45 protein-coding genes (1 of these 45 running past the window's edge) are annotated in these 57,671 nt (G+C 73.4%); 20 read left to right on the plus strand and 25 right to left on the minus strand.

Annotation, left to right across the window (positions count from 1 at the left end; translation table 11 throughout):
- Nucleotides 1–203: 203 nt before the first annotated feature.
- On the plus strand, nt 204–3,200 hold the full coding sequence (locus IF99_RS0107560; protein ID WP_030995571.1) for an ATP-binding protein: 2,997 nt from the start codon (nt 204–206) through the stop codon (nt 3,198–3,200).
- A gap of 363 nt (nt 3,201–3,563) precedes the next feature.
- Here the strand turns inward: IF99_RS0107560 and nucS are convergent, their stop codons facing one another.
- Nucleotides 3,564–4,235, minus strand: coding sequence for an endonuclease NucS (nucS, locus tag IF99_RS0107570; RefSeq protein ID WP_030995572.1), 672 nt, complete (start codon nt 4,233–4,235; stop codon nt 3,564–3,566).
- A gap of 212 nt (nt 4,236–4,447) precedes the next feature.
- On the opposite strand from nucS, the gene IF99_RS0107575 reads away from it, so the two are divergent.
- Nucleotides 4,448–4,840 carry an SCO5389 family protein gene (locus IF99_RS0107575; RefSeq protein WP_030995573.1) on the plus strand — a complete coding sequence of 131 codons (393 nt, stop codon included), beginning with the start codon at nt 4,448–4,450 and terminating at the stop codon, nt 4,838–4,840.
- A 182-nt stretch (nt 4,841–5,022) separates the two neighbouring features.
- Here IF99_RS0107575 and IF99_RS0107580 read toward each other — a convergent pair whose 3' ends face one another.
- Nucleotides 5,023–6,054, minus strand: coding sequence for an LLM class flavin-dependent oxidoreductase (locus IF99_RS0107580; RefSeq protein ID WP_030995574.1), 1,032 nt, complete (start codon nt 6,052–6,054; stop codon nt 5,023–5,025).
- Between the two features lie 388 nt (nt 6,055–6,442).
- On the opposite strand from IF99_RS0107580, the gene IF99_RS0107585 reads away from it, so the two are divergent.
- Entirely contained in the window at nt 6,443–6,772 is a 330-nt protein-coding gene (locus IF99_RS0107585) for a hypothetical protein (protein WP_030995575.1), read from the plus strand.
- A gap of 118 nt (nt 6,773–6,890) precedes the next feature.
- Here IF99_RS0107585 and IF99_RS0107590 read toward each other — a convergent pair whose 3' ends face one another.
- The 6 genes from IF99_RS0107590 to scy form a co-directional block, all read right to left on the minus strand.
- Nucleotides 6,891–7,844 (minus strand): ABC transporter permease, encoded by a 954-nt coding sequence (locus IF99_RS0107590; protein ID WP_030995576.1) that lies wholly within the window; start codon nt 7,842–7,844, stop codon nt 6,891–6,893.
- The gene (locus IF99_RS0107595) at nt 7,841–8,938 is read right to left on the minus strand and encodes an ABC transporter ATP-binding protein (RefSeq protein ID WP_030995577.1); all 1,098 of its coding nucleotides are present in this window, start codon (nt 8,936–8,938) and stop codon (nt 7,841–7,843) included. The genes IF99_RS0107590 and IF99_RS0107595 overlap by 4 nt, the downstream gene beginning before the upstream one ends.
- 182 nt (nt 8,939–9,120) lie before the next feature.
- A complete protein-coding gene (locus IF99_RS0107600) occupies nt 9,121–9,891 on the minus strand; it encodes an ABC transporter permease (protein WP_030995578.1) in 771 nt (256 codons plus the stop codon).
- 3 nt (nt 9,892–9,894) lie between these two features.
- On the minus strand, nt 9,895–10,899 hold the full coding sequence (locus tag IF99_RS0107605) for an ABC transporter ATP-binding protein (RefSeq protein WP_030995579.1): 1,005 nt from the start codon (nt 10,897–10,899) through the stop codon (nt 9,895–9,897).
- A 336-nt stretch (nt 10,900–11,235) separates the two neighbouring features.
- Nucleotides 11,236–12,171: a cellulose-binding protein gene (locus IF99_RS0107610; RefSeq protein WP_008745581.1), complete on the minus strand. Its 936-nt coding sequence runs from the start codon at nt 12,169–12,171 to the stop codon at nt 11,236–11,238.
- A gap of 255 nt (nt 12,172–12,426) precedes the next feature.
- Complete coding sequence (gene scy / locus IF99_RS0107615; RefSeq protein WP_030995580.1) at nt 12,427–16,458, minus strand: polarized growth protein Scy; 4,032 nt, start codon at nt 16,456–16,458, stop codon at nt 12,427–12,429.
- Between the two features lie 460 nt (nt 16,459–16,918).
- Between scy and IF99_RS0107620 the strand changes: the two genes are divergently transcribed.
- Nucleotides 16,919–18,130, plus strand: coding sequence for an acetyl-CoA C-acetyltransferase (locus IF99_RS0107620; RefSeq protein ID WP_078655018.1), 1,212 nt, complete (start codon nt 16,919–16,921; stop codon nt 18,128–18,130).
- Between the two features lie 198 nt (nt 18,131–18,328).
- Here the strand turns inward: IF99_RS0107620 and IF99_RS0107625 are convergent, their stop codons facing one another.
- Entirely contained in the window at nt 18,329–19,069 is a 741-nt protein-coding gene (locus IF99_RS0107625; RefSeq protein ID WP_030995582.1) for a PepSY domain-containing protein, read from the minus strand.
- Between the two features lie 117 nt (nt 19,070–19,186).
- Here IF99_RS0107625 and IF99_RS0107630 point away from each other — a divergent pair, with 117 nt between their 5' ends.
- Nucleotides 19,187–19,846 (plus strand): response regulator transcription factor, encoded by a 660-nt coding sequence (locus IF99_RS0107630; protein WP_030995583.1) that lies wholly within the window; start codon nt 19,187–19,189, stop codon nt 19,844–19,846.
- Complete coding sequence (locus IF99_RS0107635; RefSeq protein ID WP_030995584.1) at nt 19,843–21,345, plus strand: sensor histidine kinase; 1,503 nt, start codon at nt 19,843–19,845, stop codon at nt 21,343–21,345. The genes IF99_RS0107630 and IF99_RS0107635 overlap by 4 nt, the downstream gene beginning before the upstream one ends.
- Before the next feature lie 394 nt (nt 21,346–21,739).
- On the opposite strand, the gene IF99_RS0107640 is transcribed toward IF99_RS0107635, so the two are convergent.
- The 4 genes from IF99_RS0107640 to IF99_RS0107655 all read right to left on the minus strand — a co-directional run bounded on the left by IF99_RS0107640 (nt 21,740) and on the right by IF99_RS0107655 (nt 24,575).
- Entirely contained in the window at nt 21,740–22,228 is a 489-nt protein-coding gene (locus IF99_RS0107640) for a MarR family winged helix-turn-helix transcriptional regulator (RefSeq protein WP_030995585.1), read from the minus strand.
- A 228-nt stretch (nt 22,229–22,456) separates the two neighbouring features.
- On the minus strand, nt 22,457–23,290 hold the full coding sequence (locus tag IF99_RS0107645; RefSeq protein WP_030995586.1) for an AIM24 family protein: 834 nt from the start codon (nt 23,288–23,290) through the stop codon (nt 22,457–22,459).
- Complete coding sequence (locus IF99_RS0107650; protein WP_030995587.1) at nt 23,287–23,937, minus strand: AIM24 family protein; 651 nt, start codon at nt 23,935–23,937, stop codon at nt 23,287–23,289. Before IF99_RS0107650 ends, IF99_RS0107645 begins: the two co-directional genes overlap by 4 nt.
- Entirely contained in the window at nt 23,937–24,575 is a 639-nt protein-coding gene (locus IF99_RS0107655; protein WP_037826587.1) for an AIM24 family protein, read from the minus strand. Before IF99_RS0107655 ends, IF99_RS0107650 begins: the two co-directional genes overlap by 1 nt.
- 373 nt (nt 24,576–24,948) lie before the next feature.
- On the opposite strand from IF99_RS0107655, the gene IF99_RS0107660 reads away from it, so the two are divergent.
- From IF99_RS0107660 to IF99_RS0107675, 4 genes are all read left to right on the plus strand, one after another.
- Nucleotides 24,949–25,293, plus strand: a complete 345-nt coding sequence (locus tag IF99_RS0107660) for a DUF3817 domain-containing protein (RefSeq protein WP_030995589.1) — start codon at nt 24,949–24,951, stop codon at nt 25,291–25,293.
- On the plus strand, nt 25,290–25,598 hold the full coding sequence (locus IF99_RS0107665; protein ID WP_030995590.1) for an MTH1187 family thiamine-binding protein: 309 nt from the start codon (nt 25,290–25,292) through the stop codon (nt 25,596–25,598). Before IF99_RS0107660 ends, IF99_RS0107665 begins: the two co-directional genes overlap by 4 nt.
- Before the next feature lie 117 nt (nt 25,599–25,715).
- A complete protein-coding gene (locus tag IF99_RS0107670) occupies nt 25,716–26,222 on the plus strand; it encodes a MarR family winged helix-turn-helix transcriptional regulator (protein WP_030995591.1) in 507 nt (168 codons plus the stop codon).
- A 143-nt stretch (nt 26,223–26,365) separates the two neighbouring features.
- Nucleotides 26,366–26,746 (plus strand): DUF3817 domain-containing protein, encoded by a 381-nt coding sequence (locus tag IF99_RS0107675; protein ID WP_030995592.1) that lies wholly within the window; start codon nt 26,366–26,368, stop codon nt 26,744–26,746.
- A gap of 109 nt (nt 26,747–26,855) precedes the next feature.
- Here the strand turns inward: IF99_RS0107675 and IF99_RS0107680 are convergent, their stop codons facing one another.
- Both IF99_RS0107680 and IF99_RS0107685 read right to left on the minus strand, forming a co-directional pair.
- Nucleotides 26,856–27,557 (minus strand): SDR family NAD(P)-dependent oxidoreductase, encoded by a 702-nt coding sequence (locus tag IF99_RS0107680; RefSeq protein ID WP_030995593.1) that lies wholly within the window; start codon nt 27,555–27,557, stop codon nt 26,856–26,858.
- 212 nt (nt 27,558–27,769) lie between these two features.
- Nucleotides 27,770–28,423, minus strand: a complete 654-nt coding sequence (locus tag IF99_RS0107685) for a TetR/AcrR family transcriptional regulator (RefSeq protein WP_030995594.1) — start codon at nt 28,421–28,423, stop codon at nt 27,770–27,772.
- Nucleotides 28,424–28,739: 316 nt separating this feature from the next.
- Here IF99_RS0107685 and IF99_RS0107690 point away from each other — a divergent pair, with 316 nt between their 5' ends.
- The 4 genes from IF99_RS0107690 (at nt 28,740) to IF99_RS0107705 (ending at nt 33,179) form a co-directional block, all read left to right on the plus strand.
- Complete coding sequence (locus tag IF99_RS0107690; RefSeq protein ID WP_030995595.1) at nt 28,740–29,708, plus strand: tetratricopeptide repeat protein; 969 nt, start codon at nt 28,740–28,742, stop codon at nt 29,706–29,708.
- Nucleotides 29,709–30,320: 612 nt separating this feature from the next.
- Entirely contained in the window at nt 30,321–30,941 is a 621-nt protein-coding gene (locus IF99_RS0107695) for a DUF6230 family protein (protein WP_030995596.1), read from the plus strand.
- Between the two features lie 212 nt (nt 30,942–31,153).
- A complete protein-coding gene (locus IF99_RS0107700) occupies nt 31,154–31,759 on the plus strand; it encodes a DUF6114 domain-containing protein (protein WP_030995597.1) in 606 nt (201 codons plus the stop codon).
- Nucleotides 31,689–33,179: a hypothetical protein gene (locus IF99_RS0107705; RefSeq protein ID WP_420705650.1), complete on the plus strand. Its 1,491-nt coding sequence runs from the start codon at nt 31,689–31,691 to the stop codon at nt 33,177–33,179. Before IF99_RS0107700 ends, IF99_RS0107705 begins: the two co-directional genes overlap by 71 nt.
- Before the next feature lie 96 nt (nt 33,180–33,275).
- Here IF99_RS0107705 and pyk read toward each other — a convergent pair whose 3' ends face one another.
- The 3 genes from pyk to pta form a co-directional block, all read right to left on the minus strand.
- Complete coding sequence (gene pyk, locus IF99_RS0107710) at nt 33,276–34,706, minus strand: pyruvate kinase (RefSeq protein ID WP_030995599.1); 1,431 nt, start codon at nt 34,704–34,706, stop codon at nt 33,276–33,278.
- A gap of 217 nt (nt 34,707–34,923) precedes the next feature.
- Nucleotides 34,924–36,153, minus strand: a complete 1,230-nt coding sequence (locus tag IF99_RS0107715) for an acetate kinase (protein ID WP_030995600.1) — start codon at nt 36,151–36,153, stop codon at nt 34,924–34,926.
- 171 nt (nt 36,154–36,324) lie between these two features.
- On the minus strand, nt 36,325–38,406 hold the full coding sequence (gene pta, locus IF99_RS0107720; protein WP_030995601.1) for a phosphate acetyltransferase: 2,082 nt from the start codon (nt 38,404–38,406) through the stop codon (nt 36,325–36,327).
- A gap of 403 nt (nt 38,407–38,809) precedes the next feature.
- Here pta and IF99_RS0107725 point away from each other — a divergent pair, with 403 nt between their 5' ends.
- Both IF99_RS0107725 and IF99_RS0107730 read left to right on the plus strand, forming a co-directional pair.
- Nucleotides 38,810–39,835 carry an ATP-dependent 6-phosphofructokinase gene (locus IF99_RS0107725; RefSeq protein ID WP_030995602.1) on the plus strand — a complete coding sequence of 342 codons (1,026 nt, stop codon included), beginning with the start codon at nt 38,810–38,812 and terminating at the stop codon, nt 39,833–39,835.
- Between the two features lie 191 nt (nt 39,836–40,026).
- Nucleotides 40,027–40,419, plus strand: a complete 393-nt coding sequence (locus IF99_RS0107730) for a nuclear transport factor 2 family protein (RefSeq protein WP_030995603.1) — start codon at nt 40,027–40,029, stop codon at nt 40,417–40,419.
- A gap of 4 nt (nt 40,420–40,423) precedes the next feature.
- Here the strand turns inward: IF99_RS0107730 and IF99_RS0107735 are convergent, their stop codons facing one another.
- Both IF99_RS0107735 and IF99_RS0107740 read right to left on the minus strand, forming a co-directional pair.
- Entirely contained in the window at nt 40,424–41,107 is a 684-nt protein-coding gene (locus IF99_RS0107735) for a response regulator (protein WP_030995604.1), read from the minus strand.
- On the minus strand, nt 41,104–42,723 hold the full coding sequence (locus tag IF99_RS0107740) for a sensor histidine kinase (protein WP_030995605.1): 1,620 nt from the start codon (nt 42,721–42,723) through the stop codon (nt 41,104–41,106). The genes IF99_RS0107735 and IF99_RS0107740 overlap by 4 nt, the downstream gene beginning before the upstream one ends.
- A 178-nt stretch (nt 42,724–42,901) precedes the next feature.
- On the opposite strand from IF99_RS0107740, the gene IF99_RS0107745 reads away from it, so the two are divergent.
- The 3 genes from IF99_RS0107745 (at nt 42,902) to IF99_RS0107755 (ending at nt 47,869) form a co-directional block, all read left to right on the plus strand.
- Nucleotides 42,902–44,302: a cation:dicarboxylate symporter family transporter gene (locus IF99_RS0107745; protein ID WP_030995606.1), complete on the plus strand. Its 1,401-nt coding sequence runs from the start codon at nt 42,902–42,904 to the stop codon at nt 44,300–44,302.
- A 193-nt stretch (nt 44,303–44,495) separates the two neighbouring features.
- Nucleotides 44,496–45,329 carry a carbon-nitrogen hydrolase family protein gene (locus IF99_RS0107750; protein ID WP_199806470.1) on the plus strand — a complete coding sequence of 278 codons (834 nt, stop codon included), beginning with the start codon at nt 44,496–44,498 and terminating at the stop codon, nt 45,327–45,329.
- Between the two features lie 215 nt (nt 45,330–45,544).
- Nucleotides 45,545–47,869, plus strand: a complete 2,325-nt coding sequence (locus IF99_RS0107755; RefSeq protein ID WP_078655019.1) for a UvrD-helicase domain-containing protein — start codon at nt 45,545–45,547, stop codon at nt 47,867–47,869.
- A gap of 54 nt (nt 47,870–47,923) precedes the next feature.
- On the opposite strand, the gene IF99_RS34750 is transcribed toward IF99_RS0107755, so the two are convergent.
- The 5 genes from IF99_RS34750 to IF99_RS0107780 all read right to left on the minus strand — a co-directional run bounded on the left by IF99_RS34750 (nt 47,924) and on the right by IF99_RS0107780 (nt 56,914).
- Nucleotides 47,924–48,640 carry a DUF4232 domain-containing protein gene (locus IF99_RS34750; protein WP_234340620.1) on the minus strand — a complete coding sequence of 239 codons (717 nt, stop codon included), beginning with the start codon at nt 48,638–48,640 and terminating at the stop codon, nt 47,924–47,926.
- Nucleotides 48,641–48,750: 110 nt separating this feature from the next.
- Nucleotides 48,751–51,219, minus strand: coding sequence for a 1,4-alpha-glucan branching enzyme (glgB, locus tag IF99_RS0107765; protein ID WP_030995611.1), 2,469 nt, complete (start codon nt 51,217–51,219; stop codon nt 48,751–48,753).
- A 70-nt stretch (nt 51,220–51,289) separates the two neighbouring features.
- Entirely contained in the window at nt 51,290–52,849 is a 1,560-nt protein-coding gene (locus IF99_RS0107770) for a maltokinase N-terminal cap-like domain-containing protein (RefSeq protein ID WP_030995612.1), read from the minus strand.
- Between the two features lie 343 nt (nt 52,850–53,192).
- Nucleotides 53,193–54,917: a maltose alpha-D-glucosyltransferase gene (gene treS, locus IF99_RS0107775; protein WP_030995613.1), complete on the minus strand. Its 1,725-nt coding sequence runs from the start codon at nt 54,915–54,917 to the stop codon at nt 53,193–53,195.
- A complete protein-coding gene (locus IF99_RS0107780; protein ID WP_030995614.1) occupies nt 54,914–56,914 on the minus strand; it encodes an alpha-1,4-glucan--maltose-1-phosphate maltosyltransferase in 2,001 nt (666 codons plus the stop codon). Before IF99_RS0107780 ends, treS begins: the two co-directional genes overlap by 4 nt.
- Before the next feature lie 590 nt (nt 56,915–57,504).
- On the opposite strand from IF99_RS0107780, the gene glgP reads away from it, so the two are divergent.
- Nucleotides 57,505–57,671: the start of an alpha-glucan family phosphorylase gene (glgP, locus tag IF99_RS0107785; RefSeq protein ID WP_030995615.1), read on the plus strand. Its footprint extends 2,473 nt past the window's final position; 167 of the gene's 2,640 nt are visible here — the first part of the coding sequence; its start codon is at nt 57,505–57,507; the stop codon falls past the right edge of the window.

Raw genomic sequence — 57,671 nt, forward strand, 5'->3', positions numbered from 1 at the left:
ATACGAGATTCGCCTTAGTCTCGTGGGCTCGGAGATGTGTATAAGAGACAGGGGCGGGCTTGCGTGGGGGGATCTTGGAATCCTCACGAGACCGTGATGTGCCCGGCGCTGTTCACGGGGGCGCCTTCGGGAATACTGGCCTGAGGTTTTAGGGTGCCTTCGCTGACCGACGGTACAGACGCTTCTTGGGAGGCACAGGACCAATGGACAAGCGCGAGCCTGAGCTTCCGGCGACTGCCGCGGAGGCCGTCGAGGCCGTGGAGGCCGCCGCCGACGCCGGTGGCGGCACGCCCTTCGACGCCTTCGGGGTACGCGAGGCCGACTCCGGCTCCGAGGCCGACCCGGGCGCCGACTCCGGCTCCGACGAGGACGGAATCGCCGACCTGCTCGCCCCCTTCGGCGAGCGCCGTGCCGCCAAGACGGCCGAGAGCTCCATACCCGGCGACGGGGCCCCCGTCGTCCTGCCCAGCGGGCTGCCCAAGCGCGAACCGGGACGCACCTCGGCGCCGAGGAACGCCGGCCCGGCGAAGCGCGAGTCGGTCTTCGGCTCCGCGCCCGAGGAGACCTCGGCGCCCTCCTTCTTCGGTTCCGCCCCGGCCCCGCGCCCCGAGCCCGCGCCGGAGCCCGAGCCGTCGCCGCCCCTCCCTGAGCCCATCGCCCCCGAGCCCGGACGGGAGATGGCCACGGCCCTGCGCCGGCGTCCCCGTCCCGCGCGCGACCCGCTCGGCGACTTCGGGCTGACGCCCACCGGCCCCGCCCGGATCACCCGCATCGTCGCCGACGACCTGCTGCTCACCGTCAACCCGGTCGACGGCTCCGAGGTCACTCTCTGCCCGCCCGGCGAGTTGCCGGACCGCCCCACCAAGCGCGGCCCGGCCGTCCGCGCCGAGCGCTCCCGCGCGGCCCGCCCGCCGCTGCCCAGCGGGCCCACGGACGGGCCCGGCCGGCTCCTGGAGCGCACGGAGGTGCGGGAGCGGATCGCGGGGCTGCTCACCCGCGGCCGTTCGGTACGGCTCACCGGGCCCGGCGGCAGCGGCAAGAGCGCGCTGCTCGCCGAGCTCGTCGACGCCTGCGCCGGGCTGGCCCCGGACGGCGTGGTGCTGCTCAGCGGCCGCGGCCGTACCCCCGCCGACCTCCTCGGCGACCTCGCCACCGAGGTCTACGACCTGACCCGCCACCGTCCGGGCCCCGCGCTCCTGCGCGAACTGCTCGCCGAGATCGGCGCCGTCGTGATCGTGGACGACCTGGAGTTCGGCGCCGCCGCGCTCGACGAGATCCTCGACGCGACCCCCGAGTGCGCCTTCCTCGTCGCCACCACGCCCGACACCCCCGCCCCCTCCGCCGAGGCCCGCCTGGAGGAGGTGGCCCTCTCCGGTGTCACGCGCTCCGGCGGCGTCGCCCTCCTGGAGCGTGCCGTGGGCCGCGCGCTCACCGAGGAGGAGGCCAACTGGGCCGGCGACCTGTGGTTCGAGTCCGAGGGCCTTCCGCTGCGCTTCGTCCAGGCCGGGGCCCTGCTCCAGCAGCGCGACCGGCTCGTCGCGCAGACCGAGGAGGACGGCGACGAGGGCTTCGCGTACTTCGCCGACACGCAGACCGACTCCGCCCGGCCGGCCCCCGAGGGAGAGATCCCGCTGCCGACGCTCGCGGACGGCGCGGCGCCCGCCGCCGCTCTCGCCTCCCGCCTGAGCGAGGCCGCCCGCGAGACCCTGCGGCACGCGGTCGCGCTCGGCGGCGAACTCCCGCACCCCGCGCACCTGCCCGCGCTCACCGGCGACACCCACGCCGACGCCGCCCTCGCCGACCTCACCGCGACGGTGCTCGTCACCCCGGCCGGCAGCGGTCACCGCCTCGCCACGGGCGTGCTCGTCCAGCTGGAGGCCGCCGGGTACGCCGAGGACGCCCCCGCGCGCGCCGACGCCGTCGCGCGGCACTACGCCTGGTGGGCCGCTCACCCCTCCGTGACCCCCGAGCGCGTCGCCGCCGAGGCGGAGGCGGTGCTCGCCGCGCTCGCCGCCTGCGTCGCCGAGCCGCTTCCGCCCATCGAGGGTGAGGACGGCGAGGACGACCCGGGCGCCGCCGTGCTCCTCGCCCGCGCCGTCGCGCCCGCCTTCGCCGCCGCGCTGCGCTGGGGCGCCTGGGACCGCGTCCTGCGGTACGGGCAGGACGCGGCGCGGCGCGCGGGGCGGGTCGCCGACGAGGCGTACTTCCACCACGAACTCGGCGTCCTCGCGCTGTGCGAGGACCGGCCCGAGGCGGCCCGCGCCGAATTGGAGTCGGCGATCGGGCTGCGCGGCGCGCTCTCCGACCGGCGCGGCACCCTCGCGGGCCGCCGCACCCTCGCTCTCGCCGACGACCGCGCGGGACTGCCGCAACGCCCGGCGGTCGACGAGGCGGACCCCGATCTCGTACCGAGGACGCCCGACACGGCGACGACGGCGGTCGTCGCCCAGCTTCCCGCCGCCTTCCACAGCGCGCCGGACCCCTTCTCCGACCCGCGGGCGGCCACCGAGGTCTTCCCGCGCCAGGCACCGGAGCCGCACGCGAGCGAGCCGAAGGGCGGCATGCGGCGCTCGGCCCTCGTGGGGAGCCGCCGCAACCTCGTCGCGGCGGGCGCCGGGGCGCTTCTCGTCGCCGTGCTCGGCACGGTCGTCACCCTCGGCACGCTCTCCGACAAGGACGACGCCCCCGCCGGCCGCGTCACCACCGAGCACTCCGCGAGCACCGACGACGACGGCGACGGGCTCGGCGCCGACACCCCGCCGGACGAGAGCGGTTCCACCAGGGGCCAGCCGAATCCCACGCCCTCAGCGTCCGACCCGGGCGAGGACGGAGTCCTCGGCACCGCCGACGACCCGACTCCCTCCTCCGGGGCGAGCGAGTCGCCGGGCTCCTCGGCCTCGGCGTCCGACGACGACAAGCAGTCGGAGCCGGGTTCGCAGCCGAGCGGTTCGCGCAAGCCCGGCGACTCGAAGCCGAGCGACAGCACGAAGTCGCCGACGGACCCGGGCCACTCCGCCACCGGCTCCCCGTCCCCGAGCGACTCCGACGAGCCCACCGAAGACCCGACCGACCCCACGGAGCCCACCGACCCGGGCGAGACCGACCCCTCCGAGCCCGAGACGAGCACCTCCGCGAGCGGCCCGGTCCCGAGCGTCCCGACGGACACCCCGGAAAGCCCCGAGGGCACCGACGTCGCGTAACCGGCGCACGAGTTCGACGGGTGGAGCGGGCGCCGCAGGACGGTCATGCCCCCCCGGGCGCCCTGCACCAGGACCGCCGGGGAGCCGCGACCGGGGCGGGCGCCCTCCCCGTGCGGACCGAACCGCCGCGCGCCCGGCTGTCCTTGATCGAAGCCGCTTACGTCGCCGTGCCGGCGGAGGACCGCCACACACGGTGAGCGTCCAGGGATGCGCGGCGTGTGAGCGGGTGCCGGGTTCCCCCTGGTAACGGGCCCGGACAGGCGCGGGATTGAGCCGAACCCACACAGTCGTACGGCATATGCCAAGGGCTCCGGGTGGGGGAGTCCCGGGATGCCGAGGGCCCCGGTTCCGCGCGTCGGCGTCTCAGAACAGGCGCAGCTTGTCGTCCTCGATGCCGCGCAGGGCGTTGTAGTCGAGGATCGCGCACTCGATGCCGCGGTCCGTCGCGAGGACGCGGGCCTGCGGCTTGATCTCCTGGGCGGCGAAGATGCCGCGCACCGGGGCCAAGTGGGGGTCGCGGTTGAGGAGTTCGAGATAGCGCGTGAGCTGTTCGACGCCGTCGATGCCGCCCTGGCGCTTCAGTTCGATCGCCACCGTGCGGCCCTCGCCGTCCCGGCACAGGATGTCGACGGGGCCGATCGCCGTCATGTACTCGCGGCGGATGAGCGTGTAGCCCTCGCCGAGGGTGTCGAGGCGGTCGGCGAGGAGTTCCTGGAGGTGCGCCTCGACGCCGTCCTTGATGAGTCCCGGGTCGACGCCCAGCTCGTGCGAGGAGTCGTGCAGGACCTCCTCCATCGTGATCACGAGCTTCTCGCCGCCCTTGTTGATCACCGTCCACACCGGGATGCCCTCGGCCTCGCCCTCCTTGAGGGTGCACGGCGGGGACATCCAGTTCAGGGGCTTGTACGCCCGGTCGTCCGCGTGGATCGAGACGCTGCCGTCCGCCTTCACGAGGATCAGCCGGGGCGCGAGGGGGAGGTGGGCGGTGAGCCGCCCCGCGTAGTCCACGGAGCAACGGGCGATGACAAGGCGCATGGTCGGCAACGCTATCCGACCGGGACCCGTGCTCGCGATCCGCCCCGAAAGCACGGCTCCCGCGGTGGCCGGTTGTGTGCGCGCGCTCCTGGTGTGCCCCCGAAGCCGTGCATAACGTGTTGGCAGGAGGTCGCGACACGAGCACGCTGCGTGTCCGGGCCTCCCGCCCTGTCCGTGGACCCCCGCCGCTCGGGGGTGCGAGAGGAGTACCCATGTCGCTCGACGTCTCACCGGCACTGTTGGCACAGGCCGAGCGAGGCGAGGTGGACGAGGCCGAGTTCGTCGACTGCGTCCGGACATCGCTGCCCTACGCCTGGGAGATGATCAGCTCCCTGGTGGCTCAGCTGAAGGTGGACGGAGGGGACTTCGCCGACAACCAGACGCCGCCGCCCAGCGAGAAGGAGCGCGGGCAGCTCCTGCGCGCACTCGCCAGCGACGCCATCAGGGGCGCGCTCCAGCGTCACTTCGGTGTCCGCCTCGCCTTTCAGAACTGCCACCGGGTCGCGGTCTTCCCCCTCGACCCCGCCGTGGACGGACGGCTCACGCGCTTCACCTCCGTCCGCGCCCAGCTCCTCAACCAGTCCCCGGAGCTGCGCGACTGCTGACCCCGCACGGCTCTCCCGCCGCGCCGGGGGACGCTCCGTCCCCCGGCGTAGCCGGAACTCATCAGTCCGTCGCCTCGCGTCCGTCTGTTTTCAGGCCACGTGGAGCACGCCTCCTACGCCACCTGGAGCCCGCGTGCCGCTCGGGCCACTCCGCCCCGTCCAGCGACGGCCGCGGCTCCCGCTCAGCCCAGCAACGGCAGCAGCTCCGCCCCCGCCCGCCGCAGGTTCGCCTCCGTCGTCGCGAGGTCGCCGGAGCCCTCGGCGAGCAGCGCGAACCGCGTGATCCCGGTGCGCTCCGCCGTCGCCGCGAGCCGCCGCGCGGCCGTCTCGGGGGTGCCGACCGGGTGGATGCCGCACAGGAACTCGGTGTACGCGACCGGGTCCCGCATCCGCCGCTGCCTGCCGTCCACCGTGACGTGGGCGCCGAGCCCCTCGCGGAACCACTCCGGCATCGCCTTGACGAGCGTGTCGCGGGCCTCGGCGTCGCGGTCCGCGAGCTGGAGCACCCCGGCGCTGATGTGCGCGGCGGCGGCGATCCGCTCCGGCGCGAGCCCGGCCGCGCGCGCCTCGGTGCGCCACAACTCGACCATCGACGCCTTCTCCTCGTCCCGCGCGTGCATCCCGAGCAGCATCGGGAGACCGCGCCGCGCGGCGAGCCGTACGGTGCCGGGGGAGGTGCACGCGACGACGACCTCGGGGCCGGGCTGTCCGGGCAGCAGTGCCTGCGCGGGACGTGGCACGACGCTCACCTCGCGGAAGGCGTAGCGCTCGCCGCTCGCGCCGACCCGGCCCTCGCGCAGCCAGCGCAGCAGCAGGTCGAGGGATTCGGGGAAGTGCCGTTCGAAGGCGTCGAGCCCGGAGCCGAAGACCTCCAGGTCCACCCAGGGCCCGCCCCGCCCGACCCCGAGCGAGAACCGCCCCTCGGCCGCGAGGTGCAGGAGCGCCGCCTGCTCGCCGAGGGCGACCGGATGCGCGGTCGGCAGCACACTCACCGCCGTCCCCACGCGCAGCCGCCGGGTGCGGCCGAGCAGCAGCGCGGCGAGCGTGACCGCCGAGGGGCAGATGCCGTACGGCACGAAGTGGTGCTCCGCGAGCCAGACCGACTCGAAGCCGGCCTCCTCCGCCACCTCGGCCGAGCGCACCGCGCGGTGCAGCGCCTCTCCGTGGCCCTGGCCCGGGTACTGCCCCGCCAGGACGAAACTCCCTATCCGCATGAGCCGTTGACGCCTCCTCCGTGCCACCGGGCTGGAACGCCCGCTGACGGCAACAACGGCTGACACGTGCCAAGGGCACGGCTTGCCGGGAGGATTGGCGGATCGTCCGGGAAGCGCCGGGATCGGGGCCCGCTTGTCTCGGCGAGAAGCGCCAGGCAGGCGGGTGGTGGGGCGCGGAGCGGCGGGTGCGCGGGGCGGTGGGGGCGCGCGTCGCGCGCGGGGCGGTACGGACGCGGGTGGCGCGCGGGGTGGCGGCGGCGCGCGCCGCGGGACGTGGCCTGGGGGCGTCGGCCGGTCCCGGCGTGCGCCCCCGGCGCGCGGTGCCCTCGCGGGCGCGCGCGTACGCTGGACGGTATTCCCGTCCGGCCGCAGCCTGAGAGGTGTTCCAGTGTCCCCCCGCCGCAACCGCCCCAAGGGAGCCCCCGGCTCCGGCCAGCGGGCCGACGAGGACCCGGTCAACCGCTACGGGCTGCACAGGACCGAGACCTGGCAGGGGGAGGAGTGGTCGGTCCGGCACGTCGCGGGCGCGAGCGCCGCAGGCAAGACGTACCGCTGCCCCGGCTGCGACCAGGAGATCCCCTCGGGCGTCGCGCACGTCGTCGCCTGGCCCGAGTACTCGGGCGTGGACGAGCGCCGGCACTGGCACAAGGCGTGCTGGAACGCCCGCGACCGCCGGGCGACGCGCGTGCAGCGCGCGCGGAACGCTCCCCGGTACTGAGCGCCGGGGCTCCCCGCGACCGTATCCCCCGGCGGGAACCCGTTACCGCCCCCCGGGCGAACCCGCGCAGCCGCGACCGCCCGCTCTGCGGGGACCGTCCGGCGAACCCGGGCCCCCGCTACACGTCCCGCCGGTGCAGCACCGCGAAGGCGCAGCCGACGACCACCGCCGTGAGGACGGCGAGGAGGCCGAGCTGGGGGAGTCCGTCGCCCTCCTGGTGGGAGATGAGCAGGAGCGAGAGGGCGTTCGGCGCGCTGTACTCCAGGATCTTCTGCCCGATGTCCTTCGTCGCCTCGACGCCGAGGAGGAAGAGGGGGAGGATCGTCGGCAGGAAGTAGACGCCCAGCATCGCCGCGATCGCTCCCGCCGAGTGGCGCAGCATCGTTCCGGCGGCGAGCGCGAGCATCCCCAGCAGCGAGACGTACAGGCTCGCGAGGAGTACGGAGCTCCCCCAGTGCAGGTCCGCGCCGTCCGGGACGAAGGCCGCACCCGCGGCGGAGACGATGCCCGTCGAGACGAGCACGGTGACGAAGCCGATCGCCGCGAAGACGAGGAACTTCGCGGCGAGCACCCGGTGCCGCTGCGGCGCGGCGGTCAGTGTCGGGCGGATGAGCCCGGTCCCGTACTCGGAGGAGATGACGAGGACGCCGAGGGTCAGCAGGCACACCGTGCCGAGCAGCAGACCGGGGAAGGCGAAGAGGGTCACGCGGTCACCGCGGCGCACGTCGTCGCCGAGGACGACGGCGAAGGCGAGCCCGATGCCGACGACGAGCAGCACGAAGACACCGAGCGTCCACAGCGTCGAGCGCACGGTGCGGATCTTCGTCCACTCGGCGCGCAGGGCGTGCCCGAGGTGCGCGTCCACGATCGGGATGGGCGACTCGTACGGGGTGGGGAAGCCGCCAGGACCGCGGTGCGCGTCGTACGCGGCGGGCGGCGCGGGCGCTCCGGGCGGCGTGGGCGCTCCGGACGGCGCGGAGGCCCCGGACGGCGCGGAGGTCCCGGTCGGTCCGGGCGGCGCGGGCGTGGTGGGGATGGCGGCGGCGGTGGGCTGCGGCTGCGGGGTGCTCATCGGGCTTCCTCGTGCTCCGGGGCGGCGCCCGTCACGGCGGCGGCGGTCCGGGTGTCCGCCGTACGGGGATACGGGGTGTGCGGTGCGTACCAGCCGGGCTGGCCCGCGCCCGGGACGACGGGCTCCGGGGGCCGCTCGCCGAACGGGTCGGGCTCCTGGAAGCCTTCGAGCGAGTCCGCCGTCGAGCGGTGGTCCACCTCGGACTGCGTCAGCCGCATGTACGCCTCCTCCAGCGAGGCGTGGTGGGGCGACAGCTCCCACAGCCGTACCCGCGCCTCGTGCGCGAGGTCGCTGATCGCCGGGAGCGCGAGCCCCGTGACGCGCAGCGCCCCGTCCGGCTCGGGCAGGACCTGCCCGCCCGCCTCGCGCAGCAGGCCCGCGAGCCGCTCCGCGTCGCCCCCGGCGTCGTCCGGCACCCGTACCCGGGCGAAGTCCGTGGCGTTGCGCGCGATGAAGTCGCGCACGCTCATGTCGGCGAGGAGCCGGCCGCGGCCGATGACGACGAGGTGGTCCGCCGTGAGCGCCATCTCGCTCATGAGGTGCGAGGAGACGAAGACGGTACGGCCCTCGGCGGCGAGCGCGCGCATGAGGCGTCGCACCCACGCGATGCCCTCCGGGTCGAGGCCGTTGACCGGCTCGTCGAAGAGGAGGACGCGGGGGTCGCCGAGGAGCGCGGCGGCGATGCCGAGGCGCTGCCCCATGCCGAGCGAGAAGCCCCCCGCCCGGTGCGTGGCGACGTCCTGGAGGCCCACGACGCCGAGCACCTCGTCGACCCTGCGGGCCGGGATGCCGGAGAGCTGGGCGAGCGAGAGGAGGTGGTTGCGTGCGGTGCGGCCCCGGTGCAACGCCTTCGCGTCGAGCAGCGCGCCGACCTCGCGGGGCGCGTTGGCGAGCTGCCGGAAGGGGACGCCGCCGATCGTGACGTTGCCCGCCGAGGGCTCCTCCAGACCGAGGATGAGCCGCATCGTCGTGGACTTGCCCGAGCCGTTCGGCCCGAGGAAGCCCGTGACGACCCCGGGCCGCACGGTGAAGCTGAGACCGTCCACGGCCTTCTTCGCGCCGTACCACTTGCTGAGGCCGTTCGCCTCGATCATCCGCGCACCCGTCCTCGCCCGTCCTTGTCGGCCCCGCCCGCTGGTGCCAGCTCATGCCCGGGGGCGGGGGCGCCCGCCCCCGCATGGGTGAGGAGGCTATCGGGCCATCGGTGGTTCCCGCCAAGAGCGGGCAAAGAAGAACGGCGGGGGCGCCACCCGGCACCCCCGCCGCACCGCTCCGCTCAGGCGTCCCGGTGGCGCAGCAGCGCGTACCCGACGAGCAGGGCCGCGGCGACCCACGCCACCATGATGAGGAGCCCGCCCCAGGGCCCGTAGGGGGTGTTGTCGTGCAGCGGCGGGACGACCTGCATGATCTTCGTGCCCGCCTGGTCGGGGAGGTACTGGCCGACCTTCTTCGTCGCGTTCACGTTGCCGAGGATGCTGGAGATGATGAAGAAGAACGGCATGAGGATGCCGAGCGAGAGCAGCGGGCTGCGCAGCATCGCCGCGACCCCCATCGAGAACATCGCGATGAGCGTCATGTAGAGCGCGGCGCCGAAGACCGCGCGCAGCACGCCGTGGTCGCCGATCGAGGCCCCGTGGTCGCCGAGGATCAGCTGTCCGACGAAGAACGAGACGAAGGCCGTGATCAGCCCGACGAGGAAGGCGAGCACCGTCGCGACGGCGACCTTCGAGAAGAAGAAGACGCCCCGGCGCGGCACCGCCGCGAGCGAGGTGCGGATCATCCCCGTCGAGTACTCGTTGGAGACGACGAGCACACCGAAGACGATCATCGCGAGCTGACCGAGGCCCATCCCGGCGAAGCTCACGTAGGTGGGATCGAAGGTGAGCCGCTCCTCGCGGCTCATGGAGCTGAAGTCGTTGTTCGACACGACGCTGATGAGCACGCCGAGGCCGAAGGTGACGACGAACGCCAGACCGAGGGTCCACACGGTCGAGGCGACGGAGCGGATCTTCGTCCACTCCGAGCGGAGTACTTGTGGCACGGCCATCGCTCAGTTGCCCTTCCGGTCCCGGTTCTCGCCCCAGCCCTGTCCGCCCGCCGGGGGCGGGGGCGGCGGCTCGGCGCCGGGCGGGACCGTGGCGGGGCCCGCTCCGGTGTGTGCGTGGTACTCGACCGTCTGGGCCGTGAGCTGCATGAACGCGTCCTCCAGAGAGGCCGACTGCGGGCTCAGCTCGTGCAGGACGAGGTCGTGCCGGTGGGCCAGCTCACCGAGGCGCGCCGGGTCGGCGTGGTCCGCCTCCAGCGTCCCGTCCGTCCCCTCGGTCACCCGGATGCCCTCCTGGCGCAGCACGTCGAGGAGGCGTTCGCGCTCGGGGGAGCGGAGGCGGACGTACGTCCGGGAGTTGTCCCGGATGAAATCGGCCATCGAGGTGTCGGCGAGGAGCTTGCCGCGGCCGATGACGACGAGGTGTTCGGCCGTCAGCGCCATCTCGCTCATGAGGTGCGAGGAGACGAAGACGGTACGGCCCTGGTGGGCGAGCGAGCGCATCAGGTTCCTGATCCAGTGGATGCCCTCGGGGTCGAGGCCGTTCACCGGCTCGTCGAACATGAGGATGCGCGGGTCGCCGAGGAGCGCGCCCGCGATGCCGAGGCGCTGCCCCATGCCGAGCGAGAAGCCCTTCGCGCGCTTCTTCGCGACCGCCGTCAGGCCCACGATGTCCAGGACCTCGTCCACGCGCCCGGCCGGGATGCCGTTCGACTGGGCCAGGCACAGCAGGTGGTTGCGGGCGCTGCGCCCGCCGTGCATCGCCTTCGCGTCGAGGAGCGCGCCGACCTGCGTGAGCGGTTCGTCGAGCGCCGCGTACGGCTTGCCGTCGATGAGCACACGGCCCCGTGTCGGCTTGTCCAGACCGAGCATCATGCGCATGGTGGTCGACTTGCCCGAGCCGTTGGGGCCCAGGAAGCCGGTCACCACGCCCGGGCGCACGGTGAAGGACAGGTCGTCCACGGCGAGTTTGTCGCCGTAGCGTTTCGTCAGCGCTGAAACCTCGATCATGTGTCCACGCTAGCGAAGTCCCCGCGCGAACACGCGGTGGAGAGGGCGCGGCGCGGACTCGGGTCCGTAACGGAAACCGGAGGACGGGCCTCAGGGGGCGCGGCGGCGGAGGGATGTGGCGGCACCGGCGGACGCGGAACCGAGCACCAGCGCACGGAGACCGCGGCACCGGCACACGGATGTGGCGGCACCGGCGCACGCGGACCGGAGCACCGGCACGCCGACATCGCAGCACCCGCGCACGGACATCGCGGCACCGCACACGGAAACCGGGCGGAGGCATTCGGCCTCCGCCCGGTTCTCCGGTCGTTCACCCCCGTGCGAGGTGGCGTCGCGTCAGCGGGACTGCTGCGCCGGGACGCCCCGCGTGACGGTCTCGTCCTCGGCGGGCGCGCCCGCCGCGGCGACGGCCGCACCGGTGAGCGTCGCGAGCATCTCGCGCACGTTGGTGAGCTGCGCGTTGATCGAGTCGCGGCGGTTGGTGAGGGCCGCGAGCTCGCGCTCGGACTCGCTGCGGATGCGGTCGGCCTTCGCGTTGGCGTCCGCGACGATGTCCTCGGCCTGGCGCTGCGCCGTCTCGATCGTCTGGCGCGAGCGGCGCTCGGCGTCCGTGCGGAGCTTCTCGGCCTCCAGGCGGAGCTGCTCGGCGCGGTGCTCGATCTCCGCGAGACGCTTCTCGGCCTTCGCCTGACGCGAGGCGAGGTCGCGCTCGGACTGCTCGCGGCGCTTGGCGAGATTCGTCTCGAAGTCGGCGGCGGCCTGCGCGGCCTTGGCGCGGGTCTCCTCGAAGAGGGCGTCCGCCTCCTCGCGCTTCGACTGCGCGTCCTTCTGCGCCTCGGCACGCAGGTTGCCGGCCTCGCCCTTGGCCTTCTCGACGATCCGGACGCCTTCGTCCTCGGCCTTCGCCTTGCGCTCGGAGGCGTAGGACTCGGCGTCGTTGCGCACCTGCTGCGCCGCGGACTCGGCGAGCTCCCGGTGCTGCTCGGCGGCCCGGCGGGCCTCCTCGCGCAGGTCCTTCGCCTCTTCCTCGGCGAGCCGCAGGATCTTCTCGACGCGGGCACCGAGGCCCGCGTACGAAGGCTCCGCGTCACTCACCTGCGCCTGGGCGTTCTGCGTTTCGAGGTGCAGCTCCTCGATCCGCTTCTCCAGGGCGGTGATGCGGTTCAGCGCGCTGTCACGGTCGGAGACGAGCTTCGAGATGCGTTCGTCCACCTGAGCGCGGTCGTACCCACGCCGCACAAGCTCGAAGCCGTAGGGGGAAGTGTCGCTCATGGGGTTCCTGTCGAAAGAGACCGGTGAGGTGATAGGGGGAATCCTAGGGGTCGGGGCGGCGTGTCATCGAGCAAATGCCCGTTTGATCTGGAGAATGCCACCCCTTTTGTGCGTGCGTGGACCGTAATCTTCCGATCCACCGTCAACACGGTGTCCCCATAGGACGACTGACCTGCCGTCGTCACCGGAAACACCGTCCCTCCGGCTCGCACACCCGCAGCACTCCCGACGCCGTGCGCACTTCTGCCACTGTGACTACCGCTCCGTCTGCTTTCCACCCGAACGAGTCGATCCGGCCACGGCCCCCGCCTTGACGCCGCTCTGCGCGTCGCGTCCGCCCGCGCCCTTGCCGGCCCCCTCGCCCGGCCCACCGGCGTTCTTGCCGCCGGGGGCCTCGAAGTTCTCCAACGCCTCCAGTACGTCCTGGACACGGCCGATCTCGGCATTGATGTCCTGCCGACGCCGCACCAGGATGTCCAGTTCGCGCTGCCCTTCCGTCGTGATCCGCTCCGCCTCGGCTTTCGCGTCGGCGACGAGCCGGTCGGCGAGCGCCTCCGCCTCGGTCTTCTTCTGACCGGCCTCCTTCAGGAGCGTCTCGGCCTTCTTGACCGCGGCGATCCTGACCTTGCCGGCCTCCGAGTTGGCGTCCGCGAGGAGATCCTTCGCCTTCGCCTCGGCCTCGGCGAGCTGCTCCTCGGCCGCCTTGACGAGCGCGTCGCAGCGCTCGCCCGCCGTGCGCATCGCCTCCGCCGACTCGCGGCGTGCCCGCTCGTGCAGCTCCTCGATCTCCGTCGTGATCCGCTCGCGCAGCTCCTCGGCCCGCTCCCGCACCCGCGTCGCGTCGCCCCGTGCCCCGACGAGGAGTTCGTCCGCGTCGGCGCGGGCCTTCTCGACCGCCGCGTGGCCCTCGGCACGGCCCTCGGCGACGATCCGCTCGGCCTCCGAGCGCGCCGCGCCCACCATCCGGTCGGCCTGCTCCTCGGCGTCCGCCGTCGTCTTGAGCGCCGCTTCGAGCGCCTCGTTCGACAGCTTCTCGGCCTCCGCGCTCGCCTCCGAGACGAGCCTGTCGACCTGCTCGGCGGCCTCGGTGCGCCGCTTGTTCGCCTCCGCCCGCGCCTCGTCGAGCAGCCGCTGCGCCTCCGCGCGCGCCTCGCTCCGTGCCCGTTCCGCCTCCTCGGCCGTACGGGCCGTCAGCTCCGCCGCGCGCTCCTTCGCCGCCCGCTCCGCCTCCCGGGCCTGCGCCGCGGCCGACTCGGCCTCGCCGCGCAGCTGTTCGGCCGCGGCCTTCGCCTCGGCGAGCAGCCGCTCCGACTCGTCCTTGGCGCGCGTGAGCCGCCGGTTCGCCTCCGCCGTCGCGCCGACGACCTCGCGCTCGGCCTCGGCCGCCGCCTCCTCGCGCTGCCGCGTCGTCTCCGCCGCGACCCGCGCGGTCAGCTCCTCGGCCTCGGTGCGCGCCCCCGTGAGCAGGGTGTCTGCCGCCTCGGCGGCCTCGGTGCGGATACGGTTCGCGTCCTCGCGGGCCTCGGCCCGCGCCGCCTGCGCCTCGCGCTCGGCGTTCTCGCGCTCCCCGGCGAGCGCGGCGCGCACCTGCTCCGCGTGCCGCTCGGTCGCCGTGCGCAGCTCCTCGGCGGCCCGCTCGGTCTCCGTGCGCAGCGCTTCGGCGGCCTGCTCGGACTCGGTCCGCAGCCGCTCGGCCTCCTCGGCCGCCTCGCGCACCGTGTGCTCGGCCAGCTCCGTGGCCTGCGTGCGCTCCTCGCGCGCCTCGGCCCGCAGGCGGGCCGCGTCCTCGCCCGCTCGCTCGCGCTCCGCGTAGGCGTCCGCGCGGACCCGGTCGGCCTCCTCCTGCGCCTCGCCGCGCGTGCGCTCCGCCGCGTGCTCCGCCGCCGCGCGCAGCCCCTTGGCGGCCTCCTCGGCTCGTTCCTCTATCCCCGCCACGGCCTCGCGCGCCTGCTGCGCGGACTGCTCCGCCGCCGCGACCAGCTCACCGGCCCGGGTCTCCGCCTCCTCGACGAGCCGGACGGCCTCGGCCTCCGCCTCCTCGACCCGCGTACGCGCCTTGGTCAGCAGCTCCTCGGCCCGCTCGCGGGCCCGCTCCCGTTCCTCGCCCGCCTCGGTACGCGCCGACTCCAGCGTCTCCTCGGCCGTGCGCCGCCGCCGCTCCGCCTCCTCCTGCGCCGCGGCCAGCTCCTCGGCCGCCTGCGTCGTGAGGCGCTCGGCCGCCGCGCCCGCCTCGGCACGCAGCCGCTCCCCGGTCTCGCGGGCCTCGTTGCGTACCCGGGCCGCCTCCGTCTCGGCGTCGGCGCGCAGCCGTACGGCGGTGGTCTCCGCCTCGGCCCGCGAGGCCGCGGCCTCGGCGGCGGCCTCGCTCCGCAGCCGCTCGGCCTCGGCCTCCGCCTCCTCGCGCACCGCCCGGGCCCGCTCGGCCGCCTCGGCCCGTACCTTCTCCGCGTCCTCCGCGCTCGCCGCGCGCAGCCGCTCCGCCTCGGCGCGCGCCTCGCTCAGCGCCTCCTCGGCGCTCGTGAGGCGCTGCTCGGCCTCGGCCCGCAGCCGGGCCAGCTCCTCGGCCGCGTCGTCCTTGAGCGCCTGCGCCGCCCGCTCCGCCTCGGACCGCAGCTCCGCCGCGGCCTCCTCGGCGCGCGCCCGCTCCGCCTCGCCGCGCTCGGCGGCCTCGGTCGTGAGCCGCTCCGCCTCGGTACGGGCCTCGGCGAGCAGCTCCTCGGCCTGCTCGTGCAGCGCGCGGGCCTTCTGCTCGCCCTCCGCGCGCGCCTTCTCGGCGTCCTCCGCCGCCGTGCCGCGCAGCTCCTCGGCGTCCGCGCGCGCCTTGGTCAGCAGCTCCTCGGCCCGCCCCGCGGCCTCCTCGATCTGCTGCACCGCCTCGCGACGCGCCTCGCCCCGGATGCGCTCGCCCTCGGCGACCGCGTCGGCGCGCAACTGCTCGGCCTCGCCGCGCAGCCGCCGCGCCTCCTCCTGGAGCTCGACGGTGCGTGCCCGGTACTCCTTGGTGTCGTCCTTCGCGGCCCCGCGCAGCTCGTCGGCCGCCGACTCGGCCTCGGCGCGCAGCCGTTCGGCCTCGGACTGCGCCTCGGCCTTGATCCGCTCGGCCTCCTCGGAGGCGGAGCCCGTCGTCGCCCGCGCGTCCTCCTCGGCCTTGTGCAGCACCTCCTCGGCACTGCGCGCCGCCTTCGCGAGCGCCGCGGCGGCGTCCTCGGCGGCGGAGGCGCGGGCCTTCTCGGCCGCCTCGGCGAGCACGCGCTCCGCCTCGGCGACGGCCTCCTCCCGCTCGCGCACCGCCTCCGCCTTGAGCGCCTCGGCCTCCTTGGTGGCCTCGCTCACCAGGCGCGCGATCTGCTCCTTGGCGGTACGGGTGCGCAGCTCGTTGTCCGCCTCGACGGTCGACAGGACCTTCGCGGCCCGCTCGTCGGCCTCGCCCGTGACCTTCTCGGCCGCGGCCCGTGCCTCGCGCAGCACCCGCTCGGCCTCCGCGAGCCGCTCCTCGGCCGCCCTCGCCTGCTCGGTCGCCTGCCGCCGCGCCTCCTCGGTCTCGCTCGTGGCGGAGGTCCGCAGCCGCTCGGCGTGCTCGGTGGCCTCCTGCGCCTGCGCGGCGGCCGAGGAGAGCAGCCGCTCCGCCTCGGCGCGGGCCCGGCGCAGCAGCCCGTCCGCCTCGGCGCGGGCGCTCTCCGCCTCGCCGCCGAGGCGCTGCCTGGTCTCCTCGATGACACGCTGCGCCTCCGCGCGCGCCGCGGCGAGGGCGCGCTCGGACTCGGCCCGCGCCTCGTCCACGAGCTGCCGGGCCTGCGCCTCGCTGCGGGCGCGCAACTGCTCGGCCCAGGCGACGTTCTCGTTGACGTGGGTCTCGACGGTCGCGCGGCGCTCGGCCAGCTCCTGATCGAGCTGCTGGCGCCTGCTCGTCGCCTCCTGGTGCAACTCCGCCTGGAGCCGCGCCTGCTGCTCCGCGTGCTCCTGGAGGAGGCGCTGGGTGCGGGAGCGGGCCTCGCGCAGCTCGCGCTCGGCGTCGATGCGCAGCTGGTCGGCCTGCATCTGCGCGGTGCGCAGCATCTGCTCGGCCTGGTAGGCGATGTCGCCGTTCTCGTACCGAGGACGGAGCGCGAGCGCGCGCCGCGCCTCGTGCAGCTTGGCGCGCAAGACCTCGACCTGGTAGCCGAGGTCGTCGGCGTGCTGGACGGCCTTCTCCCGATCGGTCTTCAGCCGCTTCATCTCGGCTTCGAACCGTGAGAGGTGGTCGTCGTCAGCAGCTTGGTGGCTCTCCTGGCGTTCGTAGCCCCGCACCGCGCGGTCCCATCCGTCCCCTGGTCGTGACACTCCGAGCGAGCCCGCCCGCCCTTCGGACGTGCTCCGGTCCTGCGGGGACCCGTCCGGTGGACCGGTTCCCTTCGTGCGGGGGCCCGCCCGGCGGACGTGCTCCCGTCTTCGGGGAATGGTGTCAGAAAGCCGCCCCGGCGCGCACCGTCGCCCCGACATCGCCCCTGTCACCCGGACCCCGGCCCGCGACCCCGCGGACGCGACCGCGAGGCCGGGCCCACGGTCGCGACCGGGAGCCGGGGGCCAACCCTACCGGCACCCCTATCCCGAGGTCAGTCCTCCGTCCCCTTCCGGCCGATGATCCCGCCGCGCCGACGGCCGCCGCGGGGTGCGGCCCGTCACACGTCCGGCCCGGTGACCGCCCGCTCACCGCTCAGTACATTGAGGTGAACCCTCGTTCACTCTCACTGCATAGGGGCTGTGCGTCATGGCCGGAACAGCTGGAACCCAGGGCACCACGTCGGTGATCGTCGCGGGCGCCCGCACCCCGATGGGCCGTCTCCTCGGCTCGCTGAGATCCTTCTCGGGCGCCGACCTCGGCGGCTTCGCGATCAAGGCCGCGCTGGAGCGGGCCGGGATCGGCGGGGACCAGGTCCAGTACGTGATCATGGGGCAGGTGCTCCAGGCGGGCGCCGGGCAGCTCCCGGCCCGCCAGGCCGCCGTCAAGGCGGGCATCCCGATGAGCGTGCCCGCGCTCACCGTCAACAAGGTGTGCCTCTCCGGGCTCGACGCCATCGCGCTCGCCGACCAGCTCATCCGCGCCGGTGAGTTCGACATCGTCGTCGCGGGCGGTCAGGAGTCGATGACCAACGCCCCGCACCTGCTCCCGCACTCCCGCGCGGGCCACAAGTACGGCGCGATCGAGATGCTCGACGCGATGGCCCACGACGGGCTCACCGACGCCTTCGAGAACATCGCGATGGGCGAGTCCACCGAGAAGCACAACACCCGCCTCGGCATCACGCGCGCCCCGCAGGACGAGTTCGCCGCGCTGAGCCACCAGCGGGCCGCCGCCGCGCAGAAGAACGGGATCTACGAGGCGGAGATCACGCCCGTCGAGATCCCGCAGCGCAAGGGCGAGCCCGTCCTCTTCGCCACGGACGAGGGCGTACGGGCCGACACGACCGTCGAGACGCTCGGCAAGCTCCGCCCGGCCTTCGCCGAGGACGGCACGATCACCGCGGGCACCGCCTCGCAGATCTCCGACGGCGCGGCGGCCGTCGTCGTGATGAGCCGCGCCAAGGCCGAGGAGCTGGGCCTCGAATGGCTTGCCGAGATCGGCGCGCACGGCAACGTCGCGGGCCCGGACAACTCCCTCCAGTCGCAGCCGTCGAACGCCATCAAGCACGCGCTCTCCAAGGAGGGCATCGGCGTCGGGGACCTCGACCTCATCGAGATCAACGAGGCGTTCGCCGCCGTCGCCGTGCAGTCGATGGCCGAGCTCGGCGTCACCCCGGAAAAGGTGAACGTCAACGGCGGTGCCATCGCCCTCGGCCACCCGATCGGCATGTCGGGCGCCCGCCTCGTCCTCCACCTCGCGCTGGAGCTCAAGCGGCGCGGCGGCGGGGTGGGCGCCGCGGCCCTGTGCGGGGGCGGCGGGCAGGGCGACGCGCTGGTGGTGCGGGTGCCGAAGAAGTAGGGGGACGCAGCAAGGGGGCGGACTCCGTGCGGGGAGTCCGCCCCCTTGCTGCGTAGATCTGTGCGGCGGGTCCGGCCCTCGTTCCGCGGGTTCGTGCGGGGGGTCCGGCCTTGCTCCGCGGGCGCGTCGTGCTCGCGCCGCGCGCGGGCGGCGGCCCGTCATGACGACCACGCGGGGCCGGAGGCCGTGCCAGGGACCTCAGTCGTCGCTCTCCCGCGTCACCGTCGCCCCGTCGAGCGCGACCGCCCACTCCGCGTCCTCGGGCCCGGTCTCCACGCTCCAGTACCCGTTCCGCTCGTCCTCCAGCTCGACCGAGACCACCGTGCCCCGCGCGCCGGCGGCGCGCGCCGCCTTCGCGGCGCTCGTCGTGCCACTGGTCAGCAGGGCCTTCGCGGTCCGGACGTCGTCGGCCTCGCCGCGCTCCGCCTGCGTGCGAACGACCTTCCCGCTCGACGGCGAGACATCGACGTGCCGGAGCTTGCCCGAGCGGTCGAGGATCTCGACCTCCCACACGAGGCGCCCGTCCGGGTCGTCGTCGATCTCGGCCGAGACGGCGCGGCCCGGGGTGTGCGCCAGGGCGGCGGCGAGGGCGTCGGGCGCCGTCAGCTTCCGCGCGGCGGCGGCCTCCGCCTTGTCCTCGGCGGCGTCCTGGGCGCGCTCGCGGGCGTCGTCGTCGTGACGTGCCGTGTCCTGGCGCGCGTCGTCGTCGCGGTCGTCGCTGTCGCGGTCGTCGCTGTCGCGGCCGGCGTCGTCGCGCGCCGTGCTGTCGTCGGCGCCGGTACGGGCGTCCTCCGAGCCCTGGTGGCTCGTCGCCTCCGTACCCTTACCGGAGGCCGTGGACGTGCCACCGTCCCCTCCGAGGGACGCGGCGGCGACTCCGCCGCCGGCCGCGAGGACGACGGCGGCGGCGAGGGCGGCGAACACGGGCTTGCGCTTCATGAGGGACCTCCTGCGAGAACGGGCTCGATGACGTGACCCACTCTTGCCCGGGCCGCCTGAAGGCTTCCTGAAGCTTCCTGAAGACCGCTTCAGGGAGGATTTGGCAGGCTGAGCCTCATGCGCCTGCTGATCGTGGAGGACGAACGCCGCCTCGCCCGCTCCCTCGCCCTGGGCCTCGGCGCCGAGGGCTACGCCGTGGACATCGCGCACGACGGGACCGAGGGCCTGCGCTGGGCGACCGAGGGCGGCTACGACCTCATCGTCCTCGACGTCATGCTCCCCGGCATGAACGGCTACCGCGTCTGCGCCGCCCTCCGCGCCGCCGGGGACGACACCCCGATCCTCATGCTCACCGCGAAGGACGGCGAGTACGACGAGGCCGAAGGGCTCGACACGGGCGCCGACGACTACCTCACCAAGCCGTTCTCGTACGTCGTCCTGCGCGCCCGCCTCAAAGCACTGCTGCGCCGCCGCGCCACCGGGGCACCGCCCGTGCGCGAACTCGGCGCGCTCCGCCTCGACACGGGCGCGCGCCGCGTCCGCCTCGCGGGCGAGGAGATCCCGCTCACGGCCAAGGAGTACGCGGTGCTCGAACACCTCGTGCTCCGCGCCGGACAGGTCGTCTCCAAGGCCGACATCCTCGAACACGTCTGGGACTTCGCCTACTCCGGCGACCCGAACATCGTCGAGGTGTACGTCAGCACGCTGCGCCGCAAGCTCGGCGCCGGTCTCATCCGCACCGTGCGCGGCGCCGGTTACCTCCTGGAGCGCCCGTGAGGCGCCTCCTCGGCTCCGTACGGGCGCGGGCCACCGTCGCCGCGACGCTCGTCGTCGCCGTCGTGCTCGTCGCGGCGGGCACCGCCGTGGTCCTCTCGCTGCGGGCCAACCTCATCGACCGCGCGGGCGCCGACGCCGAGTCCGCCGCGCGCAAGGTCGCCGCGCGCCTCGCCACCGGCACCGCCTGGGACGCGCTCGACCTCCCCGACGATGACGACGAACCCGTGCAGATCGTCGACGGCACGGGCCGGGTGCGGGCCGTCAGCGAGGACCTGGAATCCGTCAGCGGCACCGGGACGAGCGGCGTCGAGCCGTCCGCCGGACCCGCCCCCACGCACGGCACGCTCGACGACGACGCCCACCTGAGCAGCGGCGAGGCCGTCATCGACGGGGACCGGGGCACGTACCGGTGGGCGGCGGTCGAGGTGCGGCCGGGGGAGAGCGACGACGACTCCGGGCGCGGGGCGGAGACGGAGGCGGAATCCGAGGCCGATTCCGGGGCCGGGCCCGGGTCCGGGGCGGGGTCCGGCTCTCGGGAGGATGCCGAGGAGGAGGACGACGACGCGCGGACGTTCACCGTCTTCGCCGGGGCGCCGCTCGACGCCGCGGACAGCGCCGTGCGCACAGCGCTCACCGTCATGCTCATCGGACTGCCCGTGCTGCTCGCCGTCGTCGCCGCCGTCACCTGGGCAGTGACCCGGCGCGCCCTGCGGCCCGTCGAGGGCATCCGCGCCGAACTCGACGCCATCACGGGTTCACGCGACCTCGCGCGCCGCGTCCCCGAACCCGCCACGCACGACGAGATCGCCGCCCTGGCCCGCACCACCAACGCGACGCTCGCCGCGCTCGAAGACGCCGTCGACAAGCAGCGCCGCTTCGTCGCCGACGCCTCGCACGAACTGCGCAGCCCCATCGCCTCGCTCCGCACCCAGCTCGAAGTGGGCGCCGAGCACCCGGAGTTGCTCGACCTGGACGGGGCGGTGGAGGACACCGTGCGCCTCCAGCACCTCGCCGCCGACCTGCTGCTCCTCGCCCGGCTCGACGCGGGGGAGCGGCCCCCCGACCGGCCGGTGCGGCTCGCGGACCTCGTCGCGCGTGAGGCGGCGGAGCACGGCCTGCGCGCCCGGGTCGCACCGGAACGGGCGGACGGCTACGAGGTACGCGGCTCGGCACCCCAACTGGGCCGCATCCTCGGCAACCTCCTCGACAACGCCCGCCGCCACGCCCGCACCGAGGTCGGCCTCACGCTGCGCCAGGACGGTCCCGACGCGGTCGTGACGGTCTCCGACGACGGCCCCGGCGTCCCGCCCGCCGAACGCGAGCGCGTCTTCGAACGCTTCGTCCGTCTCGACGACGCCCGCACCCGCGACGAGGGCGGCGCGGGCCTGGGCCTCGCCATCGCCCGCGACGCGGCCCACCGCCACGGCGGCTCCCTGGCGGTGGGCGACCGACCCGGCGGGGGAGCGGAGTTCGTCCTGCGGCTGCCGTTGGCGGGGTGAGGCGAGGCGGTGCGCGACGTGGGCCTCGTGGGGGCGGTCCGGGACGGTGCGTGCCTCGCGGGAGGGTCTGGCGGCCGGTGGGCGGGGGCACGGAGCGGTGGCGGACGGGTGCCTGGATCGGTGTGGTGGGGCGGGAGGCTGGAGGCCGCACCGTCCCGGTATCGGCGTCGTCTCTTCTCCCGCCGGACGAGAAAGGCGCTGGGACGGGTGCGCGGGTGCGCGGGTGCACGGCCAGGGAAACGCCGTGGCCTGCGGGAACCGGGTCGGCCGCCCCCAAGCGGCTCCGCCGTGACGGTGCCGCGCGGGGGCCTCACGCATCGGCCGGAGCGGGGCGTGACCGGCGAGGTGTGCGCGGCGATACGGCCGGGGGCCGGTCGGCGGGCGCGCGCCTGGATCAGCGAGCCTCGCGTACCTCGCGCAGCCCCTCGGCGATCGGCTGGAGGAACGCGTGCAGCGTCGTGAGCTGCTCGGGCGTGAGCCGGTCGATGAAGTGGCGGCGCACGGAGGCCACGTGGTGCGGGGCGACCTCGCGCATCGTCGTCAGACCCGGCCCGGTGAGCACGGCGAAGAGGCCGCGCCGGTCGGACTCGCAGTTCTCCCGGCGCACCAGACCGGCCTTCTCCAGGCGGGTGATCTGGTGCGAGAGACGGCTCTTGGACTGGAGCGTGGCGGCGGCCAGATCACTCATCCGCATCCGGTGCCCCTCGGCCTCCGAGAGGTTCACCAGGATCTCGTAGTCGTTCATCGTGAGCCCGAACGGCTGGAGATCCCGTTCGAGCTGATGAGTGAGGAGCCGGTTCACTTCCAGGTGCGTGCGCCAGGCGGACTGCTCGTCCTGGCTGAGCCACGGCGTGGTCTCGCCCGTCGTCTTCTCCGTGTCCATGAAGACATTCTACCGAAGAAGTTGAAAACCGAACGAAACCCTTGAGGTGAGCTGCCCCACGAGCCGCCACCCTAACCCGGCATCCCCGTCCCACCGCCTCGCTCACTCCGCGCGCCGCGCGGCCGCCGACCCCACGCGGCCCGCCGACCGAGCGCGGCCCACCCGACGCCGTGCCGCCTGCGCGCCGCCGTGCCGCCCGACCGCCGACCCCGTGCCACGCCTGAGCCGTCACAAGCCGAACCTCCGCTGGATGTCCCCCAACTGCCCCGGCATCCGGGGCAGTCCTTGGCCCCCGCCCCCGCCCACGCCGCCGCCCGGCGCGTGGCCGGGCATGCCGGGGCGGCCCGGGGCCCCGCCGCCCGGGACCCCCGGCTCGGCGGGGGCCGTGCCGATGTCCTTCTCGGCCATGAGCTGCTCGCTCGACTGGAGGAGCACGGTTCCGGCCCCGACGAACTCGAACTGGTGCTCCTCGCCGGAGGCGCCGCCGAGCCCGGTGAGGGCGCGGACGCCCCCGAGGAAACCGCTCAGGTAGCCGTGGTCGTAGTGGTGGCACGGCGAGGGGCAGTCCGCCCAGCCCACGAGCGCCTGCGGGTCGACGCGCAGCGGCGGCTCCATGAAGACGACGGGGCCGTTGGAGGCGGCGATGAACTTCCCCGTGCCGATCAGGGTCAGGAAGCCGGGCACGATCGACTGCTTGAGCGCGAGGCTCGGCTCGTACGCGAGGAGGTTGCCCGAGCGGACCGTGAGGTTGCCGTCCTCCAGGTCGAAGCTGTTGACGTCGAAGGCCCGGTCCGCGAGGAGCATCTTCCCCTCGCCCTCCGCCACGACCCAGTCGCTCGCGTGCAACGGCGAGTGGAAACTCGTCCGCAGCAGCCGGTCGAAGCGCCCGCTGCCGATCCCGTCGAAGGAGATCCGCCCGTAGTAGGCGATCATCTTCCCCTTCTGGAGGAACCACTGGGAGCCCCGCAACTCCACGCAGAACGTGTAGGCGTTGACGTTGTCGTCCGACGGCAGCGTCTGCGGGTCGAGGACGGGAGTGCCGTCAGGGACGAGCGGGTTCACAGCTTCTCCTCCGATGCCTGCACGAAGACCGCGCCCTGTCCCGACAACTCCAGCTGGAACGCCTCGCCCGAGCCCCGACCCACCATGTCCCGCCAGCCGAGGGCCGTGGACAGCTTGTTCCGTACCTCGCCGTAGTGCGCCACGTACGCCTGCGGATCGACGTGCACGGGGCGCCCGGGCGTGATCGGCAGCTCGATGACCCCGCCGTGCGCCATCACCGCGACGGCGCCGTGTCCCTTGAGCGTCGTCGTGAAGAGGCCCTGGCCCGTCACCTGGCCGCGCACCATCCCCATCACGCCGCCCTGCGCGCCGAGGAAGAGCGTGCCCTGCTGGAGCGAGCCGTCGAAGGCGAGCAGCCGGTCCGCCTCGACGCACAGCGTGTCGCCCGACAGCGTGACGACCTGGACGTGGTGCCCGCCGTGCCCGAAGAGGACCGTCCCGTGGCCCTCCACCGTCATGAGCGGCGTCGCCTCCCCCGCGACCCGCCGCCCGATCATCGACATGACCCCGCCCTGACCACCGCCCACGTTCGGCGTGAAGCTCACCTCGCCCCGGTACGCGAGCATCGCGCCCCGCTGGCTGAAGAGCCGCTGCCCCGGCAGCACCTGCGCCTCGACCATCTTCGAGTTGATCTCCCTGAACGGCATCAGAGGTCACCCCCGAACGTCTTCCGCTCGCTGGGCTGCACCCACACGACGCCCTCGCCCTCGAAGCGGATCTGGAACGCCTCGCCGCCCCCCTCGCCCATCACTGTGCGGAAGTTGACGCCGGACTGGAAGTGCTGGCGCAACTGTCCCTGGTGTGCCACGTAGGCGCCCGGGTCGACCTGGAGCGGGTACGCGGAACTGACCCGCAGCGCCATCGCGGGCCCGTCCGAGAGCAGCGCCGCCTGGCCGCTCCCCTCGACCGTCGTCGTGAAGAGCCCCTGCCCCTGGCTCGCCCCGCGCAGGCCCGTGAACGTCGTCCCCGTCCGCAACCCGGCGTCCGTGCACAGCAGGTTGCTCGCTTCCACGTACAGCGTCTCGCCGCGCAGGCTCACCACGCTGATCTCCGTCGCCCGGTCCGCGAACCAGCACGTGCCCTCGCCGCGCACCTCCATCACCTCCATCCGCTCCCCGGTGAGCCGGCGCGTGACCACGCCGCGCAGGCCGTCGCCGCCGCCGGAGAGCTTCTTGAAGTTCATCCGGCCGTCGTACGCGACCATCGAGCCGTTCTTCGCCCGCACGGCATCGCCGGTGAGCTGGACGGCGAGCACTTTGCTGCCCTGGAGTCGGAGGTGAGCCACGCCTTCGAAGGTACTGGGCGCCGGGCGCCCCCGGGAGCCGTTTCGACCCTGAACCGTCCCGGAGATCCGACCCCGAGAGACCTCAGGGGCGCGCAAGGCGCCGGGTGCGGAGCGCGAGGCGCCCCGGCGGGCGAGGCGCCCCGGCGGCGTGCGCGTGGGACAAGTGCGCCCCCGCTCCCGCCCGTCCGGGCAGGGGAACGCGCGGGGTGTGCCGACGGCGTGAGGAGAGCCACCCCACCCCCGTCCCTTCCCGCCCCGGCGGGCTGCGAGAATGAGGCAGCTTGTGCGCGCGTTCACAAGATCGTGTGAGAGCGTGCCCGGGCGTCCCCATCCCGTCCGCTCCGTCCTGCCCCCCGACCGAAAGTTCCGCGCCGTGGACATCAAGACAGCCTCCGCCCTCCGCCGCCTCCGCCTGGTCTCGGCCCCCGAGGCGGTCTCCTTCCTCCTCCTGCTCGTCTGCTCGATCCTCAAGCGCACCACCGACTTCAACGCCGTACCGGTCATGGGCATGATCCACGGCGTCCTCTTCGTCCTCTACGTGATCTTCTGGCTCGACGCCTGGAACCGCGCCAAGTGGTCCGCCGGGCGCGGCATCCTCTACTTCATCCTCTCCGTCCTGCCCACCGGCGGCTTCTTCGCCGAGCGCAAGCTCCGGCGCGAGGCCGAGGACGCGGTCATCGCCGGCCGCGCCCGTCGCGAAGGGATCGTGAACGCGTGATCGTCGCCTTCTCCGTCTCCCCGCTCGGCGTCGGCGAGGAGGTCGGCGAGTACGTGGCCGAAGCGGTCCGCGTCGTCCGCGAATCCGGCCTGCCGCACCGCACCGACGCGATGTTCACGAGCATCGAGGGCGAGTGGGACGAGGTCATGGACGTCGTCAAGCGCGCCACGGCCGCCGTCGAGGCCCGCAGCCCCCGGGTGTCGCTCGTCCTCAAGGCCGACATCCGCCCCGGCGTCGAGGACGGTCTCACCCGCAAGGTGGAGACGATCGACCGCATCCTGGGCGAGAACGAGCCGGCGTCCTGAGCCCGTCTGTCCCCCCGTCCGGGCCCCGCCGCGTGCGCGCGACGGGGCCCGGACGCCCGAGGGCCGAAGGATGAGACGGGGCTGACCACGATATGACCGGCCGGTAGGGTCGGGGGCGTGCCGAAGCCGCTCAGCCTCTCCTTCGACCCGATCGCCCGCGCGGATGACTCCTGGCGGCAGCGCTGGGGACACGTTCCCTCGATGCCTGCCATCACCTCGATCATGCGGGCCCAGCAGATCCTCCTCGCCGAGGTCGACGCCGTCGTCAAGCCGTACGGGCTGACCTTCGCGCGCTACGAGGCGCTGGTGCTGCTCACCTTCTCCAAGGCGGGTGAGCTGCCGATGTCGAAGATAGGCGAGCGGCTCATGGTCCACCCGACCTCGGTGACCAACACCGTCGACCGGCTCGTGCGCTCCGGCCTCGTCGCCAAGCGCCCCAACCCGCAGGACGGGCGCGGCACCCTCGCCTCCATCACGCCCAAGGGCCGCGAGGTCGTCGAGGCGGCGACGAAGGACCTGATGGACATGGATTTCGGCCTCGGCGCCTACGACGCCGAGGAGTGCGCGGAGATCTTCGCGCTGCTGCGCCCGCTGCGCGTCGCGGCCGGCGACTTCGAGGACTGAGCCCCTGACGACCGGCGGGAGCGACCGGCGGGACCGACCGTCTGGACCGGCCGGAGGGCCCGACCGATACGGCTGACCAGCGACTTCGCGGGTGCCCCCGCCCCGCGTACCGTTCGCCCGATCCGCCCGGTTAGGCTCCCCCCATGAAGAAGAGCGTGCTGACCCGCTACCGCGTGATGGCCTACGTCACCGGTGTGCTGCTGGTCCTGCTGACCCTCGGTGTCATCGCCAAGTACGTGCTCGACATCGACGGCGCCTCCGGCCCGACCCGGGTGATCGCCATCGCCCACGGCTGGCTCTACGTCGTCTACCTCGTCGTGGCCTTCGACCTCGGCTCCAAGGCGAAGTGGAAGGTCGGCAAGCAGCTGTGGGTGCTGATCGCGGGCACGATCCCCACGGCCGCGTTCTTCGTCGAGCGCAGCATCACCCCTGAGCTGGAGGCCAAGGTCGCGGCCCAGGAGGCCAGGGCCGTCCCCGCCGCCCGGACCGCCGCAGGGGCGGGCGCCGAGGCCGAGAAGAGCTGAGCCCGGACCGGCGACAGCCCCCGCACGGGCCCCGAGCCGTACGAGGCCGGGCACCGCTTCCCCAGCGGTGCCCGGCCTCTTCGCGTCCCTCCGCGTCCTCAGCCCCGTGTCACCACGGCAGCGGGCCCTCGCGGTCCACCACTCGCCCCGTGCCCGCCGACGCGTCCTCCGTGGCGAGTGCCACGATCGCGTCGGTGCCCTCCGTGACGGTCTGCGTGCCCGTGTGGTGGTTGAGGTCGGTCGCCGTGTAGCCGGGGTCGGCCGCGTTGAAACGGACGCCCTCGACGCCTCGCGCGTACTGCGTCGTGAGCATCGCCACCGCCGCCTTGGACGAGGTGTAGAGCGGGGAGACGACCGAGTGCTCGACGCGCTCCGGGTCGTGCGTGAGCGTCTGCGAGCCGAGCCCGCTCGTCACGTTGATGACGCGCGGGTCCGCCGACTCCCGCAGCAGCGGCAGGAAGGCGTGCGTCATCCGCACGATGCCGAGGACGTTCACCTCGAACACCGAGAGCGCGTCCTCGCCCGTGAGCGCGGCGGCCTCCTTGAGGGGGCCCGTGATGCCCGCGTTGTTGATCAGGACATCGATACGGCCCTCGTGCGCCGCCACGTCCCGCGCCGCCGCCTCCACGGACGCGGAGTCCGCGACGTCGAGCGCCACCCAGCGGCCCCCGACCTCCTCGGCGACGGCCCGCCCGCGTTCCGCGTCACGGGCGCCGACGAGGGCGGTGTGGCCGAGCGCCGAGAGGCGACGGGCGGTTTCGAGTCCGAGGCCGCGAGCGGCCCCGCTGATGAGAGTGATCGTGCTGGTCATGTCTGAGAGAGTGCGCCCTCCGCGGGGCCTTATCCAGGCACCGCTCAACGGTAGGAACGCCCGTCCCACCTTCGCCGGACCCCCGACGGACAGGCGTTCGGGGGTGGGGGGCGTTCGTCGCCGGCCCGCGCCGCGCCCCCCGGCCCGTCCCTCCAGCCGTCCCACGCACACCGCCCGCCGCCCCACGCACACCCACGCAAGGACCCGCCGACTCAGCCCTCCAGGCCCTCGATCAGCAGGGCGGCGAGGCGTCGCGACCACTCCTCGTCCACCGGCTCCGCGCTCACCAGGGCCCGGTGCACGACCGTGCCCGCGATGACGTCGAAGATGAGGTCCGCGCTGCGGGCCGCCGAGACGGGGTCGGGGTCGCGGGGGATCTCGCCGCGGTCCTGGGCGCGGCGGCGGCCGAGCAGGACGAGGCGTTTCTGGCGGTCGACGATGGCGGAGCGGATGCGGTCGCGCAGCGCCTCGTCGCGGGTCGACTCGGCGATGACGGCCATGAGGGAGGTGCGGGTCTCGGGGCGCTCCAGGAGCCGCGCGAAGCGCAGCACGACGGCCGAGACATCGCCCGCGAGGCTGCCGCAGTCCGGGAGTTCGAGTGCGTCGAAGAGCACGGCGACCGCGTCCACGACGAGTTCGTTCTTCCCCGCCCAGCGCCGGTAGAGCGTCGTCTTCGCGACGCCCGCGCGCGCGGCCACGTCCCCGAGCGTCAGCCCCGACCAGCCCGACTCGACGAGCACCTCGCGCGTCGCGGCGAGGATCGCGGCATCGGCCGCCGCGCTGCGGGGCCGTCCCGAGCGGTGCCGCTCGGGCGGCGGCGCCGGGGAGGGCGTCGCGCCGGACGGAGGGAGGTCGGAGGCGGGCATGGCGTGACCATACCGGCCGGTAGCACTGCGGGGTGTGAACGAGATCACCGCGCGCGGGACGGCTTCAGGAGTTACGCTACGACGCGTAGCGAAAAGCTCCTCGCCCCGTGCGAGGACGCTTCGAGCGGCAACCGCACCCGGGGTGGGGACCCCGGGGAACACGTGCCGCACCCGCCGCCCCGCGTGGTGCGCACACCCCGTACGGGTGACTTCGTACGGGCCGAGGAACGGTCCGCCCCCGGGTGAGGGCGCGGAGAGCCGGTGCATCCTGCACCTGGCTTTTCCGCCGTGGCGGCCGAAGGGGGAGGATGGGCCCATGCAGCCACGGAACATGTCCATGAGCGGGGTCGTCGACCTCGCCGCGGTGAAGGCGGCCCAGGAGGCCAAGGCCAAGGCCGAGCAGGCGCGCGCCGAGCGTGCGCGCGGGGGCGACGCGGGGGCGGTCCCGCCCTCGGGCCTCGTCATCGACGTCGACGAGGCGGGCTTCGAGCGCGAGGTCCTCCAGCTCTCCACCGAAGTACCCGTCGTCATCGACTTCCAGGTCCCGCGGGCCGAGCCCTCGGCGGCGCTGAGCGCCGTGCTCGAACGCCTCGCCGTCGAGTACAACGGCCGGTTCGTCCTCGCGCGCGTCGACGCCGAGGCGAACCAGATGCTGTTGCAGCAGTTCGGGGTCCAGGGCATCCCCGCCGTCTTCGCCGTCGTCGCCGGTCAGGCGCTCCCGCTCTTCCAGGGCGCCGCGCCCGAGGAGCAGATCCGCCAGATCCTCGACCAGCTCATCCAGGTCGGCGAGGAGCGCTTCGGCCTCACCGGAATCCAGGTCGACGCCTCCGCCGCCGCAGGAGCCCCCGCCGAGGAGGAGCCCGCCGGTCCCTACGACCACCTCCTCCAGGCCGCCGTGGACGCCCTCGACTCCGGCGACTTCGCGGGCGCCGTCCAGGCGTACCGCAACGTCCTGGCCGACGACCCGGCCAACACGGAGGCCAAGCTCGGGCTCGCGCAGGCCGAACTCCTGCGCCGGGTCTCCGGGCTGGATCCGGCGAAGGTCCGCAGCGAGGCCGCCGAGCGCCCCAAGGACGTCTCCGCGCAGCTCGCGGCGGCCGACCTCGATCTCGCGGGCGGTCACGTCGAGGACGCCTTCGGGCGCATCGTCGACACCATCCGCCAGGTCTTCGGCGAGGACCGCGACACGGCGCGCCTGCGCCTCCTCGACCTCTTCGAGGTCGTGGGCCCCGACGACCCGCGCGTCGTGGCGGCCCGTCAGGCCCTCGCGCGCGTGCTCTTCTAGGCCGGTAACCGGGCATATGCCCCTGTTCCGTGCCCCGGTGGATTTGGCGACACGGCGACCCGCGCACCCCCTCTTTGCCAAAACTTGGCAAAGAGGGGGTGCTGTTACTTGTAGTAAGAGGAGCCCGACCTTCCGTCGCTCCTCGTGGGGTGATGTCCGGGTATGCGCCCTTGTGCGAAGCGACTTTCCGTGCCATCGGGGGGCGTGGCCGATGTCCTGCGGTCATGTCCGCGTTACCAGTCAGTAACGAACCCCTTGTGCGGGAACTCCGAATGCACCACGATCGGGCACGCTCGGTCCACTGCCTCCGGTCCGACAGCCAATCGGCGCCCGGGGGTTCAGGGTCCCCACCGGGCGGGCCGGAGTCCTCGCGGGCGCCGGCCGGGACAGGGGGGTCTCCGCCGGTCGGCGGGGCCTGTCCACGGGTTGCGTGAAGGCGCGGCCAAGTGGTTGTCGCTCGGGGGTGATCGCCGGAGATCAGCGCGCCGCAGGCGCGACGCGTCCCCGGCGCTCCTTCCCGAGGACGTAGCGCTTCTCCCATCCCTGCCCACGACCGCCGCCTGAGCGGCGGGCGGCACGGGCCCGGGATGTACGTCCGAGAAGGAGGAAATCATGGAATCTGTCGCTCGTGGCGGGACCAGATGGCGTCGTTTCGCCGTCGTCATGGTCCCGGGTGTCGCTGCCACGGCGGCCATCGGGGTCGCGGTGGCGCAGGGCGCGCTCGCGGCGTCGTTCAGCGTGTCGGGCCAGCAGTTCAAGGTCTCGGCGGACCGGCTCGAAGGTGAGGGCTTCGCGCAGTACGGCGGCATGGACGTCGAGTCGGACGGGAAGACCGGTCACGCCGTGGCCATCTCGTCGTTCGACGACGCCAAGCTGTACAACATGTGCCAGTCGGTCGTGACGCCGAACGTCCCGCTCGTCGGCACGATCACGCTCAAGCTCAACGCCGGTACGAAGAAGGGCCAGCCGGCGGTCGCCCACAACCTCTACGTCGACCTGGACGACCTCTCCGGTGAGGCCACGTTCGAGGACATCGACATCGGCGTGGCGGCGGGGGCCAAGACCCGCGGCCCCGCGCTCGCGAAGAACACCCCCTCGGGCGCCTTCGCACAGCAGGCGAGGAAGGCCACGATCGAGGACATCAAGCAGACGGCCTGGGCCACCACGGCGGGCACGTTCAAGCTGAGCGGGCTGCACATGTCGCTGCACAAGGGCGTCAAGGAGTGCTACTGAGCACCCCCGACGGGACGGGTCCCACGGGCTCCCGTCCCGCCGCGTTCTGACCGCGTGACCGTGGGCGGCCCCGGCGGGCCGTCCACGGGGCGCGGGCCCTTCGGCACGCGGGCCCTCCCCGTACGGGCCGGGACGGCAGCGCCGCCGCGCCCCGCACGGGTGTCCTCGTGCCCCTTCATCCACGCATAGCCGGTTCCAGGGAGCTGTTTTCCATGAGCGCCGAGTCCCCAGGGCTGAGCGACGACCGACTGCACGCCTGGCGAACGCGGTTCCGCAACTGGCGGGGCACCCGGCCCTTCTGGGCCGGTCTGCTGACGCTGCTGGGCGGCATACCCATCGCCTACATCCCCTACAACGACCTCAAGCTGGGGCAGCTCACCGTCCGCATGTCGACGACTGCGGGCGCGGGCTCCCTCATCATCGGGGTCCTGCTCATCACCCTCGGCCTGACGATGTGGTACCAGGCGCAGGTGCGGGTCTTCGCCGGAGTCGCGGCGATCCTCCTCGCCCTGGTCTCGCTCCCGGTCTCCAACTTCGGCGGCTTCGTCGTCGGCTTCCTCCTCGCCCTCTTCGGCGGCAGCCTCGCGCTCGCCTGGGTGCCGGACAAGAAGGCGAGGGGCGGGAAGCCCGCCGCGGCCGACGCGCCGGCCGACGACCCGAGCGGCGACCCCGCCCCCGAGGGCCACGGCGGCCCGGACGCGGGCCCCGGCCCCGTACCGCCGCGGCAGCCCGGACCCGCCGGGGACGATGCCCCGGCCGGGGACGGCGGGCGCCCCTACGCGCACCTCGCCGACGGTGGTGGGCACCGTGCCGAATGACGAGTTGCACCCGGGGGAGGCGCGCAGACCGGGTCCCCGGCACGCGGCGCCGCGCAAGTCGGTCCTGACCAAGTTCCGGATACCCGCGGGCAAGGCGATGGCCCTCGCGGCCATGCCGACGGCCGTCTTCGTCGGCATGGGGCTCACCCCGCGCCTCGCGCTCGCCGACGACAAGACCGACCTCCCCTTCGCGCCCGGCCCCTGCGTGACCCGCTCCGACGAGCCGAGCCAGGAGCCTTCCGCCTCCGCCTCCGCCTCCACGAAGCCCTCGCCCTCGGGGAGCACGAGCCCGGGTGCCTCCCCCTCGCCCTCCGCGACGCCGCACCCCTCCGCCTCGGACGGGGCCGAGGACGACGCGAAGGACGAGGCCGAGGACGCCGCGAAGGACAGGCCGGGCACCCCCGCTGCCGAGCAGGAGGGGGCGGACGCGAGCACAGGGGCGAAGACCGAGGAGAAGGCCCAGGACGCGCCCTCGGCGAGCCCCACGCCCAGCGCCTCCGAGAAGGCGAAGAACCCGCTCGACCCGCTGGGTCTCGGCGACGCCCTCAAGGACCTCTTCACGCCGAAGGACGGTAAGGACGCGGACGCGTCCGGCGAGGAGAAGCCCGCCGAGGACGACAAGACGGCGGACGCCCCGGACTCGGACGCCAAGGCCGACGACAAGGCGGACGAGAAGGGCGCCGACGACAAGAAGGCGGACGACGGGAAGGCGGACCGCAAGGCCGCCGCGGACGGCGCCCGGGACTCCGGGACGGACGACGCCACCGAGCCCCGCACCCTCAAGGACGACCTCAGCGACGCCGCGCGCGCCGCCGGTGCCTCCGAGGAGGACATCGCCGAGGGCGCCCGCAAGGCCGAGGAGCAGAACGCCAAGGGCCCGCGGAGCGAGAAGGCGGACGAGGCGGGCAAGGGCGACGGGCCCGAGCCCTACCCCTGCCCCACCCACGACGCGAAGGCGCTCGCCGACGCCGACGTGGACGAGAGCTACCCGCGCGTCCCCGAGGAACCCTGGACCCTGCACACCACGAAGCTGAGCCTGCACGGGCTCGGCTACGACGGCATCGTCAAGGTGCGCACGTCGAGCGGCACGGTCAAGAACGTCCTCAAGTTCACCGCGACCGGCATCGACATCAAGGACCTGCACCAGACCGCCGTGGGCCCCGGCGCGTACACGACGCACGTCAAGGGCGCTCCGGGCTCCACGTCGACGATCCGCGACGGCAAGGTCACGATGTACACGGAGGAGCTGAAGGGGAAGCTGCTCGGCCTCATCCCGGTCGACTTCACGCCCGACAGCCCGCCGCCGCTGACCCTGCCCGAGCTGTTCTTCACGGAGGTCACCGTCGTCCAGGCCGGTCAGTTCGGCGGCACGCTCACCATTCCGGGTCTGCACAACTACCTGGACAAGAGCGGCGGCTGAGCCCACGAGCCCGGAGGTCCCGGGCACAGGGAAGGGGCGCCCCGCGATCGCGGGGCGCCCCTTCCCTGTGCCGTTCCGCTGTGCGCGGAGTCCTGCTCAGTCCTGCCGGTTGTCGCCCAGGTGGTGGACCCGGACGAGGTTCGTCGAGCCGGGGACGCCGGGGGGCGAGCCCGCCGTGATGACCACGGTGTCGCCGTCCTTGAGCGAGCCCAGCTTCACCGTCTCGGCGTCCACGAGGTCGACCATCGCGTCCGTCGTCTCCACGTGCGGCACGAGGTACGGGGTCACGCCCCAGCTCAGCGCGAGCTGGTTGCGGGTGGCCTCGTCCGTCGTGAAGGCGAGGACCGGCTGCGCCGTGCGGTAGCGGGCCAGGCGGCGCGCGGTGTCGCCGGACTGCGTGAAGGCGACGAGCGCGTTCGCGTCGAGGAAGTCCGCGATCTCGGCGGCGGCACGGGCGACCGAACCGCTCTGCGTGCGCGGCTTCTTGCCCTCGTCGAGCGGCTTGAGGCCCTGCGAGAGCAGCGCCTCCTCGGCCGCCGTGACGATCTTCGACATCGTCTTGACGGTCTCGATCGGGTACGCGCCCACGCTCGACTCGGCCGAGAGCATGACCGCGTCCGCGCCGTCCAGGATCGCGTTCGCGACGTCGCTCGCCTCGGCGCGCGTCGGACGCGAGTTGGTGATCATGGACTCCATCATCTGGGTCGCCACGACCACCGGCTTGGCGTTGCGCCGGCACATCTCCACGAGGCGCTTCTGCACCAGCGGGACCTTCTCCAGCGGGTACTCCACGGCGAGGTCGCCGCGCGCCACCATGACGGCGTCGAAGGCGAGGACGACCTCCTCCATGTTCGCGACGGCCTGCGGCTTCTCGACCTTGGCGATGACGGGGAGGCGCTTGCCCTCCTCGTCCATGATCTTGTGGACGTCCTTGACGTCCGAGGCGTCGCGCACGAAGGAGAGCGCGATCATGTCGGCCCCGGTGCGCAGCGCGAAGCGGAGGTCCTCGACGTCCTTCTCGGAGAGCGCGGGGACGTTCACGGCCGCGCCGGGCAGGTTGATGCCCTTGTGGTCGGAGACCACGCCGCCCTCGATGACGATGGTGTGCACCTTGGGGCCCTCGACGGAGGTGACCTTCAGCTCGACGTTGCCGTCGTTGATGAGGATCGGGTCGCCCTTGGCGACGTCACCCGGGAGGCCCTTGTACGTCGTGCCGCAGATCGTGCGGTCGCCCTGGACGTCCTCGACGGTGATGGTGAACTCGTCGCCCCGTACGAGCTCCACGGGGCCGTCCGCGAAGGTCTCCAGGCGGATCTTCGGCCCCTGGAGGTCGAAGAGGACCCCGACGGTCCGGCCCGCGTCCTCGGCGGCCTTGCGGACGCGCTGGTACCGGCCGAGGTGTTCTTCGTGCGAGCCGTGGCTCATGTTGAGCCGGGCCACGTTCATGCCGGCTTCGATAAGGGCCTTCAGCTGATCGTACGAGTCGACGGCTGGACCGAGAGTGCAGACGATTTTGGAACGGCGCATGAGGCAAATCCTATCGGTTTGTTTCGGGGCGGGATTAACGGACTACCGGAAGAACACATGGGCGCGGGACCGCTCAGACGAAAGGGTTTCCCGCGGCGGGGAACCGCTGAAGTGGGCGACATATGGGCGCCGCCGCGCTCAGGTGGGCCGCCCGGAATACCGTGCGAACGGCCCGGAAACGGCTCCCGAAATCGTGGCGCGAGCGGCCCGCCCGAATTCAGCCCCGCCCACCTCCTTCCGCGACGAGCCCGTACGTCTGCCGCGCGATCTCCAGTTCCTCGTCGGTCGGCACGACGGCGACGGTGACCGGCGTTCCCTCCGGCGAGATGACCCGCGCCCGCTTCTCGCGGATCGCGTTGCGCTCCGGGTCCACGGCGATCCCGAAGCCGCTCAGCCCCTCCACGGCAGCCGCGCGCACGGGCGCCGAGTTCTCGCCGACCCCGGCGGTGAAGGCGAGCGCGTCGACGCGGCCGAGGACGGCCGTGTACGCGCCGATGTACTTGCGCAGGCGGTGGACGTACACGTCGAAGGCGAGCCGCGCGGTGCGGTCGCCCTCGTCCGCCCTGCGGGTGATCTCGCGCATGTCGTTGTCACCGCACAGGCCGTACAGGCCGCTCTTCTTGTTCAGCAGCACGTCCACATCCTCGGCCGACATGCTCGCGTTCCGCATCAGGTGGAAGACCACTGCGGGGTCGATGTCCCCCGACCGGGTGCCCATCACGAGCCCTTCCAAGGGAGTCAGCCCCATCGAGGTGTCCACACTGCGGCCCCCGCGCACGGCGGCGGCCGAGGCCCCGTTGCCCAGGTGCAGGACGATCGTGTTCGTCTCCTCGTAGGGCCGCCCGAGCAGCTCGGCCGTCGCGCGCGAGACGTAGGCGTGCGAGGTGCCGTGCGCCCCGTAGCGGCGGACGCGGTGCGCCTCGGCGACGGCGGTGTCCAGCGCGTACCGCGAGGCAGCCTCGGGCATGTGCGCGTGGAAGGCGGTGTCGAAGACGGCGACCTGCGGCAGCGAGTCGTTGAGGCGCCGCGCGGTACGGATGCCGGCGAGGCCCGCCGGGTTGTGGAGCGGGGCGACCGGGATGAGCCGCTCGATCTCGCGCTCCACGTGCCAGTCCACGAGCGTCGGCCCGTCGAAGAGCCGCCCGCCGTGCACGATGCGGTGCCCGACGGCGAGCAGCTCGGGCGAGTCGAGGCCGAGCCCGTCGCGCGACAGCTCGGCCGCGACCGCGTCGAGCGCCTCGTCGTGGTCGGCGACGCGGCCCTCGCGGGTGCGGGTCCGCGGCTCCGCGCCGGTCAGGAGGGTGTGCTCGACGCGCGAGGTGCGCTCCCCGATCCGCTCCACGAGACCGGTCGCGAGCCGCGACTCGTCCCGCATGTCGAGGAGCTGGTACTTGACCGAGGAGGAGCCGGAGTTGAGGACGAGCACGCGAGTGGGTGAGGCGGACACGGGGGCCTTCCGTAGGGTCCGGTGGATGGGGAGCGGGCGGGGGAGTGGCGGGGCGGGCCGCGCGAGGGCGGTACGGGGTCGGCTGTACGGGTTCCCGCGAGCCGCCGCGCGAGACGTCCCGGGGGAGACTCGGGCGACGTCCAGCGGGAGGTCCCGTAAGACATACCGCTCTCAGGCGGACTCGGCCGTCTGCCCCGCCTGGATCGCCGTGATGGCGACCGTGTTCACGATGTCCTCGACGAGCGCGCCGCGCGAGAGGTCGTTGACGGGCTTGCGCAGGCCCTGGAGGACCGGGCCCACGGCGACCGCGCCCGCCGAGCGCTGCACGGCCTTGTACGTGTTGTTGCCCGTGTTCAGGTCCGGGAAGACCAGGACCGTCGCGCGCCCCGCCACGGGAGAGTCGGGCAGCTTCGTCGCGGCGACGGAGGGCTCGACGGCCGCGTCGTACTGGATCGGGCCCTCGATGAGCAGATCGGGGCGCTCGGCCCGTACCAGCTCCGTCGCCCGCCGCACCTTGTCGACGTCCGCGCCCGAGCCCGAAGTGCCCGTCGAGTACGAGAGCATCGCGATACGGGGCTCGACGCCGAAGGCCGCGGCCGTCGCCGCCGACTGGATCGCGATGTCGGCGAGCTGCTCGGCGTCCGGGTCGGGGTTGACGGCGCAGTCCGCGTAGACGAGGACCTTGTCGGCCAGGCACATGAAGAAGGCCGAGGAGACGAGCTTGGCGTCCGGACGGGTCTTGATGACCTCGAAGGCCGGGCGGATCGTCGCGGCCGTCGAGTGCACCGCGCCCGAGACCATGCCGTCGGCGAGCCCGGCCCGCACCATGAGCGTCCCGAAGTAGTTGACGTCGGCGACGACGTCGTGCGCCAGCTCCTCCGTCACGCCCTTGTGCGCCCGCAGCCCCGCGTACTCGCGCGCGAAGCGGCCGCGCAGCTCCGAGTCGTGCGGGTCGAGCAGCTCGGCGCCCTCGACGTCCACGCCGAGGTCTGCGGCCTTCTTGCGGATGACCGCCGGGTCGCCGAGCAGGGTCAGCGCGCACACCGAGCGGCGCAGCAGGACGTCCGCCGCGCGCAGGACGCGCTCCTCGGTGCCCTCGGGGAGCACGACGCGACGCGGGTGCGCGCGGGCCTGCTCGATGAGCTTGTGCGCGAACATCATCGGCGTGACCCGGCCGCTGCCCGCGACGCGGATGCGGTCCAGGAGCGCAGGGCCGTTGACCCAGCGCTCGAAGAGGCCGAGCGCGGTCTCCGTCTTGCGCGGGGTCGCGGCGCCGAGCCGCCCTTCGAGGGTGAACAGCTCGGTGGCGGTCGGGAAGCTGTTGCCGGGCACCGAGACGAGCGGGGTGCCGGGGGCGAGCTGCCCGGCGAGTCGCAGTATGCCCTGGTCGGGGCGCTCGCCGAGGGTCAGCAGCACGCCCGCGATGCTCGGGGCCGACGCCGAGTGCGCGGCGAGCGCGCCCACGACGAGGTCGGAGCGGTCGCCCGGGGTCACGACGAGGCAGCCGGGCGTGAGGGCGTGCAGGAAGTTGGGCAGCGTCGCGCCGCCGAAGACGAAGTCGAGCGCGTCGCGCGAGAGACCCGCCTCGTCGCCCAGCAGGACCGTGCCACCGAGGGTGTGCGTGATCTGCGCGACGGTCGGCGCCGAGAGGCTCGGCTCGTCGGGCAGGACGTAGACGGGGACACCGACCCGGCCCGTGAGGCGTTCCTGCACGAGGTCGCGGTCGGCGGGCGCGACCCGGTTGACGATCATCGCGAGGACGTCGCAGCCGCGGTCCGCGTAGGCGTGGTAGGCGTTGTGCGCCTCGGAGCGCACCGACTCGGCCGACTGCTCCTTGCCGCCCACGACGGGCAGCACGAAGGCCCCGAACTCGTTGGCGAGCCGCGCGTTGAGGCCCAGCTCGTCGGGGAGCTGGGTCTGGGCGAAGTCCGTGCCGATCACGAGGACCGCGTCGTACGCGGCGGCGAGGCGCTGGTAGTCCTCCACGAGCCGCGAGACGAGTTCGTCGAGGCCCTGCTCGGCCTGGAGCGCGTTCGCCCGCGCGTAGTGCATCCCGAAGACGGAGTCGGGCGGCTGGGAGAGCCGGTAGCGCTCGCGGAACAGCTCGTACATGCGGTCCGGGCCGTCGTGGACGAGCGGCCGGAACACCGCCACCCGGTCCACCCTGCGGGTCAGCAGCTCCATGACCCCCAGCTCGACGACCTGCCGCCCGTCCCCCCGTGCGGTCCCGGTCACATAGACACTGCGCGCCACCGGTATTTCTCCGTTTCCCTACTCATACGAATTCAGGCGCACTCATCAGAGCGTCCCGGAAACGTTCTCGACATCCCGCGCGAAGCGCCTGAGAATGCCGGAAACTCATAGGACAAAAACACCTGATCTGCTGATCTCTCCCCTTGACACTACCCACAGCACTCGGTACGCCGCCTCCGCGGCCCTCCGCGCGTCCGTATTTCCGCGCGCCCCCTGCCGTTCTTCCGCTCCGGCGCCGGTAAACGCGCGCCCCCGGGACGGACGTATGTTCCGGGCTTTCCACGGGCGTGCGAGAATCGGCCCGAGTTCAGGGGGAACCCGCACCGTCCAGCCGCGTTCTTCGCGTCCTTCCCGTCCTCTCAACCCCCGCGCACCTCTAGTAAGCGAGCAGGAGAACAGCACGATGCGCATCGGAATTCTCACCGCAGGCGGCGACTGCCCGGGCCTCAACGCAGTGATCCGGTCGGTCGTGCACCGCGCCGTCACGCACCACGGTGACGAGGTGATCGGGTTCGAGGACGGGTACAAGGGTTTGCTCGACCGGCGCTACCGCGAACTCGACCTCGACGGGGTGAGCGGCATCCTCGCCCGCGGCGGCACGGTCCTCGGTTCGGCCCGCCTGGAGCGCGGCCGGCTCGCCGAAGCCTGCGCCAACGCTCCCGAACTCGCCCGCGAACTCGGCATCGACGTCCTCATCCCCATCGGCGGCGAGGGCACCCTGACCGCCGCGCGGATGCTCTCGGAGAGCGGGATGCCGGTCGTCGGCGTGCCGAAGACGATCGACAACGACATCTCCTCGACCGACCGCACCTTCGGCTTCGACACCGCCGTGGGCGTCGCGACGGAGGCCATCGACCGCCTCAAGACCACGGCCGAGTCCCACCAGCGGGTCATGGTCGTCGAGGTCATGGGCCGCCACGCGGGCTGGATCGCGCTGGAGTCGGGCATGGCGGGCGGCGCGCACGGCATCTGCCTGCCCGAGCGGCCCTTCGACCCGGCCGACCTCGTCAAGATGGTCGAGGAACGCTTCGCGCGCGGCAAGAAGTTCGCCGTCATCTGCGTCGCCGAGGGCGCGCACCCGGCGGCCGGGACGATGGACTACGGCAAGGGCGAGATCGACCAGTTCGGCCACGAGCGCTTCCGGGGCATCGGCACGGCCCTCGCCTACGAGCTGGAGTCCCGCCTCGGCAAGGAGGCCCGCCCGGTCATCCTCGGCCACGTCCAGCGCGGCGGCACCCCGACCGCCTACGACCGCGTCCTCGCCACGCGCTTCGGCTGGTACGCCGTCGAGGCCGCCCACCGGGGCGACTTCGGCAACATGACGGCGCTGCGCGGCACGGATGTCGTGATGGTCCCGCTCGCGGAGGCGGTCACGGCGCTGAAGACGGTGCCGGCGGAGCGGATGGAAGAGGCGGAGTCGGTCTTCTAGGCCGCCGGTGTCGCGGGCGGGGCCAAGGGGGCCACGGACGCCTGGCGCCGTGGGGCGGGGCCAAGGGGCCGGGCGCCGCGGGCACGGCCGCGCGTGTCCGCCCTCGGCCCTTCGTGCCGGCCGGTGGCCGCGCGGCCGGGGCCGGAACTAGGGTGGCGCCACCGCGGTTCCCCTGAGGAAGAGGTGATCGGATGCGCGCGTTCCGTGCGGCCGTCGAGGCACGTGACATGGCGGCCGTCGAGGCCCTGCTCGCCGAGGACGTCGTGTTCACCAGTCCGGTCGTCCACAAGCCGTACCACGGCAAGGCGATCACCGGGGCGATCCTGCGCGGGGTGCTCCGCGTCTTCGAGGACTTCCGCTACGTGCGGGAGCTGGAAGAGGCGGACGGCGCCCATCACGCTCTCGTCTTCGCGACGCGGGTGGGCGACCGCGAGCTGACCGGCTGCGACTTCCTGCACGTGAACGAGGACGGCCTGATCGACGAGTTGACCGTCATGGTCCGCCCGCTCTCCGGCGCGCAGGCGCTCGCCGAGGCCATGGGGGCCCAGTTCGAGCGGATCACGCGCGAGGCCGCCTCCGCCTGAGCCCTCAGCTCCGCGCCTCCCAGCGGTAGTGCAACTCCGGCCGCCCCACCTGCCCGTAGCGCGGGGCGCGGGTGGCCAGCCCCGCCGTGACGAGGTGTTCGAGGTAGCGGCGGGCCGTGATGCGGGAGAGACCCGCGAGAGTCGCCGTCGCCTGGGCGGTCAGGCCCTCCTCGCCCGCCGCGCGCAGGGCCTGCGTGACCCGGTCCAGGGTCGGGGCGCTCAGGCCCTTCGGGGGATCGGCGGGGCGCGGGGCGCGCAGCGCGGCGAGGGCGCGGTCCACGTCGTCCTGGCCCGCCGCCTCACCCGCCGCCGCCCTGAACTCCCCGTACCGGCTGAGCCGGTCGCGCAGCGTCGCGAAGGTGAAGGGCTTGAGCACGTACTGCACGACGCCGAGCGAGACCCCTTCGCGCACCACCGCGAGGTCCCGCGCGGAGGTGACCGCGATGACGTCGGCCCGGTGCCCCGCCGAGCGCAGCCCGCGCAGCAACTGGAGCCCGTGCCCGTCGGGGAGGTAGAGGTCGAGGAGCACGAGGTCGATCGGCGTGCGCTCCAGGGCGCGGCGCGCGGCCGCCGCCGAGTGGGCGACCGCAGCGACCGTGAAGCCCGGCACCCGCTCCACGTAGAGGCGGTGCGCGTCGGCGGCGACGGCCTCGTCCTCGACGACGAGGACGCGAACGGGCTCGCTCATCGCGTGCCTCCGGCGGAGAGCGCGAGCGGCAGCCGGACGGTGAACTCGGCGCCCCCGTCCGCGCCGCGGCGTGCCGCCACGGTGCCGCCCGCGCGCCCGGCCGTCTGGCGGACGAGGGCGAGTCCGAGGCCGTGCGCCCCCGGTGCCGCGGCCTTCGTCGACCAGCCGTCGCGGAAGGCGTCCTCCAGGTGCGCGGGGTCGAGCCCAGGACCGTTGTCGGTGACGCGGAGCAGCAACTCGTCCCCCTCCGGGGTGCGTTCGGTGCGGGCGGTGACCGTGACCCGCGCGCCCGGGGTGCCCTGGGCGGCCTCCACCGCGTTGTCGACCAGGTTGCCGAGGATCGTCACGAGGTCGCGCGGCGGCAGGCTCGCGGGGAGCAGCCCGTCGTCGAGCCCGCTGTCCTCGCTCAGGACCAGCTCGACACCGTGCTCGTGCGCGTAGGCCGCCTTGCCCAGCAGCAGCGCGGCGAGCACCGGTTCGCCGACCGCGCCCGTCATGCGGTCCGTGAGCGCCTGCGCCAGTTCCAGTTCGGAGGTCGCGAACTCCACCGCCTCGGCGGGGCGCCCGAGTTCGACGAGCGAGACCACCGTGTGCAGCCGGTTCGCCGCCTCGTGCGCCTGCGCCCGCAACGCCTTGCCGAAGCTCCTCTCCGCGTCCAGCTCGCCCATCAGCGCCCGCAGTTCCGTGTGGTCCCGCAGGGTCACGACCGTCCCCGAGCGCTGCCCCCCGGACACCGGCGAGGTGTTGACGACCAGGACGCGCTCCTCGGTGAGGTGCACCTCGTCCACGCGCGGCTCCGAGGCGAGCAGTGCCCCGGTGAGCCCGCGCGGGAGCCCCAGCTCGGCGACGGGGCGCCCTACGTAGGCGCCGGGCGGCAGACCGAGCAGTTCGCGCGCCCCGTCGTTGAGCAGGGCCACGGCCCGGCGACCGTCGAGCATGAGCAGCCCTTCGCGCACGGCGTGCAGCGCGGCCTCGTGGTAGTCGTGCACGAGGGCGAGTTCGGTCGCGTTCATGCCGTGGGTGTGCCGGCGCAGCCGCCGGTTGATCACGTACGTGCCGGTCCCGCCGAGCAGCAGTGCCGCCGCCGCCATCAGGAGGAGCAGCAGCACCTGGTGGCGCAGGCGTTCGCTGATCGCCGCGACGTCTATCCCCGCGCTCACGAGCCCCGTGACGCGGTCGCCCTCCTTGACCGGTGTCACGACCCGCACCGAGACCCCGAGCGTGCCCCGGTACGTCTCCGAGAACGTCCGCCCGCGCAGCGCCTCGGCGCGATGCCCGAGGAAGCGCTCGCCTATCCGGTCCGGCGTCGGGTGCGTGTAGCGGATGCCGTCGGGGGACATGATCGTCACGAAGGTGAGGTCGGCCTCGCGGCGGACGTTCTCGGCGTAGGGCTGGAGGGTGCCGGTCGGGTCGGGCGCGCTGATCGCCTCGCGCACGGTGGGCGCGGCGGCGATCGCCAGCGCGGCGGCGGTGACCTGGCGCTCGGCGGCGGTACGCGCCTGGCGGCGGTCGCTCACGTACGTGAAGAGGGCGCAGCCCGCGACGACGAGTGCCACGAGGAGCACCTGCATCGCGAAGAGCTGGCCGGCCAGGCTCCGGGGACGGGGGAGACGCATCGGGACAGTGTGCCCAAGAGGGACGCTTCCCGCAGCCTCCGGGGCTGGTCCGCGCGACCTTAATGAACGAAACAATGACGCCGGTCACACTGTGCGGAATAGTCGCCGCAGCCCGGCGTGCGGAGCGAGCCGCAGTCTCCCCGCGCCGCCCAGACGATGACGTCCCCAGGAGGAACCCGTGTCAGCCACCGAGGCAGCAGCCCCCGAGCCCGAGGGACACGGGCCCGCGACCCCGCCGCCCGCCGCGCCGCGCCGGCGTGACAAGAGCCACTATCTCTACCTCGCCGTGATCGGCGCCGTGATCCTCGGGATCATCCTCGGCTTCGCCGCCCCCGGCGTCGCCGTCGAGCTGAAGCCGCTCGGTACCGGCTTCGTGAACCTGATCAAGATGATGATCTCCCCGATCATCTTCTGCACGATCGTGCTCGGCATCGGTTCGGTGCGCAAAGCCGCGAAGGTCGGTGCCGTGGGCGGGCTCGCGCTCGGCTACTTCCTCGTGATGTCGACCGTGGCGCTCGCGATCGGCATCCTCGTCGGCAATCTCCTGGAGCCCGGCCAGGGCCTCCACCTGACCGAGTCGGTGCGGGAGGTGGGCGCCGCGCAGGCCCCGACGGCCCCCGAGTCGACGGTCGACTTCCTCCTCGGCATCATCCCGACGACGCTCGTCTCGGCCTTCACGAGCGAGAAGGTCCTCCAGACGCTCCTGGTCGCCCTCCTCGTCGGCTTCGCGCTCCAGGCCCTGGGCAAGAGCGGCGAGCCGGTCCTGCGCGGCATCGGCCACATCCAGAAGCTCGTCTTCCGCGTCCTGTCCATGATCATGTGGGCGGCCCCGGTCGGTGCCTTCGGCGCGATGGCCGCCGTGGTCGGCGAGACGGGCGTCGACGCGCTCAAGTCGCTCGCGGTCATCATGATCGGCTTCTACGTGACGTGCCTGCTCTTCGTCGTGCTCGTCCTCGGCGCGCTGCTCCGGCTCTTCGCGCGCGTCAACATCCTGCTGCTCCTGAAGTACCTGGCCCGTGAGTTCCTGCTCATCCTGTCCACCTCCTCGTCCGAGTCCGCGCTGCCGCGCCTCATCGCGAAGATGGAGCACCTCGGCGTCTCGCGCCCGGTCGTCGGCATCACCGTCCCGACCGGCTACTCCTTCAACCTCGACGGCACCGCCATCTACCTCACGATGGCCTCGATCTTCGTCGCCGAGGCGATGGACGAGCCGCTCTCCGTCGGCCAGCAGATCTCGCTGCTCGTCTTCATGATCATCGCCTCGAAGGGCGCGGCGGGCGTCACGGGAGCGGGACTCGCGACGCTCGCGGGCGGCCTCCAGTCCCACCGCCCCGAACTCGTCGACGGCGTCGGCCTCATCGTCGGCATCGACCGCTTCATGAGCGAGGCGCGGGCCCTGACGAACTTCGCGGGCAACGCGGTGGCGACGGTGCTCATCGGGACGTGGACGAAGGAGATCGACAAGGAGCGCGTGGACCAGGTCCTCGCCGGGAACCTGCCGTTCGACGAGAAGACACTGGTCGACGAGGCGGAACCGGAGACGGAGATGCCGGAGCCGAGGGAACCCGTCAAGGTCTGACCCCTCCCGGGGCTCCGCTCCTCGTCCTTCCCCCGGCCCGCGGCCGGAGGGGCCGCGTTTCCCGGCCCCTCCGGCCGTCGCGCGTTCTCGGGCGGAGAGGGCGGTGGGTGCTTTCGCCGCCGCAGGGGTGACCATGGGGGTGCACGGTGCCCGCCGCCCGCGAGGAGGACGTACGACGATGACCACGACACCGCTGAGGCTCGCCCTCGGCCAGCTCACCTCGGGGCCCGATCCCGCCGCGAACCTGGACCTCGTCCGCGCGCGCACGCGCGAGGCCGCCGCCGGGGGAGCGCGGCTCGTCGTCTTCCCCGAGGCGACGATGGCGTGCTTCGGCATCCCGCTCGGGCCGGTGGCGCAGCGGCTGGACGGGCCGTGGGCGGAGGGCGTCCGCGCGATCGCCGCCGAGTGCGGGATCGTCGTGGTGGCGGGCATGTTCACCCCGGCCCCGGACGGGCGCGTCACGAACACGCTGCTCGCCACCGGCCCCGGCGTCGAGGCCGCCTACGACAAGATCCACCTCTACGACGCGTTCGGCTTCGCCGAGTCGGCCACGGTCGCGCCGGGTTCCGAGGTCGTCACGCTCGACGTGGACGGCGTCCGTACGGGCCTCGCGACCTGCTACGACGTCCGCTTCCCCGAACTCTTCCGCGCCCACGCGGACGCGGGCGCGGTGCTGAGCGTCCTCCCCGCCTCCTGGGGCGCGGGCCCCGGCAAGCGGGAGCAGTGGGAACTCCTGGTCCGGGCCCGCGCCGTGGACGCGACGCTGTACGTGGCGGCGGTGGACCAGGCGGACCCGGAGGCGAGCGGCCAGCGCCGCTCCGGCAAGGCGCCGACGGGAATCGGGTACAGCCTGGTGGCGGGACCGGACGGCACGGTCCGGGCGACGGCGGGCGCGGAGCCCGGGGTGGTGTTCGCGGAGGTGGACGTGGCGGAGGTGGCGCGCGTGCGGAAGGCCCTCCCCGTGCTGGAGAACCGGCGACTGGGGCGCCCTGCGGAGGCGGAGGGGGCCGGCGGCGGGACGGGGTGAGACACCTGTGCCCTGGGTGAGGCATCCGCACCCGTGGCGGGCACCTGTGCCCGCGACCCGTGGAAGCTCCGCGCGAGCAAGCCTCCCGTCACGCGAAAACGCCCCGGCCACTTGAGGCCGGGGCGTTTCGACGCGTATATTGAGCAATTCCGTGCTGCCCGGATTCAGGCAGACGGAAGCGCATGTACTGGAATGTTAACGGGCAGGGAGCAGTCTTGTCAAACGAGACCGGCACGGCCGGGAACGGTCACGAGGGGCGTCAGGACGAGCGGGGCCGTGCGGAGCTGCGTACCGAACAGGCGTACGTGGATCTCCTGCACGCCTGCCTCGACGCGCTCAGGGACCGGGCCGAGGGCGCCGCCGAGGACGCCCTGCGCCCGGTCGGCAAGGGGCACCAGGCACAACTGGAGCGCTCGATCGCCGCCTTCGAGTACGGCAGGACCCTCGCCGAACTCGACGGCGTCGAGGAAGGGCTCTGCTTCGGGCGGATCGACCAGCGCGACGGCGTCACGCACCACATCGGCCGGATCGGTCTCCGCGCCGACGACAAGGACCGCACCCCGCTCCTCATCGACTGGCGCGCCCCCGTCGCCCGCCCCTTCTACCTCGCCACCGGCCTGCACCCGATGGGCGTCCGCCGCCGCAGGCACCTGACGACCAAGGGCCGCACCGTCACCGCGCTGCACGACGAGACGCTCGACCTCGCCGCGGCCGGTGAGGCCGGGGTCTTCGAGAACCCGAGCGGCGACGCCGTGCTGCTCGGCGCGCTCAACACGGCGCGCACGGGACGCATGGGCGACATCGTGCGCACCATCCAGGCCGAGCAGGACGAGATCATCCGCGCCCCGCACCGCGGCGTCCTCGTCGTCGAGGGCGGCCCCGGCACGGGCAAGACCGCCGTCGCCCTGCACCGCGCCGCGTACCTCCTCTACGCGGACCGCGAGCGGCTGAGCCGCAGCGCGGTCCTGATCGTCGGCCCCGGCGGCGCCTTCCTCAACTACATCGGTGAGGTCCTGCCCTCGCTCGGCGAGACCGGCGTGTGGCTCGCGACACCCGGTGAGCTGTACCCGGGCGTCAGGGCGACGGGCACCGACTCGCCGCGCGCGACCGCCGTGAAGGGCGACGCGCGCATGGCGGACGTGCTCGCGCGGACGCTCGCCGACCGGCAGGCGCTCCCCGATCCCGTCCTGGAGATCGCGCACGAGGACTACGGGACCCTGGCACTCGACCGCGAGACCGCCGCCGAGGCGCGCGAGCGGGCCCGCGCCGCGCTCGTGCCGCACAACCTCGCCCGCCCCCACTTCGCCTTCCGCGTCATCGACGCGCTCACCGCGCAACTCGCCGACCGGCTCGGAGCCGACCCCTTCGGCGGGCCCAACTTCCTCGACCCGGCGGACATCGCCGAACTCGGCAAGGAGATCGCGGCGAGCCCCGCGGTGCAGGCCGCGATCGACACACTCTGGCCCCGGCTCACCCCCGAGAAGTTCCTCGCCGACTTCCTCGCGGAGCCCGACGCGCACCTGGCCGCCGAGGACGCCGACGCGATCCGCCGCGCCCCCGGCACGTGGTCGGGGAGCGTCTTCACGCCCGCGCCGTGGACCCCCGCCGATGTCGCGCTCCTCGACGAGGCCGCCGAACTCCTCGGCGAGGACGACTCGATGCGGCGCGCCGCCGAGGCGCGGCGGCGGCGCGAGGAGGCCGAGTACGCGCAGGGCGTGCTCGACGTCGCCGCCGCCTCGCGCACGTACGAGTTCGAGGACGAGGAGTCGGAGGTGCTCGGCGCCCAGGACATCGTGGACGCCGAGCGGCTCGCCGAGCGGCACGAGGAGCGCGACCGGCGCAGCGCGGCCGAACGGGCCGCGGACGACCGCACATGGGCCTTCGGGCACATCATCGTGGACGAGGCGCAGGAGCTGTCGGCCATGATGTGGCGGCTGCTCATGCGGCGCAGTCCCAACCGTTCGATGACCCTCGTCGGCGACCCCGCGCAGACCGCCGACCCGGCGGGGATGCGCTCCTGGGACAGCCTCCTCGCCCCGTACGTCGGCGACCGCTACGCCTACCGCCGCCTCGACGTCAACTACCGCACTCCGGCCGAGATCATGGACGTCGCCGCCGCCGTGCCGCGCGCCACGGACCCCGGCTTCGCGCCGCCGCGCTCGGTCCGTTCGACGGGCGTACGGCCGTGGGCGCGCGCCTGCGCGGCGGAGGAACTGCCGCGCGCGGTGGGCGAGGCGGCGGGGCGGGCGACCGCGGAGGAGGGGCGCGTGGCGGTGATCGCGCCGCGCGCGCTGCACCACGTGCTGCTCCCGTACCTGCCCGGTGCCTCGGCCGGTGAGAGCCCCGATCTGACCTGCCCCGTCGTTTTGCTGACGCCGCGCCAGTCCAAGGGACTCGAATTCGACGAGGTGCTGGCCGTGGAGCCGCAGCGGTACGAGGAGTCCGACCTGTACGTGGCGCTCACCCGGCCCACGCAGCGGCTCGGCCTCCTGCACAGCGAGCCGCTGCCCGAGCCGCTGGCCATAGTGCTCAAGGAGTGAGACGTGCGGGGTGGTCCCTCGTGGTCCCCGGGACCACCCCGCGCCGGACGGCGCTCAGAGCCCGATCGGGTCGACGAAGGTGCCGGGGCGCGTGGCGCCCGACTGGTCGAGGATCGCGCCGCCGTACTCCCAGGGGAGCGTGACCTGCTTCGTCTCGTCGGGGAGCGTCATGACGACGTCCCGCGGGACGAACGGCTTCGCGTCGGGGTCCGTCGTGGGCAGGACCGTGAACTTGATGCGGGCGGTGTCGTCGCCCGGCTTGAGCGTGAGGGGGTCGGCCCGGACGCTGGAGCGGCGGAGGTCCCAGCGCTCGCCCTTGTCGCTCACGAGCTCGACTCCCGGGAAGCCCTTGAGGGTGCAGGTGCGCTCGCTGTGGTTCGTCAGCCGCACGGTCACGGACTGCTGGTACTTCGACTGCTCCATGTCGGGCTTCCCGCCGTGCGGCGCCCAGAAGTCGAAGTCGATCTCGCTGGTGCGGCAGTGCGCACCGTTCGGCTTCGCCTCCTCGGCCGGGCCGTTGACCCCGTCGGCGTGCTGCCCCTGGCCGCCTTTCGACTCCTGCCCGCCGGGCGCGTCGCTCCGCGTGTCCGGCGTACCGGCGCTGTCGTCCTTCGACGCGTCCTGCGCGGGGGCGCCCGTGCTCCGCGAGGCGGTGGGCGCGGCGCTCGCGGAGTCGTCGCCGGAGTCGCAGGCGGCGACGCCGGCGCCGAGGGCGAGCGTGGCGAGGACGGCGGCGGTGGCGCGGGCGGCGTGGGGGGTGATGATCGGCATGGTGCCTCTTTCCGCAGCGGGTGAGTGCGTACGGAATATCTGATGATCGCCACCCCCCGTGCAGTTCACGGAATACTGTCAGGGGCCTGTAACAGCGGAGAACTGCCTGGTCAGACCCGGCGCAACCAGACCGTCGCGAGCGGCGGCAGGGTCAGTTCCAGGCTCTGGGCGTGCCCGTGGGCGCCGCTCGGGCCGGTCGTCACGCCGCCCTCGGGGGTCGCCGCGACGCCGCCGCCGCCGTAGCGCGCCGCGTCGGTGTTGAGGACTTCCGTCCAGCGGCCCTCCGGGGCGCCGAGGCGGTAGTGCGCGCGGACGACCGGCGAGAAGTTGCACACCGCGAGGAGCGGGGTGCCCTCGTGGTCGTAGCGGAGGTAGGCGAGGACGTTGTCCTCGGCCGCGTCGCCGACGACCCAGGCGAAGCCGCCCGGGTCCGTGTCGCGCTGCCACAGCGGCGGCGTCGCGGTGTAGACGGCGTTCAGGTCGCGCACGAGGTGCTGCACGCCGCGGTGGTCGCCGGACGCCTCGTACGCCGGGTCGAGCAGCCACCAGTCGGGCCCGCGCGCCTCCGACCACTCCGAGCCCTGCGCGAACTCCTGTCCCATGAAGAGCAGTTGCTTGCCCGGGTGGGACCACATGAAGCCCAGGTAGGCGCGGGCGGTCGCGCGGCGCTGCCACCAGTCGCCCGGGATCTTCGAGACGAGCGCCTGCTTGCCGTGCACCACCTCGTCGTGCGAGATCGGCAGCACGTACTTCTCGCTGTACGCGTACACCATCGAGAAGGTCAGCTCGTTGTGGTGGTACTTGCGGTGCACGGGCTCCTTCGCGAGGTATTCGAGCGAGTCGTGCATCCAGCCCATGTTCCACTTCAGGCCGAAGCCGAGGCCGTTGAAGCCCCCGGGGCCGCTCTGGTCGGTCGGCCGCGTGACGCCGTCCCAGGCCGTGGACTCCTCGGCGACCGTGACGACGCCCGGGTTGCGGCGGTAGACGGTCGCGTTCATCTCCTGGAGGAAGCGCACCGCGTCCAGGTCCTCGCGCCCGCCGTACGCGTTCGGCGACCACTGGCCGTACTCGCGCGAGTAGTCCAGGTAGAGCATCGAGGCGACCGCGTCCACGCGCAGCCCGTCGATGTGGAACTCCTCGCACCAGTACGTGGCGTTCGCGACGAGGAAGTTGCGCACCTCGGTGCGGCCGAAGTCGAAGACGAGCGTTCCCCAGTCGGGGTGCGAGGCACGCTGCGGGTCGGCGTGCTCGTACAGCGGGCGGCCGTCGAAGTTCGCGAGCGCCCACTCGTCGCGCGGGAAGTGCGCGGGCACCCAGTCCATGAGGACGCCGATCCCGGCCCGGTGCAGGCTGTCGACGAGGAAGCGGAAGTCGTCCGGGGTGCCGAGCCGCGACGTCGGCGCGTAGAACCCCGTCACCTGGTAGCCCCACGAGCCGCCGAAGGGGTGCTCGGCGACCGGCATCAGCTCGACATGCGTGAACCCGAGGTCCTTCACGTACGCGGGCAGCTCCTCGGCCAGCTCGCGGTAGGTGAGGCCGGGGCGCCACGAGGCGAGGTGCACCTCGTAGACGGAGAACGGCGCCTCGTGCACCGGGCGGTCGCCGCGGTGCGCGAGCCACTCCGCGTCGCCCCACTCGTACGCGGACTCCTCGATCACCGAGGCGGTCGCGGGCGGCACCTCCGTGCGCCGCGCCATCGGGTCCGCCTTGCGCACGTGGTGGCCCTCGGGCGTCGTGATTTCGTACTTGTACAGCTCACCCGCCCCGAGCCCCGGCAGGAACAGCTCCCACACGCCCGTCCCGCCGAGGGAGCGCATGGGGTGCCCGGTCCCGTCCCAGTAGTTGAAGTTCCCGATGACACGCACGCCCTGCGCGTTCGGGGCCCACACGGTGAACCGCGTCCCCGCCACGCCGTCCCGCTCCATGACCCGGGCGCCGAGCGCCCTCCACAGCTCCTCGTGCCGCCCCTCGCCGATGAGGTGCAGGTCCATGTCGCCGAGCGCGGGCAGGAAGCGGTAGGGGTCCTCCAGCGGCGCGCTCTCGCCCTCCTCGTACGTGACGAGCAGCCGGTACGCGGCGCCCGGCCGCGTCCCCGCCGGGAGGAGGCCCGAGAAGAAGCCGTCCCCGTCGGAGCCCAGCGGCACCCGCCGGTCGTCCGCGAGCAGCACGGCCACCGCGCGGGCGTGCGGCTTCAGTACCCGTACGACCGTTGCCTCGCCCTCTGCCGCGGGGTGTGCGCCGAGCACGGCGTGCGGGTCGTGGTGCGTCCCGGCGAGCAGCCGCCCCCGGTCCCAGGCGCTCACCGCGTGCGGCGAGCCGGGCGCGGCCGCGCCGAGCGCCTCCTCGGCGGGTTCGTGCGCGGGCGCGGGGACGGCCGCCTTGTCGGGGAGCGTCGCCGGTCCGGGGGCGGCGGCGTCCTCCTGGGCGGCCGGTCCCTGAGCGGCCGGTCCCTGGGCGGCCGGTCCCCGGGGGGCCGGCTCCTGGAGCGCCGGCTCCTCGGGGACCGGTGCGGCGGGCTTGCGGCGCGGGGCCTTGGCGGCCTTGGCGGGGCGGGACGAGGACGAGGAGCGGGGGGTCACGGGTGAAACCTCCTGGGGCCGGTGCGGGTCGAAGGGAGGGTGGGGGCCCGGGGCGTGCTGCCCCGGCGGGTCACAGCAGCTTGGTGGAACGGCGTCCCGCGCCGGGCTCCCCGCGCGAGCCGCCCCGCACGGGGGACTGGCGGGCGGGGGCGACGTGGGCGGACTCGGGGCGCGCGGGCTCCGGGTCCCGTGCCTCCCGCGCGTCCCTCGCCTCGCGCGCCTGCGCGTCCCCCGCGAGCCGCGCGATCGCCGCGAGCGGGACGGGGAGCCAGTCGGGCCGGTGCCTGGCCTCGTACAGGACCTCGTACACGGCCTTGTCCGTCTCGTACGCGGTGAGCAGGTCCGCGTCCTCGCGCGGGTCGTGGCCCGCGATCTGGGCGTACCCCTCGCAGTAGGCGGCGCGGCAGGCCGTGGCCCACTCGGGCGCCCACGGCTCGTGCGAGCGGGCCGCGTAGTCGAAGGAGCGCAGCATTCCGGCCACGTCGCGCACGGGCGGGAAGGCGAGGCGGCGCTCGGCGAGCGGCCTGGCGGGCTCGCCCTCGAAGTCGATGAGGGACCAGTAGCCGTCCGCCGAGCGCAGGCACTGGCCGAGGTGCAGGTCGCCGTGGACGCGCTGCGCGGTCCACGTCCGGCCCTCGCGGCCGGCCGCGGCGAGGCGCGCGAAGGCGCCGCGCAGCCGCGGTACGTACGGCTGGAGCTCGGGCACCGCTGCCGCCGCCTCCTCCAGGCGGCGCGTCATGTCCTCGGCGAGCGCGGCGAGCTGTCCGGGCCCGAGCGCGGCGGCGGGCAGCGCCGCCGCGAGCGCGGTGTGCACCTCGGCCGTCGCCCGCCCGAGCGCGCGCGCGTCGGCGGTGAAGTCCTCGCCCGCGGCGAGCCGCCGCAGCGCGAGTTCCCAGCCGTCGTCCGAGCCCTCCAGGAAGGGCTGGAGCACCCCGAGCACATACGGCTCGCCCCCCGCGCCGCTCTCCGGCTCCGCCTGCATCCACGCGACGGGCGCGGGCACCCGCGCGCACCCCTGCCGCGCCAGCACGAGCGGCAGCTCCAGGTCCGGATTGGCCCCGGGCACGACCCGCCGGAAGAGTTTGAGGATGAACGCGTCCCCGTACACGAGCGAGGAGTTGGACTGCTCCGAGCCGAGCGGCCTCGGCGTGAGGCCGGTCGGGATCGTGGTCTCGGCGTCGCGCCCGAAGCGCAGGTCGCCGAGCCGGCCCGGCAGGCGCATCCGTTCCAGGAGGAGTTCGGCCGGGCGCGGGTCCTGGAGCGCCTCGTACACGACGAGCCCGGCGAAGGGCCCGGCCTCCGGGCGGCCGATGCGCGCGGGCGCGAGGTGGGGCGGCAGTTCGCCGCGTACGCCGAGCAGGAGCTGATAGCAGTCGCCCGGGCCGCCCGTGTCCTGGTCGGCGCGGACCAGGAGGTGGAGGAGCCCGGGTCCGCCCCCGCGCCCGCCGCGCCAGGGCAGCAGCTCGGTGAGCGAGACGAGGGTGAAGCCGGTGACGGGGCGGCCCTTGCCGGCGAACCAGCGCTGCCGGGGCAGCCAGCCGCGCAGCAGCGGGTCGAGCGAGGCGAGCAGTTCCCCCGGGTCCGGGACGGGGCTGGGGGAAGGGACGAGCGTCCTTGGGGCATCCGACATGGCGGCGGTCGTGTCCTTTCCCCGGGTACACCAGCAGGTTCACGCGCCCCGCGCGAAGCGGTAAGGCCCTGGCGCGCAGGCCCCACGGTGACCGGTGGGGCAGTAGGGAGAGTTCCGTACGGGTGACGGGCCGTTCGGTGGGCGGGCCCGTCGGTGGTGCCGGTATTCCGGGAGGGTGCCCGGGGTGGGACACAGTATGCGGGTCGGGACCCAACGGACGTACGGGTCTGGTACGGGATTTCCCTGGCCGAAACCATACGGGTACGTATGGGGCGCGGCGACCGCAGCGCCGCCGCTCCCCTCGCGTGTCGCGGCCCCCGCGCGGGGCGGGGACCGCGCCCGTTCAGCGCTCGGCCGGGTCCTTGCGCAGCCGGAACCAGTAGAAGCCGTGACCCGCGAGGGTGAGCAGGTACGGCAGTTCACCGATCGCGGGGAAGCGCACGCCACCGATGAGTTCCACCGGATGGCGGCCCGCGTACGCCTGGAGGTCCAGCTCGGTGGGCTGGGCGAAGCGCGAGAAGTTGTGCACGCACAGCACCAGGTCGTCCGAGGTCCCGTCCTCCGAGCGCAGCTCGCGCAGGAAAGCGAGGACCGCCGGGTTCGAGGACGGCAGCTCCGTATACGAACCGAGCCCGAAGGCGGGGTTCTGCTTGCGGATCTCGATCATGCGGCGGGTCCAGTGCAGCAGCGAGGCCGGGGCGGACATGGCCGCCTCGACGTTCGTCACCTGGTAGCCGTAGACCGGGTCCATGATGGTCGGCAGGAAGAGCCGGCCCGGGTCGCAGGAGGAGAACCCGGCGTTGCGGTCGGGCGTCCACTGCATCGGGGTGCGCACCGCGTCGCGGTCGCCGAGCCAGATGTTGTCCCCCATGCCGATCTCGTCCCCGTAGTACAGGATGGGGGAGCCGGGCAGCGAGAGCAGCAGCGCCGTGAACAGCTCGATCTGGTCGCGGTCGTTGTCGAGCAGTGGCGCCAGGCGGCGGCGGATGCCGATGTTGGCGCGCATCCGCGGGTCCTTGGCGTACTCCGCGTACATGTAGTCGCGTTCTTCGTCCGTCACCATTTCGAGGGTCAGCTCGTCGTGGTTGCGCAGGAAGATGCCCCACTGGCACCCGGCCGGGATCGCCGGGGTCTTCGCGAGGATTTCCGAGACGGGGTAGCGCGATTCACGCCGCACCGCCATGAAGATGCGCGGCATGACCGGGAAGTGGAAGGCCATGTGGCACTCGTCGCCACCCTTGGAGAAGTCGCCGAAGTAGTCGACGACGTCCTCGGGCCACTGGTTGGCCTCCGCGAGGATCACGGTGTCCGGGTAGTGCGCGTCCACCTCGGCCCGTACCCGCTTGAGCATCTCGTGCGTCGCGGGCAGGTTCTCGCAGTTGGTGCCCTCCTCGGCGTAGAGGTAGGGGACGGCGTCGAGGCGGAAGCCGTCGATGCCGAGGTCCAGCCAGAAGCGCAGCGCCGCGAGGATCTCCTCCTGCACGGCCGGGTTCTCGTAGTTGAGGTCCGGCTGGTGGGAGAAGAAGCGGTGCCAGTAGTACTGCTTGCGGACCGGGTCGAAGGTCCAGTTGCTCGCCTCGGTGTCGACGAAGATGATCCGCGCGTCGCTGTACGCCTTGTCGTCGTCGGCCCAGACGTAGTAGTCGCCGTAGGGGCCGTCGGGGTCCTTGCGGGACTCCTGGAACCACATGTGCTGGTCGCTCGTGTGGTTCATGACGAAGTCGATGATGACGCGCATACCGCGCTGGTGGGCGGCGTCCACGAACTCGACGAAGTCGGCGAGGTCGCCGAACTCGGGGAGCACGGCGGTGTAGTCGGAGACGTCGTAGCCGCCGTCGCGCAGCGGGGACTGGAAGAACGGCGGGAGCCACAGGCAGTCCACGCCGAGCCATTGCAGGTAGTCCAGCTTGGCGGTGATGCCCTTGAGGTCGCCGACTCCGTCGCCGTTGCTGTCCTGGAAGGACCGGACGAGGACTTCGTAGAAGACGGCGCGTTTGAACCAGTCGGGGTCGCGGTCCTTGCGCGGGGTGTCCTCGAAGGTGTCGGGGACGGGCTCGTTGACGATCATGATGCGGGTGACCCTCCGATCAGCGGGGACGGTCGCAGGGTGAACACGTGCGCGGGCGTGGTGCCCGGCTCCAGGCGCACGTAATTGGCCCTGCCCCAGTGGTAGGTCTCGCCGGTGAGCGCGTCGCGCACCGGGACGGTCTCGTGCCAGTCGAGGCCGAGCGCCGGCATGTCCAACGAGACCGTCGCCTCCTGGGTGTGGTGGGGATCGAGGTTCGCGACCACGAGCACGACGTCGTTGCCCGCGCGTTTGGAGTACGCGATGACCTGATCCTGGTCCACGTGGTGGAAGTGCACGCGGCGCAACTGCTGGAGCGCCGGGTGCAGCCGGCGGAGCCGGTTGAGCTTCGTGATCAGCGGGGCCAGCGAGCGTCCCGCGCGCTCGGCCCCTTCCCAGTCACGTGGCCTGAGCTGGTACTTCTCCGAGTCGAGGTACTCCTCGGAACCGGGCTTCAGTGCCTGGTTCTCGTACAGCTCGAAGCCCGCGTACACCCCCCACGTGGGGGAGAGCGTCGCCGCGAGCACGGCCCGGGTGGCGAAGGCGGGCGGCCCGCCGTCCTGGAGATAGGCGTGCAGGATGTCGGGGGTGTTGACGAAGAAATTGGGCCGCATGACCCATGCCGATTCACCCGCCAGCTCCTGCGCGTACTCCGTCAGCTCCTGTTTCGTGTTACGCCACGTGAAGTAGGTGTACGACTGCTGGAAGCCGACCGCGGCGAGGGTGCGCATCATCGCCGGGCGGGTGAACGCCTCCGCCAGGAAGATGACGTCGGGGTCGCGCCCGTTGATCTCCGCGATCACCTTCTGCCAGAACACGACCGGTTTCGTATGCGGGTTGTCCACCCGGAAGATCCGCACCCCGTGGTCCATCCAGAAGCGGAGGATGCGGCACGTCTCGGCGATAAGCCCCGGCATGTCCTTGTCGAAGGCGATGGGGTAGATGTCCTGGTACTTCTTCGGCGGGTTCTCGGCGTACGCGATCGAGCCGTCCGGGCGGTGGTGGAACCACTCCGGGTGCTCCTTGACCCACGGGTGGTCGGGCGAGCACTGGAGGGCGAAGTCGAGCGCGATCTCCAGGCGCAGCTCACGGGCCCGCGCCACGAAGGCGTCGAAGTCCTCCAGGGTGCCCAGCTCCGGGTGCACCGCGTCGTGCCCGCCGTCCGCCGAGCCGATCGCCCACGGCACGCCCACGTCCTCGGGCGTCGGGTCGAGCGAGTTGTTGCGGCCCTTGCGGTGCGTCGTGCCGATGGGGTGGATCGGCGGCAGGTAGACGACGTCGAAACCCATCGCGGCGACCGCCGGAAGCCGCTCGGCCGCCGTCCTGAACGTCCCCGAGCGGCTCCGCCCGTCCGCGGTGACCCGCGCGCCCTCGGAGCGCGGGAAGAACTCGTACCAGGACCCGAAGAGCGCCCTGCGCCGCTCGACGAGCAGCTTGAGCGGCTTCGAGGAGCTGACCAGTTCGCGCAGCGGGTGCCGGTCCAGGACCTCCACGACCTCCGGCGCGAGCGCCGCCGCGAGCCGCTGCCCCGGGGTGCGGGAGGTGTCGCGCAGCGCGTCGGCCGCCGCGAGCACCACCTCGCGCTTGCCGTCCTGCTTGGGGACCTTGCGCGCGGCGCGCTCGTGGAGCAGCGCGCCCTCCTCCAGGACGAGGGCGGTGTCGATCCCGGCGGGCACCTTGATGCCCGCCGCGTGCCGCCAGGTGGCGAGCGGATCGCTCCAGCCCTCCACCTTGTACGTCCAGAGGCCCTCCACGTCCGGGGTCACCTCGGCGCCCCAGCGGTCGGTGCCGGGGGCGAGTTCTCGCATCGGGAGCCAGGGGCCGGGGCGGCCGTCCGGGGACTTCAGGACCACGTTGGCGGCCACGGCGTCGTGGCCCTCGCGGAAGACGGTGGCACTGATCTCGAAGGTCTCGCCGACGACGGCCTTGGCGGGCCTGCGGCCGCAGTCGACGAGCGGGGACACATCCAGCACGGGGATGCGGCCGATCGGGGTTTTCACGGCATCACCTGGTGACGTAGCGGGTGCGGGGGGTGGGGCGGTACGGCGGGGCCTCGGGGGTGCGTCGCGCGCGGACCGGTCCGGTCGCCCGGGCCGTCCGGCCCGTACGGACCCCGCGGGGTCCGCCCGTGCCTCCGCACCGTCTATCGGCAGCGCGGAGCCGTCCGTTGACCGGGCCTTCACCCGATCTCCTCGCCGGCGTCCCTGAGGCATGGCCGCTCCTGTCAGCGTTCACCCGAGTGGGCGGATGAAAGGGGGGTGCTGCGGGTGGCTACCGCGGAAGCCTTCCCCCGGTATCCGTATGGGCAACCCGACGGCGTGTTAACTACTCGCTCATCAACACGGACACGATTCCGGCCACGTCACACGACACCCGGGGGTGCGGCCCCGCCTCATCGGATTGTGGCTGGTGAGCGGGGCCGCGGCGATTCGGTCGGCGCATTTGAGGGGCGTGGGGAGCCACGGGGCCCCGGCGCGCACCGTGGATGGCAGAGCGCCCCCCGCGCTAGGGTCGCCGGGAAGCGGCCTTTGTCCCGGTGTGGCACCGGTGACGGGGGCCCTGTTCAGCTTCCTGACGCGAAGGCGGCAACGTGAAGGCCATCCGACGATTCACCGTCCGGCCCGTACTCCCCGAACCCCTGCGCCCGCTCGACGCACTCGCCCGCAACCTGCGCTGGTCCTGGCACCCCCCGACGCGTGAGGTGTTCCGCGCCGCCGACCCCGTCCTGTGGGAGGAGAGCGGCCAGGACCCGCTGCG

The organism is Streptomyces sp. NRRL F-5630, from assembly GCF_000719475.1.
Taxonomy (GTDB): Bacteria; Actinomycetota; Actinomycetes; order Streptomycetales; family Streptomycetaceae; genus Streptomyces.

Coding starts and splice junctions, on each gene's coding strand:
- IF99_RS0107560 (WP_030995571.1), top strand. CDS start 204: ATGGACAAGCGCGAGCCTGAGCTTCCGGCGACTGCCGCGGAGGCCGTC.
- nucS (WP_030995572.1), bottom strand. CDS start 4,235: ATGCGCCTTGTCATCGCCCGTTGCTCCGTGGACTACGCGGGGCGGCTC.
- IF99_RS0107575 (WP_030995573.1), top strand. CDS start 4,448: ATGTCGCTCGACGTCTCACCGGCACTGTTGGCACAGGCCGAGCGAGGC.
- IF99_RS0107580 (WP_030995574.1), bottom strand. CDS start 6,054: ATGCGGATAGGGAGTTTCGTCCTGGCGGGGCAGTACCCGGGCCAGGGC.
- IF99_RS0107590 (WP_030995576.1), bottom strand. CDS start 7,844: ATGAGCACCCCGCAGCCGCAGCCCACCGCCGCCGCCATCCCCACCACG.
- IF99_RS0107595 (WP_030995577.1), bottom strand. CDS start 8,938: ATGATCGAGGCGAACGGCCTCAGCAAGTGGTACGGCGCGAAGAAGGCC.
- IF99_RS0107600 (WP_030995578.1), bottom strand. CDS start 9,891: ATGGCCGTGCCACAAGTACTCCGCTCGGAGTGGACGAAGATCCGCTCC.
- IF99_RS0107605 (WP_030995579.1), bottom strand. CDS start 10,899: ATGATCGAGGTTTCAGCGCTGACGAAACGCTACGGCGACAAACTCGCC.
- IF99_RS0107610 (WP_008745581.1), bottom strand. CDS start 12,171: ATGAGCGACACTTCCCCCTACGGCTTCGAGCTTGTGCGGCGTGGGTAC.
- IF99_RS0107620 (WP_078655018.1), top strand. CDS start 16,919: ATGGCCGGAACAGCTGGAACCCAGGGCACCACGTCGGTGATCGTCGCG.
- IF99_RS0107625 (WP_030995582.1), bottom strand. CDS start 19,069: ATGAAGCGCAAGCCCGTGTTCGCCGCCCTCGCCGCCGCCGTCGTCCTC.
- IF99_RS0107630 (WP_030995583.1), top strand. CDS start 19,187: ATGCGCCTGCTGATCGTGGAGGACGAACGCCGCCTCGCCCGCTCCCTC.
- IF99_RS0107640 (WP_030995585.1), bottom strand. CDS start 22,228: ATGGACACGGAGAAGACGACGGGCGAGACCACGCCGTGGCTCAGCCAG.
- IF99_RS0107650 (WP_030995587.1), bottom strand. CDS start 23,937: ATGCCGTTCAGGGAGATCAACTCGAAGATGGTCGAGGCGCAGGTGCTG.
- IF99_RS0107675 (WP_030995592.1), top strand. CDS start 26,366: ATGAAGAAGAGCGTGCTGACCCGCTACCGCGTGATGGCCTACGTCACC.
- IF99_RS0107680 (WP_030995593.1), bottom strand. CDS start 27,557: ATGACCAGCACGATCACTCTCATCAGCGGGGCCGCTCGCGGCCTCGGA.
- IF99_RS0107685 (WP_030995594.1), bottom strand. CDS start 28,423: ATGCCCGCCTCCGACCTCCCTCCGTCCGGCGCGACGCCCTCCCCGGCG.
- IF99_RS0107690 (WP_030995595.1), top strand. CDS start 28,740: ATGCAGCCACGGAACATGTCCATGAGCGGGGTCGTCGACCTCGCCGCG.
- IF99_RS0107695 (WP_030995596.1), top strand. CDS start 30,321: ATGGAATCTGTCGCTCGTGGCGGGACCAGATGGCGTCGTTTCGCCGTC.
- IF99_RS0107700 (WP_030995597.1), top strand. CDS start 31,154: ATGAGCGCCGAGTCCCCAGGGCTGAGCGACGACCGACTGCACGCCTGG.
- IF99_RS0107705 (WP_420705650.1), top strand. CDS start 31,689: ATGCCCCGGCCGGGGACGGCGGGCGCCCCTACGCGCACCTCGCCGACG.
- pyk (WP_030995599.1), bottom strand. CDS start 34,706: ATGCGCCGTTCCAAAATCGTCTGCACTCTCGGTCCAGCCGTCGACTCG.
- IF99_RS0107725 (WP_030995602.1), top strand. CDS start 38,810: ATGCGCATCGGAATTCTCACCGCAGGCGGCGACTGCCCGGGCCTCAAC.
- IF99_RS0107730 (WP_030995603.1), top strand. CDS start 40,027: ATGCGCGCGTTCCGTGCGGCCGTCGAGGCACGTGACATGGCGGCCGTC.
- IF99_RS0107735 (WP_030995604.1), bottom strand. CDS start 41,107: ATGAGCGAGCCCGTTCGCGTCCTCGTCGTCGAGGACGAGGCCGTCGCC.
- IF99_RS0107740 (WP_030995605.1), bottom strand. CDS start 42,723: ATGCGTCTCCCCCGTCCCCGGAGCCTGGCCGGCCAGCTCTTCGCGATG.
- IF99_RS34750 (WP_234340620.1), bottom strand. CDS start 48,640: ATGCCGATCATCACCCCCCACGCCGCCCGCGCCACCGCCGCCGTCCTC.
- IF99_RS0107770 (WP_030995612.1), bottom strand. CDS start 52,849: ATGTCGGATGCCCCAAGGACGCTCGTCCCTTCCCCCAGCCCCGTCCCG.
- treS (WP_030995613.1), bottom strand. CDS start 54,917: ATGATCGTCAACGAGCCCGTCCCCGACACCTTCGAGGACACCCCGCGC.